58 protein-coding genes (1 of these 58 running past the window's edge) are annotated in these 57,014 nt (G+C 67.9%); 23 read left to right on the plus strand and 35 right to left on the minus strand.

The window, feature by feature from the left end:
- Positions 1-51 precede the first annotated feature (51 nt).
- The 5 genes from A5752_RS14665 to A5752_RS14685 all read right to left on the minus strand — a co-directional run bounded on the left by A5752_RS14665 (position 52) and on the right by A5752_RS14685 (position 6,297).
- Positions 52-1,305 carry a fatty acid desaturase family protein gene (locus A5752_RS14665; protein ID WP_067086724.1) on the minus strand — a complete coding sequence of 418 codons (1,254 nt, stop codon included), beginning with the start codon at positions 1,303-1,305 and terminating at the stop codon, positions 52-54.
- 69 nt (positions 1,306-1,374) lie between these two features.
- On the minus strand, positions 1,375-2,505 hold the full coding sequence (locus A5752_RS14670) for a ferredoxin reductase (RefSeq protein ID WP_067086727.1): 1,131 nt from the start codon (positions 2,503-2,505) through the stop codon (positions 1,375-1,377).
- A gap of 59 nt (positions 2,506-2,564) precedes the next feature.
- Positions 2,565-3,065 carry a DUF6912 family protein gene (locus A5752_RS14675; RefSeq protein ID WP_156613876.1) on the minus strand — a complete coding sequence of 167 codons (501 nt, stop codon included), beginning with the start codon at positions 3,063-3,065 and terminating at the stop codon, positions 2,565-2,567.
- Positions 3,066-3,071: 6 nt separating this feature from the next.
- The gene (locus A5752_RS14680) at positions 3,072-4,826 is read right to left on the minus strand and encodes a BCCT family transporter (RefSeq protein WP_067086733.1); all 1,755 of its coding nucleotides are present in this window, start codon (positions 4,824-4,826) and stop codon (positions 3,072-3,074) included.
- 61 nt (positions 4,827-4,887) lie between these two features.
- Positions 4,888-6,297 (minus strand): WS/DGAT/MGAT family O-acyltransferase, encoded by a 1,410-nt coding sequence (locus A5752_RS14685; RefSeq protein WP_067086736.1) that lies wholly within the window; start codon positions 6,295-6,297, stop codon positions 4,888-4,890.
- A gap of 364 nt (positions 6,298-6,661) precedes the next feature.
- On the opposite strand from A5752_RS14685, the gene A5752_RS14690 reads away from it, so the two are divergent.
- Together A5752_RS14690 and A5752_RS14695 are read left to right on the plus strand one after the other, a co-directional pair.
- Complete coding sequence (locus A5752_RS14690; RefSeq protein ID WP_231983415.1) at positions 6,662-7,024, plus strand: Rv3235 family protein; 363 nt, start codon at positions 6,662-6,664, stop codon at positions 7,022-7,024.
- Between the two features lie 17 nt (positions 7,025-7,041).
- Positions 7,042-7,512, plus strand: a complete 471-nt coding sequence (locus A5752_RS14695) for an SRPBCC family protein (protein WP_067086741.1) — start codon at positions 7,042-7,044, stop codon at positions 7,510-7,512.
- Here A5752_RS14695 and secA read toward each other — a convergent pair.
- From secA to A5752_RS14730, 7 genes are all read right to left on the minus strand, one after another.
- Positions 7,509-10,331, minus strand: a complete 2,823-nt coding sequence (secA, locus tag A5752_RS14700) for a preprotein translocase subunit SecA (RefSeq protein ID WP_067086744.1) — start codon at positions 10,329-10,331, stop codon at positions 7,509-7,511. The two genes, A5752_RS14695 and secA, sit on opposite strands and share 4 nt — an antisense overlap.
- Positions 10,332-10,534: 203 nt before the next feature.
- On the minus strand, positions 10,535-11,161 hold the full coding sequence (gene hpf / locus A5752_RS14705; RefSeq protein WP_197500626.1) for a ribosome hibernation-promoting factor, HPF/YfiA family: 627 nt from the start codon (positions 11,159-11,161) through the stop codon (positions 10,535-10,537).
- A gap of 318 nt (positions 11,162-11,479) precedes the next feature.
- The gene (locus tag A5752_RS14710; protein WP_067086749.1) at positions 11,480-12,109 is read right to left on the minus strand and encodes a ComF family protein; all 630 of its coding nucleotides are present in this window, start codon (positions 12,107-12,109) and stop codon (positions 11,480-11,482) included.
- A gap of 127 nt (positions 12,110-12,236) precedes the next feature.
- Positions 12,237-13,985, minus strand: coding sequence for an MtrAB system accessory lipoprotein LpqB (lpqB, locus tag A5752_RS14715; protein WP_197500627.1), 1,749 nt, complete (start codon positions 13,983-13,985; stop codon positions 12,237-12,239).
- A 5-nt stretch (positions 13,986-13,990) separates the two neighbouring features.
- Positions 13,991-15,637: an MtrAB system histidine kinase MtrB gene (gene mtrB, locus A5752_RS14720; protein ID WP_067086755.1), complete on the minus strand. Its 1,647-nt coding sequence runs from the start codon at positions 15,635-15,637 to the stop codon at positions 13,991-13,993.
- A gap of 71 nt (positions 15,638-15,708) precedes the next feature.
- The gene (mtrA, locus tag A5752_RS14725; RefSeq protein WP_059099010.1) at positions 15,709-16,395 is read right to left on the minus strand and encodes a two-component system response regulator MtrA; all 687 of its coding nucleotides are present in this window, start codon (positions 16,393-16,395) and stop codon (positions 15,709-15,711) included.
- 79 nt (positions 16,396-16,474) lie between these two features.
- On the minus strand, positions 16,475-17,107 hold the full coding sequence (locus tag A5752_RS14730) for a dTMP kinase (protein WP_067086757.1): 633 nt from the start codon (positions 17,105-17,107) through the stop codon (positions 16,475-16,477).
- Between the two features lie 123 nt (positions 17,108-17,230).
- Here A5752_RS14730 and A5752_RS14735 point away from each other — a divergent pair, with 123 nt between their 5' ends.
- Positions 17,231-17,599 carry a heme-binding protein gene (locus tag A5752_RS14735; RefSeq protein WP_067086760.1) on the plus strand — a complete coding sequence of 123 codons (369 nt, stop codon included), beginning with the start codon at positions 17,231-17,233 and terminating at the stop codon, positions 17,597-17,599.
- Between the two features lie 10 nt (positions 17,600-17,609).
- On the opposite strand, the gene A5752_RS14740 is transcribed toward A5752_RS14735, so the two are convergent.
- Complete coding sequence (locus A5752_RS14740; protein WP_067086964.1) at positions 17,610-18,887, minus strand: lipase family protein; 1,278 nt, start codon at positions 18,885-18,887, stop codon at positions 17,610-17,612.
- Positions 18,888-19,051: 164 nt separating this feature from the next.
- Here A5752_RS14740 and A5752_RS14745 point away from each other — a divergent pair, with 164 nt between their 5' ends.
- Both A5752_RS14745 and A5752_RS14750 read left to right on the plus strand, forming a co-directional pair.
- Complete coding sequence (locus A5752_RS14745; protein WP_067086763.1) at positions 19,052-19,738, plus strand: DUF899 domain-containing protein; 687 nt, start codon at positions 19,052-19,054, stop codon at positions 19,736-19,738.
- An 81-nt stretch (positions 19,739-19,819) separates the two neighbouring features.
- Positions 19,820-20,467 carry an LppU/SCO3897 family protein gene (locus A5752_RS14750; protein WP_067086765.1) on the plus strand — a complete coding sequence of 216 codons (648 nt, stop codon included), beginning with the start codon at positions 19,820-19,822 and terminating at the stop codon, positions 20,465-20,467.
- A gap of 70 nt (positions 20,468-20,537) precedes the next feature.
- On the opposite strand, the gene ahcY is transcribed toward A5752_RS14750, so the two are convergent.
- The 6 genes from ahcY to A5752_RS14775 all read right to left on the minus strand — a co-directional run bounded on the left by ahcY (position 20,538) and on the right by A5752_RS14775 (position 26,082).
- On the minus strand, positions 20,538-21,995 hold the full coding sequence (ahcY, locus tag A5752_RS14755; protein WP_067086768.1) for an adenosylhomocysteinase: 1,458 nt from the start codon (positions 21,993-21,995) through the stop codon (positions 20,538-20,540).
- A 147-nt stretch (positions 21,996-22,142) separates the two neighbouring features.
- On the minus strand, positions 22,143-22,790 hold the full coding sequence (gene alkX, locus A5752_RS14760; RefSeq protein WP_082963896.1) for a TetR family transcriptional regulator AlkX: 648 nt from the start codon (positions 22,788-22,790) through the stop codon (positions 22,143-22,145).
- Positions 22,787-22,969 (minus strand): rubredoxin, encoded by a 183-nt coding sequence (locus tag A5752_RS14765; RefSeq protein ID WP_067086968.1) that lies wholly within the window; start codon positions 22,967-22,969, stop codon positions 22,787-22,789. Before A5752_RS14765 ends, alkX begins: the two co-directional genes overlap by 4 nt.
- Before the next feature lie 75 nt (positions 22,970-23,044).
- Positions 23,045-23,212: a rubredoxin gene (locus A5752_RS27160; protein ID WP_082963897.1), complete on the minus strand. Its 168-nt coding sequence runs from the start codon at positions 23,210-23,212 to the stop codon at positions 23,045-23,047.
- The gene (locus tag A5752_RS14770) at positions 23,209-24,435 is read right to left on the minus strand and encodes an alkane 1-monooxygenase (RefSeq protein ID WP_067086774.1); all 1,227 of its coding nucleotides are present in this window, start codon (positions 24,433-24,435) and stop codon (positions 23,209-23,211) included. Before A5752_RS14770 ends, A5752_RS27160 begins: the two co-directional genes overlap by 4 nt.
- A gap of 177 nt (positions 24,436-24,612) precedes the next feature.
- Complete coding sequence (locus tag A5752_RS14775) at positions 24,613-26,082, minus strand: amino acid permease (RefSeq protein ID WP_067086776.1); 1,470 nt, start codon at positions 26,080-26,082, stop codon at positions 24,613-24,615.
- Between the two features lie 55 nt (positions 26,083-26,137).
- Between A5752_RS14775 and A5752_RS14780 the strand changes: the two genes are divergently transcribed.
- Entirely contained in the window at positions 26,138-27,502 is a 1,365-nt protein-coding gene (locus tag A5752_RS14780; RefSeq protein ID WP_067086779.1) for an FAD-dependent oxidoreductase, read from the plus strand.
- A gap of 42 nt (positions 27,503-27,544) precedes the next feature.
- Positions 27,545-28,495 (plus strand): DUF808 domain-containing protein, encoded by a 951-nt coding sequence (locus A5752_RS14785; RefSeq protein WP_067086782.1) that lies wholly within the window; start codon positions 27,545-27,547, stop codon positions 28,493-28,495.
- 3 nt (positions 28,496-28,498) lie between these two features.
- Here the strand turns inward: A5752_RS14785 and manA are convergent, their stop codons facing one another.
- The 4 genes from manA to A5752_RS14805 form a co-directional block, all read right to left on the minus strand.
- Complete coding sequence (gene manA, locus A5752_RS14790) at positions 28,499-29,725, minus strand: mannose-6-phosphate isomerase, class I (protein WP_067086784.1); 1,227 nt, start codon at positions 29,723-29,725, stop codon at positions 28,499-28,501.
- A gap of 4 nt (positions 29,726-29,729) precedes the next feature.
- A complete protein-coding gene (locus tag A5752_RS14795) occupies positions 29,730-30,827 on the minus strand; it encodes a TobH protein (protein ID WP_067086787.1) in 1,098 nt (365 codons plus the stop codon).
- A complete protein-coding gene (locus tag A5752_RS14800) occupies positions 30,824-32,221 on the minus strand; it encodes a phosphomannomutase/phosphoglucomutase (protein WP_067086790.1) in 1,398 nt (465 codons plus the stop codon). Before A5752_RS14800 ends, A5752_RS14795 begins: the two co-directional genes overlap by 4 nt.
- A gap of 66 nt (positions 32,222-32,287) precedes the next feature.
- Positions 32,288-32,707 carry a DUF3499 domain-containing protein gene (locus A5752_RS14805; protein WP_067086792.1) on the minus strand — a complete coding sequence of 140 codons (420 nt, stop codon included), beginning with the start codon at positions 32,705-32,707 and terminating at the stop codon, positions 32,288-32,290.
- 157 nt (positions 32,708-32,864) lie between these two features.
- Here A5752_RS14805 and A5752_RS14810 point away from each other — a divergent pair, with 157 nt between their 5' ends.
- Positions 32,865-33,287 (plus strand): metallopeptidase family protein, encoded by a 423-nt coding sequence (locus A5752_RS14810; RefSeq protein ID WP_067086970.1) that lies wholly within the window; start codon positions 32,865-32,867, stop codon positions 33,285-33,287.
- A 9-nt stretch (positions 33,288-33,296) separates the two neighbouring features.
- Here A5752_RS14810 and A5752_RS14815 read toward each other — a convergent pair whose 3' ends face one another.
- Positions 33,297-33,557, minus strand: coding sequence for a WhiB family transcriptional regulator (locus A5752_RS14815; RefSeq protein WP_231983416.1), 261 nt, complete (start codon positions 33,555-33,557; stop codon positions 33,297-33,299).
- A 449-nt stretch (positions 33,558-34,006) separates the two neighbouring features.
- Between A5752_RS14815 and cofD the strand changes: the two genes are divergently transcribed.
- From cofD to A5752_RS14830, 3 genes are read left to right on the plus strand one after another with little or no spacing between them, the layout of a single operon-like run.
- Positions 34,007-35,026: a 2-phospho-L-lactate transferase gene (cofD, locus tag A5752_RS14820; protein WP_067086797.1), complete on the plus strand. Its 1,020-nt coding sequence runs from the start codon at positions 34,007-34,009 to the stop codon at positions 35,024-35,026.
- Positions 35,023-36,384, plus strand: coding sequence for a coenzyme F420-0:L-glutamate ligase (locus A5752_RS14825; protein ID WP_067086801.1), 1,362 nt, complete (start codon positions 35,023-35,025; stop codon positions 36,382-36,384). Before cofD ends, A5752_RS14825 begins: the two co-directional genes overlap by 4 nt.
- Positions 36,381-36,917: an NUDIX hydrolase gene (locus A5752_RS14830; protein ID WP_067086804.1), complete on the plus strand. Its 537-nt coding sequence runs from the start codon at positions 36,381-36,383 to the stop codon at positions 36,915-36,917. The genes A5752_RS14825 and A5752_RS14830 overlap by 4 nt, the downstream gene beginning before the upstream one ends.
- A 4-nt stretch (positions 36,918-36,921) precedes the next feature.
- Here the strand turns inward: A5752_RS14830 and manB are convergent, their stop codons facing one another.
- From manB to rfbD, 3 genes are read right to left on the minus strand one after another with little or no spacing between them, the layout of a single operon-like run.
- Complete coding sequence (gene manB, locus A5752_RS14835) at positions 36,922-37,998, minus strand: mannose-1-phosphate guanylyltransferase (protein ID WP_067086807.1); 1,077 nt, start codon at positions 37,996-37,998, stop codon at positions 36,922-36,924.
- Positions 37,995-38,882: a glycosyltransferase family 2 protein gene (locus A5752_RS14840; RefSeq protein WP_067086810.1), complete on the minus strand. Its 888-nt coding sequence runs from the start codon at positions 38,880-38,882 to the stop codon at positions 37,995-37,997. Before A5752_RS14840 ends, manB begins: the two co-directional genes overlap by 4 nt.
- Positions 38,883-38,900: 18 nt before the next feature.
- Positions 38,901-39,737 carry a dTDP-4-dehydrorhamnose reductase gene (rfbD, locus tag A5752_RS14845; RefSeq protein WP_067086812.1) on the minus strand — a complete coding sequence of 279 codons (837 nt, stop codon included), beginning with the start codon at positions 39,735-39,737 and terminating at the stop codon, positions 38,901-38,903.
- 115 nt (positions 39,738-39,852) lie between these two features.
- On the opposite strand from rfbD, the gene A5752_RS14850 reads away from it, so the two are divergent.
- Genes A5752_RS14850 through A5752_RS14860 form a run of 3 tightly spaced genes read left to right on the plus strand, consistent with a single transcriptional unit; the run spans position 39,853 to position 43,574 of the window.
- Positions 39,853-41,322, plus strand: coding sequence for an LCP family protein (locus A5752_RS14850; protein ID WP_067086815.1), 1,470 nt, complete (start codon positions 39,853-39,855; stop codon positions 41,320-41,322).
- Between the two features lies 1 nt (position 41,323).
- Positions 41,324-42,046: a TIGR03089 family protein gene (locus A5752_RS14855; RefSeq protein WP_156613880.1), complete on the plus strand. Its 723-nt coding sequence runs from the start codon at positions 41,324-41,326 to the stop codon at positions 42,044-42,046.
- 52 nt (positions 42,047-42,098) lie between these two features.
- Positions 42,099-43,574, plus strand: a complete 1,476-nt coding sequence (locus tag A5752_RS14860) for a multicopper oxidase family protein (protein WP_067086818.1) — start codon at positions 42,099-42,101, stop codon at positions 43,572-43,574.
- An 86-nt stretch (positions 43,575-43,660) separates the two neighbouring features.
- On the opposite strand, the gene A5752_RS14865 is transcribed toward A5752_RS14860, so the two are convergent.
- From A5752_RS14865 to A5752_RS14875, 3 genes are read right to left on the minus strand one after another with little or no spacing between them, the layout of a single operon-like run.
- A complete protein-coding gene (locus A5752_RS14865) occupies positions 43,661-44,824 on the minus strand; it encodes an acyl-CoA dehydrogenase (RefSeq protein ID WP_067086833.1) in 1,164 nt (387 codons plus the stop codon).
- Between the two features lie 52 nt (positions 44,825-44,876).
- On the minus strand, positions 44,877-45,389 hold the full coding sequence (gene purE / locus A5752_RS14870; protein WP_067086836.1) for a 5-(carboxyamino)imidazole ribonucleotide mutase: 513 nt from the start codon (positions 45,387-45,389) through the stop codon (positions 44,877-44,879).
- On the minus strand, positions 45,382-46,602 hold the full coding sequence (locus A5752_RS14875; protein WP_286159391.1) for a 5-(carboxyamino)imidazole ribonucleotide synthase: 1,221 nt from the start codon (positions 46,600-46,602) through the stop codon (positions 45,382-45,384). Before A5752_RS14875 ends, purE begins: the two co-directional genes overlap by 8 nt.
- A gap of 103 nt (positions 46,603-46,705) precedes the next feature.
- On the opposite strand from A5752_RS14875, the gene A5752_RS14880 reads away from it, so the two are divergent.
- Positions 46,706-47,383 carry a GtrA family protein gene (locus tag A5752_RS14880; protein WP_067086839.1) on the plus strand — a complete coding sequence of 226 codons (678 nt, stop codon included), beginning with the start codon at positions 46,706-46,708 and terminating at the stop codon, positions 47,381-47,383.
- On the opposite strand, the gene A5752_RS14885 is transcribed toward A5752_RS14880, so the two are convergent.
- Entirely contained in the window at positions 47,338-47,856 is a 519-nt protein-coding gene (locus A5752_RS14885) for a PH domain-containing protein (RefSeq protein WP_067086841.1), read from the minus strand. The genes A5752_RS14880 and A5752_RS14885 overlap by 46 nt on opposite strands.
- Before the next feature lie 20 nt (positions 47,857-47,876).
- Complete coding sequence (locus A5752_RS14890) at positions 47,877-48,683, minus strand: biotin--[acetyl-CoA-carboxylase] ligase (protein WP_067086844.1); 807 nt, start codon at positions 48,681-48,683, stop codon at positions 47,877-47,879.
- A 95-nt stretch (positions 48,684-48,778) separates the two neighbouring features.
- Between A5752_RS14890 and A5752_RS14895 the strand changes: the two genes are divergently transcribed.
- From A5752_RS14895 to A5752_RS14925, 7 genes are all read left to right on the plus strand, one after another.
- Positions 48,779-50,419, plus strand: coding sequence for an acyl-CoA carboxylase subunit beta (locus A5752_RS14895; protein ID WP_067086846.1), 1,641 nt, complete (start codon positions 48,779-48,781; stop codon positions 50,417-50,419).
- Positions 50,416-50,709 (plus strand): acyl-CoA carboxylase epsilon subunit, encoded by a 294-nt coding sequence (locus tag A5752_RS14900; RefSeq protein ID WP_067086849.1) that lies wholly within the window; start codon positions 50,416-50,418, stop codon positions 50,707-50,709. Before A5752_RS14895 ends, A5752_RS14900 begins: the two co-directional genes overlap by 4 nt.
- A complete protein-coding gene (locus A5752_RS14905; protein WP_067086852.1) occupies positions 50,706-51,347 on the plus strand; it encodes a Maf family protein in 642 nt (213 codons plus the stop codon). The genes A5752_RS14900 and A5752_RS14905 overlap by 4 nt, the downstream gene beginning before the upstream one ends.
- 37 nt (positions 51,348-51,384) lie before the next feature.
- Positions 51,385-52,272 carry a sulfurtransferase gene (locus A5752_RS14910; protein WP_067086855.1) on the plus strand — a complete coding sequence of 296 codons (888 nt, stop codon included), beginning with the start codon at positions 51,385-51,387 and terminating at the stop codon, positions 52,270-52,272.
- Complete coding sequence (locus A5752_RS14915; protein WP_067086858.1) at positions 52,269-52,679, plus strand: SufE family protein; 411 nt, start codon at positions 52,269-52,271, stop codon at positions 52,677-52,679. Before A5752_RS14910 ends, A5752_RS14915 begins: the two co-directional genes overlap by 4 nt.
- A gap of 121 nt (positions 52,680-52,800) precedes the next feature.
- Positions 52,801-54,600, plus strand: coding sequence for an acetyl-CoA carboxylase biotin carboxylase subunit (locus tag A5752_RS14920; RefSeq protein WP_067086860.1), 1,800 nt, complete (start codon positions 52,801-52,803; stop codon positions 54,598-54,600).
- 25 nt (positions 54,601-54,625) lie between these two features.
- Positions 54,626-54,955, plus strand: coding sequence for a hypothetical protein (locus tag A5752_RS14925; protein WP_067086863.1), 330 nt, complete (start codon positions 54,626-54,628; stop codon positions 54,953-54,955).
- A gap of 2 nt (positions 54,956-54,957) precedes the next feature.
- On the opposite strand, the gene A5752_RS14930 is transcribed toward A5752_RS14925, so the two are convergent.
- The gene (locus tag A5752_RS14930) at positions 54,958-55,488 is read right to left on the minus strand and encodes a nucleotidyltransferase family protein (RefSeq protein ID WP_067086866.1); all 531 of its coding nucleotides are present in this window, start codon (positions 55,486-55,488) and stop codon (positions 54,958-54,960) included.
- 278 nt (positions 55,489-55,766) lie between these two features.
- Between A5752_RS14930 and A5752_RS14935 the strand changes: the two genes are divergently transcribed.
- Entirely contained in the window at positions 55,767-56,210 is a 444-nt protein-coding gene (locus A5752_RS14935; RefSeq protein WP_082963904.1) for an STAS domain-containing protein, read from the plus strand.
- On the opposite strand, the gene A5752_RS14940 is transcribed toward A5752_RS14935, so the two are convergent.
- Both A5752_RS14940 and A5752_RS14945 read right to left on the minus strand, forming a co-directional pair.
- A complete protein-coding gene (locus tag A5752_RS14940) occupies positions 56,181-56,903 on the minus strand; it encodes an RNA polymerase sigma factor SigF (protein ID WP_369816186.1) in 723 nt (240 codons plus the stop codon). The two genes, A5752_RS14935 and A5752_RS14940, sit on opposite strands and share 30 nt — an antisense overlap.
- A gap of 62 nt (positions 56,904-56,965) precedes the next feature.
- Positions 56,966-57,014, minus strand: the 3' portion of a protein-coding gene (locus A5752_RS14945; protein ID WP_067086868.1) for an ATP-binding protein. It continues 395 nt past the right edge of the window; only the last 49 of its 444 coding nucleotides appear in the window; its start codon lies beyond the right edge, outside the window; its stop codon occupies positions 56,966-56,968.

Genomic DNA, 57,014 nt, shown 5'->3' on the forward strand with positions numbered 1-57,014 from the left:
GCGGCGTGTCGTGTGCAAACACGCACGCTCGCGGAAGTCAGGGGGCAGCAGCTAGGCGGCGCGCTGGGTTCGAGCCTGGGCGCGGACGGCGCGCTTCTCGCGACGACGGGCCCGCACGGCCGCAATCGACGACTTCAGACCACGCCGTTCGCCCGGCTGAAGCTCGGCGAACATCCGCTCGCTGCGCGTCTCGGGCGCATCGTCGGCGGTGTCACGCAGGAACTTGTCCGGAAGCGACAGCTTGGCGATCGTGCGCCACGTCTTGCCGTACTGCACCAGGAACGAACCGGTCGTGTACGGCAGGTCGTACTTGTCGCACAGCTCGCGCACCCGCATGGAGATCTCATAGAGCCGATTACTCGGCAAATCCGGGTACAGGTGATGCTCGATCTGGTGGCACAGGTTGCCGCTCATGAACCGCAGCACCGGGCCGTTCTCGAAGTTGGCGCTACCGAGCATCTGGCGCAGGTACCACTCACCCTTGGTCTCGCCGATCATGTCGGTCTTGGTGAATTTCTCTGCGCCATCCGGGAAGTGGCCGCAGAAGATCACCGCGTTGGACCAGATGTTGCGAATGATGTTGGCCACCGCGTTCGCCTTGAGCGTCGACTTGTAAGTCGCACCAGGCGACAGCGAGGTCACCGCGGGCCAGGCGACGTAATCCTTGAACACCTGCTGGCCGGCCTTCGTGCCGAACTCGCGCAGCCGGATCATGGTCGCCCTGCGGTCGTCGCGGCCCTTGAAGATCTTACCGATCTCGAGGTGCTGCAGGCCGACGCCCCACTCGAAGAGCGTGGCGAGCATGGTGTTGTACAGCACGTTGAAAACGTTGTGCGGCTTCCACTTCTGGTCACGCGTCACGCGCAGCAGACCGTAGCCCACATCGTCGTCCATGCCCAGGATGTTGGTGTACTTGTGGTGCATGAAGTTGTGGGTGAAGCGCCAGTGTTTGGCCGCCCCGCTCATGTCCCACTCCCACGTCGAGGAGTGGATCTCGGGATCGTTCATCCAATCCCATTGACCGTGCATGACGTTGTGGCCGATCTCCATGTTCTCGATGATCTTGGCCACGCCCAGGGTCGCGGTGCCCGCCCACCATGCCGAGCGACGCGAGCTGGCGGCCAGCATCACGCGGCCGGCGATCTCCAGCGCCCGCTGCGCGGCGATGGTGCGACGGATGTAGCGCGCGTCGCGCTCACCGCGGGAGTCCTCGATGTCCTGCCGGATTGCGTCCAGCTCCACGGCCAGACTCTCGATGTCGGCATCGGTGAGATGCGCGAACTCGGGAACGTCGGTGATTGCCATCGTCAGGCCTCCTCTCGTATGCCTACGCTACCGTAACCTACGTACCCGTAGGTTACCAGCCAGTAAACCTCAGACATCCAGCACACAATCGCCGGATGCCGCCGAGACGCAGGTCTGTATCCGGCTCCCCGGTTCCCGCTCGACGCCGGTGCGCAGGTCGCGCACGTGGCCTTCGACCAGGCCCACCACGCACGACTGGCAGATGCCCATGCGGCATCCGAACGGCATGCGGATGCCGGCTTCTTCGCCCGCCTCCATCAGCGGCGTCGCGGCGTCCACCTCGACCGTCTTCCCGCTGCGCGCGAACTCCACCGTTCCTCCCTGCCCGTGCACCGCGGCCTTGGACACGGCGAACCGCTCGAGGTGTAGACGCTCGGCGAGCCCGGCCGCCGCCCAACTGCGCTGGGCCGCGTCGAGCATGCCCTCGGGACCGCACGCCCACGTCTGGCGCTCGCGCCAGTCGGGCACCTCGTCGTCGAGCCGCGACAGGTCCATCCGGCCGTGTGTACGCGTCGCACGCACCAGCAGCCGGTAGCCGTCGTGCGCATCGGCCAGCTCGCCGAGCTCGGCGGCGAACATGACGTCGGATTCCGTTGGCGCGGAATGCACATGGACGATGTCGGTGATCTGATCGCGCCGTGCCAACGTGCGCAGCATCGACATCACCGGCGTGATGCCGGAGCCGCCGGTCAGGAACAGCACCTTCGACGGCGCGGGATCGGGCATGACGAAGTTGCCCTGCGGCGCGGCCAGGCGCACGATCGTGCCGGGCGCGAGCCCGTCGACCAGATGCGTCGACAAGAATCCTTCGGGCATCGCCTTGACCGTGATCGTGATGGTGCGGATGGTGCGGGATGGGGCCGATGTCAGCGAGTAGGACCGCCAGCGCCAGCGACCGTCGACCTGCACACCGATGCCGATGTACTGGCCGGGCTGGTAGTCGAACGAGAAACCCCACCCGGGCTTGATGACCAGCGTCGCCGAATCGTCGGTCTCCTTGCGGACGTCGAGCACTTTGCCGCGCAGCTCGCGCGCCGACCACAGCGGGTTGGCGAGCTGCAGGTAGTCATCGGGAAGCAGCGGCGTCGTGATCCGGCTCGCGATGGTGCGCAGGGCCCGCAGGCCCGGATTGCCGGTGTTGACGGACGGACGAACCGTGTCGGCGACGTTGGCCGAGACTTTGACGTAGTTCTTGGCCATGAACCTACGGTACCGTAACCTACGCTCCCGTATCCAACCGGATCCGGCCGACCGACCGCTCAGAGCAGTTCGAGTAGGAACGGCAACTCCTGCGGCGCATACCAGGCCAGGTCGTGGTCCTGCGCGTCGCCGACGACGAACTCCGCATCCTCGTCGCCGAGATCGGCCTCGTCCACGGCCTCGATCGCGGGCAGCACCGCGGACTCGGCCTCCGCGTTGTCGACGTAGGCGGCGATGACGTCGTCGAACGAGATCGGGCCAGCCAACCGCACCACGGCGTCGTCCAGATCGGGCCGCACCGTCGCGTCATCGACCTCGGCCTCCACCACCGCGCGCCGCGGCGGCAGCTCACCCACTCCTTCTCCTGCGAGCAGGCGCAGCGAGGCCATCGCGGCCTCCTGCCGCGCGACCTCGGCGAGCTCCTCATCGTCGCCCTCGGCGTAAGACTCGCGCAGCGCATGCGTCACCGCGAACGCCGTGCCGCTGCGGGCGTGCATCACCCGGTCGGCAACGAGCTGTTGCAGCATGGTCAGGGTCGCGGGGATGTAGACGCGCACCAGGCGAGGTTAGTCGTCGGCCGTCTTCTCGCTCGCCGGATCCTTCTCCACCGAGATCACGAAGTCGTCGCCGTGTTCGGTCACCCCCTGGATGACCGCGGTGTCGACGGCTTCCTTGGCGTACTGCTGGCGGACCATCATCGGGTCGCGGCGCAGGTCCTTCACCAGGCCCACCGCCAGGCCGACCATCACGACGACGAACGGCAACGCGGCCAGGATCGTGATGGTCTGCAAGCCGTTCAGCGCGTCCTCGCCGCCGACCAGCAGCATCACCGCGGCGACGGCACCGGTCGCCACACCCCAGAAGATGACGGTGCCTCGACCGGGTTTGATCGTGCCGCGCTCGGACAGGGAGCCCATCACCACCGACGCGGCGTCGGCTCCGGACACGAAGAAGATCGCGACGAGCACCATCACCAGAACGCTGGCGATCGTGGCGATCGGATACTGGTCGAGCAGGCCGAACAGCTGAGCCTCGATGCTGCCCTCACCGGCGAGGTCCACACCCTCCTGCTGCTCGCGGATGGCCGAACCGCCGAAAACCGCGAACCAGACCAGCGACACCAGGCTCGGCACCAGCAGCACACCGGTGACGAACTGGCGGATGGTGCGCCCGCGTGAGATCCGCGCGATGAACATCCCGACGAATGGCGTCCACGACACCCACCACGCCCAGTAGAAGATCGTCCACGTCTGCAGCCACTCGTTGACGTCGGAGCCCTCGGCGCCGGTGCGCGCGGACATCATCGCCAGGTCAGCCACGTAGCTACCGAGCGATGTCGGCAGCAGGTTGAGGATGAAAACCGTTGGGCCCACGACGAATACGAAGAGCGCGAGCACAAGGGCCAGCACCATGTTGATGTTGGACAGCCACTGAATGCCGCGCGCGACCCCCGACACCGCCGAGAGCACGAACGCCACCGTGAGCACCGTGATGATGACGACCAGGATCGTGTTGCCCGTTTCGCCGATACCGCCGACGATCTGCAGCCCGCTGCGGATCTGCAGCGCGCCGAGGCCGAGCGAGGCGGCCGAGCCGAACAGCGTGGCGAAGATCGCCAGCATGTCGATGACCTTGCCCAGGGGTCCGTTCGCGCGGTTGCCCAGTAACGGTTCGAAAGCCGCGCTGATCAACTGCAGCCTGCCCTTGCGGTAGACGCCGTAGCTGATCGCCAGGCCCACGACCGCGTAGATCGCCCACGGGTGCAACGACCAGTGGAACAGCGTCGTGGCCATCGCGGTCTGCACGGCTTCGGGATTACCGGCGGCACCGGTGCCGGGCGGCGGCGTCGCGAAGTGCGACAGCGGTTCGGCCACCCCGAAGAACATCAGGCCGATACCCATGCCGGCGCTGAACATCATCGCGACCCAGGACACCCCGTGGAACTCGGGTTCTTCGTCGTCCCGCCCCAGCGGGATCGCGCCGAACCGGCCGAGCGCGAGCCACAGGATGAAGACGACGAAACCCGAGGCGGTCAGCACGAACAGCCAACCGGTGTTGTTCATCACCCACGTCAGCGCGCTGTCCGAGGCCGACGCCAGCGACGAGGTGCTGACGAAGCCCCAGGTCAGAAAGCCGATGGCGATGACGGCGGTGATTCCGAAGACGACCCAGTCCACGCCGCGGGATCGGGTGGCGGCGTCGTCGCGGGGCGGCTGGTCGAGCGCCGGGTGAGGGACCACGTCCTGGTTAGGCGATCTGAGTGCCCGGCGCGTCGCGGCCCTGGTCTTTCCTGTCGTCTCGTTCTCTGCGCTCGTCGTCATGGTGATCCAATTCGACCTTGCTGGCCGCGGGCGAGTCAATCCGGCAAACGCAGCGATCGTGTTATTGCGCGGCTTCTAGCAGTTCTTCCAGCGATTCACGCAGCAGATCGGGCAAAACATCGACGTCGCTCATGGCGTCGCGGTCGGCGTTGATGCCGAAGTAGACCATGCCGTTGTAGGACGTCACCCCCATCGCCAACACCTGGTTGCTCAGCAGCGGCGGCACCGCGTAGGTCTCGAGCAGTTTGGTGCCCGCGACGTACATCTGGTGCTGCGCACCGGGCACGTTCGTGATCAGCAGGTTGAACTGACGCGCGGAGAACGTCGTGGCGACGCGGATACCCATGGCGTGCAGGGTCGGCGGCGCGAACCCCGACAGGGTGACGATGGTGCGCGCGTCGACCAGGCTCGCGGCGCTGGACGCCGACTCGGTCGCGTGCGCGATCTGGGAGAGCCGCACCACGGGGTTGCCCTCACCGACGGGGAGGTCGACGAGGAACGGCGTCACCTCGCTGATGGCCTGACCCGGGCCGGTCGCGTCGAGTTCGGCATCCGGATACACCGACATGGGCGCCATCGCGCGCACCCTCGTCGTCGAGGTCACCGGTTCCCCGCGCGACATCAGCCAGTTGCGCAACGCGCCGGCCACCACGGCCAACACCACGTCGTTGACGTCGCAGTCGTAGCGGGCCCGCACCGCGCGGAAGTCCTCGAGGCGCCCGCTGGCGACCGTGAACCGTCGGTTGCGCGAGACGGTGGTGTTCAGCGGGCTGCTCGGCGCGGTGCCCCGCGCGACCGTGCGGACCACGTCGACGAACCTGCGCCCCATGTTGACCAGCTGGCCCGCGTTCGTCGCGACGTCGACGACGGCGGAGCGGACGGCGCCCATCTGCTCGGCGGGGCGCATGATCCACTCGCCGAGCGCACCCAGCAACAGTTGCCGATCGCTGGGTTCGCGCAACGGGATCCAGATGTCCTCGCCGAACTCCGGCGGCTTCTGGGTGCGGTCGGCGATGACGTGGCCGATCTCCAGCGCCGTCATCCCGTTCACCAACGCCTGGTGAGACTTCGTGTAGATCGCGATCCGGTTCTTGGCCAGGCCTTCGATCAAATACATCTCCCACAGCGGGCGCGACCGGTCCAGCGGGCGCGACCCGAGCCGGGCGATGAGCTCGTGCAGCTGCGAGTCGCTGCCCGGCGAAGGCAGCGCCGACCGCCGAATGTGGTACGTGATGTCGAAGTCTGGATCGTCCACCCACACCGGACGCGCCAGCCCCAACGTCACCTCGCGCACCTTCTGGCGGTACCGGGGGATCTGCGGCAGCCGCTGTTCGACGGTGGCGAGCAGGGTCTCGTAGCTCAGCCCGCTGCGCGGTTTGCGGAGGATCGCCAGCGATCCGACGTACATCGGCGTCGACGTGTTCTCCAGGTGGTAGAACGACGCGTCCGCCGTCGACAACCGGGTGACCATCGCGACGTCGTCCCTCCCCTGTACTGCCGCGGTCCGACCGCGTGTGCCGAAGTCCCCGCCACGCTATAGGCAAACCCTGCGGATGCGCATCACGGGTGCGTCTCGGTGTCTGTGAGACGTGCGATCATGAAGAGGTCTGCCACTCTCCAGCAGACGGGTCCTGTCTCGTCGATTGACTGGAGATCGTGTTGTGACACCATTCTGCACACCTGCCGGCCAGGCTGCACCCGTACCCGATGAGCGACGAATGCCGTTGGTGGCGCCGGTCATCGACTGCGAACCGCCGCCGATCGGTGTTGGCGCCTGCGCACCGCCGTCGCCAAAAAACCTGCACCGCCGCCCATCCGGCAGACCGGCCACAGGTGTGCGAACAGCGCACCTGCGACGTGCGGCGCCGACGCCGCCCGAGCCGGCCCCATCCCGCGGCGCGGTCCTGTTCGCCGACGCGGCGTTGCGCCGGGTGCTCGAGGTGATCGACCGGCGCCGTCCGCTGGCACAGCTGCGTCCGTTGCTGGCACCGGCGCTCATCGAGGCCGTGCTCGCGATGACCCGGCACCCGCACGCCACGGTGGCCACGCTGCGCCGCGTCCGGTTGCGTGTGGTCGATGACGGTGCGGCCGCGGAGGTTTTCGGCACATACAGTCGCGGACAGCGCATCCGCGCGATCGCGGCGCGGATCGCGTTCGACGGTCAGCGCTGGCGGGTGGTCGCGCTGCAGATCGGTTGAGCGTTAGCCTGCTCGGCGTGCAGGGAAACTCGATCAGCGTGGAGCGCGTCATCAGTGCGCCCGCCGCCGCGATCTTCGCGTTGCTCGCCGACGCCGGGCGCCATGCGGCCTTCGACGGCTCGGGCACCGTCGGTCACGCGCCGGCCGGGAAGTCCCAACCACTCTCCGCCGGAACGACATTCGGCATGGCGATGCGTGGCCGGCCTGAGTCGCTGTTCCTGCCGTACCGGACCACGAACACCGTCGTCGAGTTCGAACCGGACCGCCGCATCGCCTGGAAGACGACGATGGGCCCGCTCGGGCTGATCGGCGGGCGCATCTGGCGCTACGAACTCGAAGCGGCGCCGGACGGCACGCTGGTGCGCGAAACCTGGGACGTCTCCGAGGACCGGCAACGCCTCATGCTCAAGATGGGTTCGACACCCAAGCAGGCCGAGGACGGGATGCGGGCCACGCTGGGTCGCCTCGCCGCCCTCGTCGAGCCTTAGCGGCGGCGCATCGCCTTCTGCTCGCGGGCCTGCTGGCGCGCGGCCTCACGCCGCTGCTTGCGGGTGCCACCGCCGGCCGACGCCGCGGGCCGCGCCGGTCCGCCGTTGCCCGAGCGCTGCACCTGAGCCGAGCCGTCCTCCGACGGCCCGCTGTAGGTCAGCGGTCGCGACTCGTCGTCGATTCCCTTGGCGCGCAGACCCGTTGGCGCGGGCCGCTCCTTGGTCGCGACGCCACCCTGCGCCTGCGCCGCGGCGGCCTCGGCGAACTCGCTCAGTCCGGACGGCGGGGCGACGGGTGCGACGGTGGGCTGCGGCGCGGCTTCGACCGTCACGTTGAACAGGAATCCGACCGACTCCTCCTTGAGCCCCTCGAGCATCCCGATGAACATGTCGTAGCCCTCGCGCTGGTACTCGACCAGGGGGTCGCGCTGCGCCATGGCGCGCAGGCCGATGCCCTCCTTGAGGTAGTCCATCTCGTAGAGATGTTCGCGCCACTTGCGGTCCAGCACGTTGAGCAGCACATTGCGTTCCAGCTGGCGCATCGCACCCTCGCCGGCGATCTCCTCGATCTGCTTCTCGCGCTCGGCGTATGCGCGCTCGGCGTCGGCGATCAGCGCGTCGAGCAACTCGTCGCGGGTCAGCTCGCCGGGCTCGCCGACGGCGTCGGAGTCGATCAGGTCGTGGTGGTCGATGCCCACCGGGTAGAGCTGCTTGAGCGCGGTCCAGAGCTGCTCGAGATCCCAGTCCTCGGCGTAGCCCTCGGCGGTCGCCCCGTCGACGTAAGCGGTGATCACGTCGACGAGCATCTTGCGTGCCTGTTCGGCGAGGTTCTCGCCCTCGAGGATGCGGCGGCGCTCGTCGTAGATGACCATGCGCTGCTTGTTCATCACCTCGTCGTACTTCAGGACGTTCTTGCGGACCTCGAAGTTCTGCTGCTCGACCTGCGTCTGCGCGCTCTTGATCGCGCGGGTCACCATCTTCGCCTCGATGGGCACGTCGTCGGGCAGGTTCAGCCGCGTCAACAACGCTTCGAGGGTGGCGCCGTTGAACCGTCGCATCAGCTCGTCGCCCAGCGACAGGTAGAACCGCGATTCACCTGGATCACCCTGGCGGCCGGAGCGGCCACGCAGCTGGTTGTCGATGCGGCGCGACTCGTGGCGTTCGGTGCCCAGCACGTAGAGGCCGCCGGCGGCGATGACGTCCTCGGCCTCCCGCGCGCATTCCGCCTTGACCTGTGACAGCGTTTCGTGCCACGCCTTCTCGTACTCTTCGGGGGTCTCGACGGGGTCCAGGCCGCGCTCGCGCAACCGCTTGTCGGTGAGGAAGTCGGGGTTGCCGCCCAGCACGATGTCGGTGCCGCGGCCGGCCATGTTCGTCGCGACGGTGATCGCGCCCAGCCGGCCGGCCTCGGCGATGATCGACGCCTCCTGCTCGTGGTACTTCGCGTTGAGCACGTTGTGGGGGATCCGGCGCTTGGTGAACTGGCGCGACAGGTACTCCGAACGCTCCACGCTGGTGGTGCCGATCAGGACCGGCTGCCCCTTCTCGTAGCGTTCGGCGACGTCGTCGACGACCGCGATGAACTTCGCCTCTTCGGTCTTGTAGATCAGGTCCGACTGGTCGGCGCGGATCATCGGCTTGTTGGTCGGGATCGGCACGACGCCGAGCTTGTAGATCTCGTGCAGCTCGGCCGCCTCGGTCTGGGCGGTGCCCGTCATGCCCGCGAGCTTGTCGTAGAGCCGGAAGTAGTTCTGCAGCGTGATCGTGGCCAGCGTCTGGTTCTCGGCCTTGATCTCGACGCGCTCCTTGGCCTCGATGGCCTGGTGCATGCCCTCGTTGTAGCGACGACCGACCAGCACGCGGCCGGTGAACTCGTCGACGATGAGCACCTCGCCGTCGCGAACGATGTAGTCCTTGTCGCGCTGGAACAGCTCCTTGGCCTTCAGCGCGTTGTTCAGGTAGCTGACCAGCGGCGAGTTGGCCGCCTCGTAGAGGTTGTCGATGCCCAGCTGGTCCTCGACGAACTCGACGCCGAGCTCGTGCACGCCGACGGTCCGCTTACGGATGTCGACCTCGTAGTGGACGTCCTTCTCCATCATCGGCACGATCCGGGCGAACTCGGTGTACCACTGCGAGGCGCCGTCGGCCGGGCCGGAGATGATCAGCGGGGTCCTGGCCTCGTCGATGAGGATGGAGTCGACCTCGTCGACGATCGCGAAGTTGTGCCCGCGCTGGACCAGGTCGTCCAGCGAATGCGCCATGTTGTCGCGCAGATAGTCGAAACCGAACTCGTTGTTGGTGCCGTACGTGATGTCGGCGGCATAGGCCGTACGCCGCTGGTCGGGCGTCATCTGCGCCAGGATGACGTCGACGTTGAGGCCGAGGAACCGGTGCACACGGCCCATCCACTCGGCGTCGCGCCTGGCCAGGTAGTCGTTGACGGTGACGATGTGCACGCCCTTGCCGGACAGCGCGTTGAGGTAGGCGGGAAGCACGCCGGTCAGCGTCTTTCCTTCACCGGTCTTCATCTCCGCGACGTTGCCGAAGTGCAGCGCCGCGCCACCCATCAGCTGCACCTTGAACGGCTTCTGGTCCAGCACCCGCCAGGCCGCCTCGCGCGCGACCGCGAACGCCTCGGGCAGCAGGTCGTCGAGGCTTTCGCCGTTGTCGACGCGCTTCTTGAACTCGTCGGTCTTGGCCCGCAGTTCAGCGTCGGTCAGCTTCTCGACATCGCCGGCCAGGGAGTCGACGTAGTCGGCCACCCCCTTGAGGCGCTTGACCATGCGGCCCTCGCCGAGACGCAGCAACTTTTGCAGCACGCTAGTTCCCCTATGGGTTGGAAGTCTTGAGCTGAACCCATGGTAGGTGACACGCGCCCCGACCCGGCCAAGCTACGTCGGGCCAGGCAAAATCGCGGCCCCGCCCGGCTCGGGTGAGCCGGACCGGGCCGCGAGTCAGGCGAGCCGGCTCAGGCGAGCCGAATGAGGCCACCGGCTCAGGCGAGCCGAATCAGGCCACCGGCTCAGGCGAGCCGAATGAGGCCGTAGTCGTAGGCGTGCCTGCGGTAGACGACGGACGGCCGGTCGCTCTCCTTGTCGTGGAACAAGAAGAAGTCGTGGCCGACCAGTTCCATCTGCGACAGCGCGTCGTCGACGGTCATCGGGGTGGCCGGGTGTTCCTTGACCCGCACGATGCGGCCGGGCTCGTGCTCCTCGAGCGCCGCGCCGTCGTGTTCGGCCGGTGCGGGCTCGGGTTGCGGGGTGACCGCGGTGGCCTTGGCCACCGACACCGGGGTCTTGTCGCCGTAGTGGATCTTGCGGCGGTCGCGCGCGCGGCGCAGTCGCTCGGCGAGCTTGTCCACCGCCGACTCCATGGCGCCGTAGAAGCTGTCGGCGCAGGCTTCGGCACGGACCACAGGGCCACGGCCGCGAGCGGTGATCTCCACGTGTTGACAGTTCTTGCGTTGACGTCGGTTGCGCTCGTGGTCGAGCTCGACGTCGAACAGATGGATCGTGCGGTCGAATCGTTCCAGGCGTGACAGTTTCTCTGCGACGTACTTGCGGAAGTGGTCGGGGATCTCGACGTTTCGGCCGGTGACCGCGACCTCGGCGTGCGGTCGAGGTTCGGGCGTTTCGTCCTCGATCACCATCGTGCGGGAGTCCAGGGATTGGCTTGACATGCTTGGCAACTCGTTTCTTCGGCGTCCGCACGCATCAGCGTGCCCGGGTTGTCATGGGATCCGCACCGACGGGGCTTTGCATGTCTCGCCGCTCGCCGGTGCAAGGTGTCGTCTACTCACCTCCTACCGCGTCGGCGATGCTGGCGCTTCGATCTTGAGCGCCGGCCGTGAGTCATTCACGGGTGTTGCTGCCGACGGTAGCCGCGTTCACCCGGTAGTGCCAGTGAATCTCGGTACCTGTTTCCAGTTCTTCACCTCGGTCTGATATATGGCCGGTCGCGGCGGCCCTCACGCGTTTGCCACAACCAGCACGGCCGCCACGCGAGCCCCAGTGGTGCGCAGCACGCGAACGGATTCGGCGGCCGTCGCGCCGGTCGTCACGATGTCGTCGACGACGAGCACCTCGCCCGCCACGGGCCGCACGACCTTGACCCGGCCTGCGATGTTGCGCTGCCGATCACCGGTGGACAGCCCGACCGAATCCGCCGCGAACGCGCGCGTGCGCAGCGCGGGTACGACGGTCACGCCCGGCAGGTCGGCGACCGCTGCGCGGGCCATCCGCGTCACCGGGTCACCGCCGCGCCGCCGGGCCGACGACCGGCGGGTGGGCGCGGGCACCAGCGTCAACGGGGCGTCGAGAAGACCCCAGGTGAGCAGGTGCGCCACGCCGGTCCCCACGGCGGCGGCCAGCGGCCGGATCAGGTCGATGCGGCCGTGTTCTTTGAGTGCGATCACGGCGGCCCGCCGGGGCCCCGCGTAACGGCCGAGCGAGAACACCGGCACGCCCGGGTCCAGGCGGGGCGAGACGAGATGCGGGTCCTCGGCCCTGACCGTCAGCGCCGAGGCGCAGGCCGCGCACCACCGCGTCGATGGTGCACCACAGCCGCCGCACTGCAGCGGAAGCACGAGGTCGAGCATGCGGTCAGTGTGGCGATGATCGGTGACATCTCCGCCGCGTCCGTGTTCGGCTTGCTCACCGACTTCTGCAGAGTGGTTGTCGCCCGGCCGATTTCATAGCCCCGACGCAGAACTCGACGAACGCCGGTCAGCCCGGCAGGACCGGTTCGGCGCCCGGCACCAGCAGCGGGCGCACCTCGGCCCACGCCGGATCGTCCTCGGCGACCGAACCCGACAGCTGCACGACCCCGCGGGCATCGGCGACGTAGACGGTCGACGGGTTGGCCGCCACCGTGGTGACCGGCATCAGCAGGTTGCGGCTCGGGCCGTCGGAGTTGACGCCGTCGAGGTTGACGTACGACACCGGATGCTGCGGATCGGTTCGGCTGACCACGATGTCGTCGCCGGTGCGCCACGACAGCGACACCACCGTGTTGCGCAACCCGTATCCCAGCCGTCGCGGATAGGTCAGCGCGTAGCCCCCGCCCGGCGTCTGCTCGACACCGGCGAGGATGACCTGACCGTCGATGACCAGCGCCGCGCGGGTGCCGTCGCGCGACAGCTGCAATTCGGTGATCACGCCCGGGAACCGGCTCGACACCGGCGTGGAGTCGACCGGTATGCGCGCCGGTTGGCCCGACGCATCCTGGATGACGCGCACGACGTTGTTGCCGTCGATCACCACCCACACCGCGTTGTCGAGCGCCCAACTCGGGCGCGACAGGCTTCTCGCGTCCAACACCTGAGACGCGTTGCCACCCAACGCCCCCACCCACATCGTCGACGAGGTGTCGGGTGCGCCCGGGCGCAGCGTGACGATCGACGCGACCTCCTGCCCGCTGCGCGAGACCGCCGCCGCGGTCTGGCCCGGCATCTGCCCGAACGGGCCCGGCACCCGCGGCGCCCGCTGACCGTCAAGGGCGACAAGGGAACCGCCCACCAACGCGTGCAGCCCGGCCGCGACGCCGGAGGCGGCACCGGGGTCGGTGGCCGCCACGTCGGAGGTCTCCCAGCCGTCGGCGAACCGGTCGTCGAGGGCGGCGCCGTCGGCGTTGATCACGTACGGCCCGTTGACGCCGGCGCGGAACAGGGTCCAGATGAGTTGCGCCGCAAGCAGTTGCCTGCTGTGCGGGTCGGTGGTCGACAGGTTGTCCAGATCGATGCGGGCCCCGCCGTATCCGCGGCCGACGCCCATCTTGCCGCCGTCGGCGCGGGTGACCGGGCCGCGCAGCTTCAGCGGCGGGTCCAACAGGTTGCGGACGGTCTTGACCATCTCCGGTCGCGGACCGGCGATCAGCTTGCTGACCAGTTCGGTGGCAAGCTGGTCGGGATCGGACACCGCGACGTAGCGCGGGTCCGGCACGACGGTGCTGCCCGTGGGGTCGACGAAGTACAGCGTGTTGCGGCGGTACGTGGCCTGGAACTGTTGCCAATCGAGGAAGACGCCGTTGGGCAGCTTGTCGATGCGCCAACCGTCGGGTGTCTTGATCAGTTCGATCGGGCCGGGGTCGGGCAGCGCGCCCTCCCCCGTCTCGAACACCCCCATGTCCGACAGCGAGCCGAGGATGTCGGCGCGCATGCTCACCGAGACCCGGTCCGGGCCGCGGGTTTCGACGAAGACCACGTTGTCGATCAGCAGCGCGCTGCCCGCGTCATCCCAAGCCTGCGATGCGGATTCGGTGAGGAACTGCCGCGCGGCCAGATGCCGGTTCGCGGGATCGGCTGTCGCCTTGAGGAATTCGCGCAGCAACACATCGGGATCCATGCCCGGCGTCGGCTTGGGCAGGCTGGGCGGGGCGGGCCGGTCGACGGTCCCGATGGCCTGGGGCGACGACGAGCTGGGCACACCTGCACAACCCGTCAGAACCAAGGCCAGCAGGCTCAGGGCCGCCAGCACGCTTCTCACACGGACTCCTGCGCGGGCTCACGATCGCGATTGCGGGGCGGAGGTTCGTCCGGCGCGACGGGTTTCAACGGCAGCGGGCTGGTCGTCACCTTGTGCCCGCGCACGAGCGGCAACGTCAGGCGGAAGCAGGCGCCCTTGCCGGGTTCGCCCCACGCCTCGAGCCTGCCCTGGTGCAGACGGGCGTCTTCGATGCTGATCGCCAGGCCCAGACCGGTGCCGCCGGAACGCCGCACCCGCGAAGGATCCGACCGCCAGAACCGGCTGAACACCAGCTTCTCCTCGCCGGGTCGCAGCCCGACCCCGTAGTCGCGGACGGTGACGGCGGCGGTGTCGTCGTCGGCGGCCATCCGGATGCGCACCGGTTTGTGTTCGGCGTGATCGATGGCGTTGGCGATCAGGTTGCGCAGGATGCGCTCTACGCGGCGCGGGTCGACCTCGGCGATGACTTCCTTGGTGGGCATGTCGACGATGAGCTCGACCTCGGCGTCGGCCGCGAGGTGTCCGACGTTGTCCAGCGCGCTCTGCACCGTCGAGCGCAGATCCAGCGACTCGACCGACAGCTCGGCGACGCCGGCGTCGTGGCGGGAGATCTCGAGCAGGTCGTTGAGCAGCGTCTCGAAGCGGTCGAGCTCGCTGACCATCAGCTCGGTGGACCGGCGCAGCGCCGGGTCGAGGTCCTCGCTGTGGTCGTAGATCAGGTCGGCGGCCATGCGCACCGTGGTCAACGGTGTCCGCAGTTCGTGGCTGACATCCGACGTGAACCGCCGCTGCAGGTTGCCGAACTCCTCGAGCTGGGTGATCTGACGGTGCAGGCTCTCGGCCATGTCGTTGAACGAGACGGCCAGGCGGGCCATGTCGTCCTCGCCGCGCACCGGCATGCGCTCGGTGAGGTGACCTTCGGCGAACCGCTCGGCGATGCGCGATGCCGACCGCACCGGAAGCACGATCTGGCGCGCCACCAGCAGGGCGATCGCGGCGAGCAGGCCGAGCAGCACCACGCCGCCGGTCGCCATCGTCCCGCGGACCAGTGCGATCGTCGACTCTTCGTTGTTCAACGGAAAGATCAGGTACAGCTCGAGATTCGTCACCGGCGACGACGTGGGGCTACCGACGATCAGCGCGGGGCCGGAGAAGCCGTCGGTGTGCACGGTCGCGTACTGGTAGCTGACCTGACCGGCCTTGACGAAGTCGCGCAAAGTGTCGGGCACCTGCTGGACGGGACCGGCCGCGGTCGCCGCGCGCGGCCCGTCGCCGGGCACCACCAGCACCGCGTCGAATGTGCCCGCCAGGCCCGGTTCGGCGTCGGCGCTGCGGTCGATCAGCGTGTTGCGCGCCAACTGCAGGCTGCTATCGAGCGAGCGGGTCTCCTCACCGCCGACGATTCCGCTGACGGTAGTGCGCGCGCGGTCGATCTGTTCGGTGGCCGCGCGCACCTTGACCTCGAGGATGCGGTCGGTGATCTGACTGGTCAGCACGAAACCGAGCACGAGGATGACGGCCAGCGACAGGCCCAGCGTCAACGAGACGACGCGCAGCTGCAGAGAGCGCCGCCAGGCGAGGCTGATCGCCCGCCCCAACGCGCCCAGTCCGCGCACCAACGGCGCCGAACGGCGATGGATGCGTCGTCTGGAACTGAAGATCACGGCGCCCGCCGGGTGGTCAACACGGCGACCGCCGTGCGGTCGAGATCACGACCACGGCCGAGCCGTGCCTGTCACGGGGGTCCGGCCTTGTATCCCACTCCTCGAACGGTGAGCACCACCTGGGGGTTCTCCGGGTCCTTCTCGACCTTCGCCCGCAGCCGCTGGACATGCACGTTCACCAAACGGGTGTCCGCGGGGTGCCGATAACCCCACACCTGTTCGAGCAGCACATCTCGAGTAAACACCTGGCGTGGTTTGCGCGCCAACGCCACCAACAGGTCGAACTCCAGCGGGGTCAGCGAGATCTGTTCGCCCTGCCGGGTGACCTTGTGCGCGGGCACGTCGATGTCGACATCGCCGATGGAGAGCATCTCGGCCGGCTCGTCCTCGTTGCGCCGCAACCTCGCTCGAACGCGCGCGACGAGTTCCTTGGGCTTGAACGGCTTCATCACGTAGTCGTCGGCGCCGGACTCCAGGCCCAGCACCACATCGACCGTGTCCGTCTTGGCGGTCAGCATGACGATCGGCACACCGGAGTCCGCACGGAGCACCCGGCAGACGTCGATGCCGTTCATACCGGGCAACATTAGGTCCAGCAGCACCAGATCGGGCCGCAGTTCGCGGACCGCGGTCAGCGCTTGGGTGCCGTCACCGATGACCGCGGTGTCGAAACCTTCCCCCCGCAGCACGATGGTGAGCATCTCGGCGAGCGACGGGTCATCGTCGACAACCAGAATCCTTTGCCTCATGGAGTCCATGGTGTCACCGAATTGCGATAAACCCCGGCTACCACACGGCGCGTTTCGCGTGTTGACCGGCGAATGTGCCCGAACAGGCCTACCGAGCGTCCAGTTCGGCGGCCAAGGCCGCGGCGTCGACGTCGGGTCCGGCCACCGTCCAGGGTCCGCACCAGTGCGCGGCGGCCAGCCCGGCGTAGACGTCGGAGGTGCGTTGCTGCAGCCCGCCGTCACGCTCGTAGGCGTCCTTGGCCCGGTCGGCCTCGGTGTTGGCGCGGTGCTCGGCGCGCTGGGCGGCGAGCTCGGTCGGGACGGCGAGCAGTACCTGGGCGTCCGGTCGCGGTAGCGCGAGCCGCTCGTACTCCAACACGCGCACCCACTCGACGACCTCACCGTCGGCGTCCTGGTGCAGTCGCGCAGCGCTGTAGGCGGCGTTGGACGCGACGTAGCGGTCGAGGATGACGACGTCGTAGGCAGCCTGCAGGCGTTCGACCTCGACCCTGGCACGCGCACGGTCGAGCGCGAACAGCACGGCCATCGCGTAGACCGAGTCGGCCAGATCGCCGTGCGAACCGTGCAGCGCCTCGGCGGCCACGTCGGCCTCCACGGACTGGCCGTAGCGGGGAAACGCCAGGCTGGCCACCGTCCTGCCATTGGCCTCGAACGCGGTTCGCAGGCCGTTGGTCAGCGTGCGTTTGCCCGCACCGTCGACCCCTTCGATGACCATCAGCACGGCTGTGAGACTAGCTTGCCGCTCCCTGCGGAGTTCCTGTGTAACTGCTTGGGACAGCGTGCGGCGCGCGCGGGGCGGCAACAGACTGGCAAACAACGCAATCCATCCCAGGAGTCCATCGCAATGCCCAACATCCGCAGGTCAGTCCCGCTTTCGCTGGCAACCCTCGTCGGGGCGGCCGGAGCCGCAGCGCTGCTGATCGCCCCGCTCGCCCAGGCCGATACGAATTCCGATGCGGGACCGGCGAATTGCTCCACCGCCGATCTCGAGGGCGTGCGCGCCGGCGTCGACGCGTCGACGTCGGCGTATTTGTTCACCCATCCGGACCTGAACTCGTACATGAGCACGCTGCGGGGTCTCTCGCGTGAGCAGGTCGCGGCACGAGTGACGACCTACATGGCCGACCATCCGCAGGAGAGCGCCGAGATGGCCGGCATCCGCCAGCCGCTCGTCGACCTCAAGAACCACTGCGGCGCAACGGCTGTGCCCTGACCGTTGGTGTTCAGAAGCGTCCGCAGTTGGGTGTGGTCGGCACGCCCTTGAACCGGTCCGCGATCCACTGCATGGCCGGTTCGCCGTCGACCAGCATCGGCAGGCCGTGGTTGACCATCGCCTTGTTGAGGAACGGCGGCTGCTCGTTGGTGCGCGCCTCGACGTCGGCGCCCTGGGCGCACCAGTCGCGGCCCATCTGCATCGCCGGGGCCCACGGGACCAGCGGGTCATATCGGTTGGCGTTGATCAAAACGGGCGCATTGGGTTTCATGCGGCCCAGCTTCTGCTCGTCGAACAGCGACGAGAACGGCTCCTGCTCGACGAGATGGAAGATGTCCTGATTGAAGTACGGCTGCAGGTGCCGGAACATGAACTTGGTCAGCGTCTCGGCGACGCACTGGTCCTGCACCTTGTAGAGGAGGTCGGTGCCGCGCGGGGTCAGCGTCGCCCGGATGGCCGCCTCGTGTTCGGGGTATGCCGCGATCACGCCGTTCAGCGCATAACCCACGGCGCCGATCAGCATGCTGCCGTCGATGAACGGGAACAGCGCCTTCAGGTCGGCGGGCGGCGCACCGGCATAAGAGCCGACCACGTTGAGTTCCGGGGCGTACGACTCGGCCATCTCGGCTGCCGACGCCGCGGCGCCCCCGCCCTGCGAGTAACCCCAGAACGCCAGCGGACCGTCCGGCGTCAGCGAGGTATCGGGCAGGTTCTTCGCGGCGCGGGCGGCGTCGAGCATCGCATACCCCTGGGAAACTCGGTTCGCATAAGTGTGTAAGCCGGGCGTACCCAGGCCCTCGTAATCGGTCATGACGATCGCGAACCCGCGCGCGACCATCGTCGCGACGAACAGCTCCTCGTAGTTGAACGCGATGTCGAGATACGGCGACCAGTGGATGCCCTGGTTGAACTGCCGCGACGGCGCGCACTGGTCTCCCTGGCCCTGGGTGCCGGGACCGTAGACGATCAGCGGGCGTGGTCCGCCGAACGGCCACGGCGCGTGCGGTTCGAAGTACGTACCGGTGACGACGTCCGGATTGCCCCGAGCGTCGTTGCTGCGGTACATGATTCGCGTGCCTTCGGCCATGATCATGCCGAGTTCGCCGGACGGTTCGAGCACCAGGCGCGACGGCTCCGTGCGGATCAGGTCGCCGGGCCTGCCCGGCGGCAACGGGTCCGGTGGCGTGTAGAACGCCTGGTATTCGTCCTCGTTGAAGATGGGGTTGTGATCGTCGATGGTCGGATCGTCGGCGGATGCGGGTGGCGAAATCCCCACAACGGAGATCATGAGGGCGATCGCGATTCCGAGGATGCGGCCCACCGGTCGGACGTTAGCAACGAAACTGGTTCCATGAGGCCCGTTTCCGCCTCAACACATCGTGAACCCGATGAGTTCGAGCGTCGACGCGAGTCTGTTTCGCCGAACCCATTCGTATCGAGGAGGCAGGCACGATGACGACGCATCAGGTCGGAACACGCGAACAGTGGCGCGCGGCGTACGAACAACAGCTGGCCCAGGAGAAAGAGCTGACCCGCAGGGCCGCCGAGCTCGCCAAGCAGCGGCAGGCGCTGCCCTGGGTGCGGGTGGACAAGCCCTACGAGTTCGACACGACGTCCGGGCGGCGGACACTGACCGAACTGTTCGACGGCCGATCACAGTTGATCGTGCGGCATTTCATGCACGGGCCGAACACGCCGGAGGGCTGCCCGGGGTGCACATTCGAGACCGACAATCTGGTCGGTGCGGTACCGCACCTGGCGCGCCGGGACGTGACGTTCCTTTTGTCATCGCGCTCCCCCCTTCCCGTTCTCGAGGCCTACAAGCGGCGGATGGGCTGGGACATCGAGTGGGTGTCCTCGGGCGGCAGCGATTTCGACGCCGACTTCTTCGGCTACATGCATGTTCCGACGCCGCGTCGCGACTTCGGCAAGGGCAGCGGCAGCATGCTCGACGTCATGGAGCTGATGGCGCTCAGCTGCTTCGCGCTCGAGGACGGCGCGGTCTACCACACTTACTCGACCTACGACCGCGGCACCGAGGCGCTGAACGCGACCTGGCAGCTGTTGGATCGTGCGCCCAAGGGCCGAGGCGAGGATTTCTCCGACTGGCCGCGCAAACGCGACGAGTACCCGGCGTAGGGGTTGAAAACGTGCGCTCGAGGGCATCTGCGATAGCGGAGAATCGACGTCGAGTGCTCAACCCTGTCGAAAGGATCGGACGTGGCGGCGTACAACCTCGGCTATCTGTTCGCCACGCTGTTGATTCCCGCCATCGGGCTTGCGTTGCTGATCGTCGGGATCGTGCGGCGCCGCTCATCGAAGTCGGTGACGCCCGGGGAACCGCCGAAGCGGCGCGGTACCGCCTTGATCATCACAGGCGCGGTGATCCTCGTGCTCGGCCTGGCGGGTGCAGCGCTGCGCACGGTCGGTTCCTCTGAATCATCCGGTGACGATGTGGCGGTCGGCGACTGTGTCACCGCCGATGACTACGCCAAGGGGACGCTCAAACCTGTCGACTGTGGCAAGCCGGTTGCCGTATTGGAGGTCGCCTCCAGAGGCGGGCCCGACGCGACGTGTCCGGACGGCAAGGCGCGCAGCGAAACCGCCTACGCCTCGCTGGTCTCCGACGACGCGACCGTGTGCTTCGCTGCGAACTTCATCGAGAACAACTGCTACGCGGTGAACACCACCGACACCTCAGACGCGCCACTGCGTCTACGAACCTGCGGCACTTCCGGTGCACAGATCGAGGCGGTGCAGCGCTTCGACGGCACGACCGACACCCGGTTGTGCCCGCCGGACACCAATCCGGTTTCGGTCGTCGAACCAGCGCGGGTGGTATGCCTGTCCCCGACCGGCAACCGCTGACGCGAAACTGCGGGGAGATCACGGAATTCGAAAGAATCGCGATCGCCCCGCAGTATCGGTGAGGACGTGATCAGTAGCGGTAGTGCTCCGGCTTGTACGGGCCCTCGACGTCGACGCCGATGTACTCCGCCTGCTCCTTGCTGAGCTTGGTCAACTGGCCGCCGAGCGCCTCGACGTGGATGCGCGCAACCTTCTCGTCGAGATGCTTGGCCAACCGGTAGACCGCGTTGTCGTACTCGTCGTTCTTGGTCCACAGCTCGATCTGCGCGATGACCTGGTTGGAGAAGCTGTTGCTCATCACGAACGACGGGTGGCCCGTCGCGTTGCCCAGGTTGAGCAGACGGCCCTCGGACAGCACCACGATCGACTTACCGTCGTCGAAGATCCACTGGTCGACCTGCGGCTTGATGTTGAGCTTCTTCGCGCCCGAACGCTCCAGGGCGGCCATGTCGATCTCGTTGTCGAAGTGGCCGATGTTGCCCAGGATCGCCTGGTCCTTCATCGCCCGCATGTGATCGAGCGTGATGATGTCCTTATTGCCCGTCGCGGTGATGACGATGTCGGCCTCGCCGATCCCGTCCTCGACGGTCACCACGTCGAACCCGTCCATCAGCGCCTGAAGCGCGTTGATCGGGTCGATCTCGGTGACCGCGACGCGCGCGCCCTGCCCGGCCAGCGACTCCGCGCAGCCCTTGCCGACGTCGCCGTAGCCGCAGATCAGCACCTTCTTGCCGCCGATCAGGACGTCGGTGCCGCGGTTGATGCCGTCGATCAGCGAGTGCCGGGTGCCGTACTTGTTGTCGAACTTGCTCTTGGTGACCGAGTCGTTGACGTTGATCGCCGGGAACGGCAGCTCACCGGCGGCCTCGAACTGGTACAGGCGCAGCACGCCCGTCGTCGTCTCCTCGGTGACGCCCTTGACCGACTCCGCGATCTTGGTCCACTTGTTCTTGTCGGTCTCGAAGCGCTTGCGCAGCACGCCGAGGAAGACCTTCCACTCCGCCGGATCGTCGTCCTCGGCCGGCGGGACCACGCCCTGCTTCTCGTACTGCGCGCCGCGCAACACCATCATCGTGGCGTCGCCGCCGTCGTCGAGGATCATGTTCGCCGGCTCGCCCTCCCAGGTGAGCATCTCCTCGGCGGCCCACCAGTACTCCTCGAGCGTTTCGCCCTTCCACGCGAAGACCGGGGTGCCCTTGGGCTCCTCCGGCGTGCCGTGCGGGCCGACGACGACGGCCGCGGCCGCGTGGTCCTGGGTGGAGAAGATGTTGCACGACGCCCACCGAACCTCGGCGCCGAGCGCCACCAGCGTTTCGATCAGCACCGCCGTCTGCACGGTCATGTGCAGCGAGCCCGAGATGCGCGCGCCCTTGAGCGGCTGCACGTCGTGGTACTCCTCGCGCAGCGCCATCAGGCCGGGCATCTCGTGCTCGGCCAGGCGGATCTCCTTGCGGCCGTAGTCAGCGAGAGACAGGTCGGCGACCTTGTAGTCGATCCCGTTACGGGAGTCGGCTTTCAGCTCAGTCATGTAGAGCCCCTTTTCATTCGTCATTGCCTATGAGCAGTGCCTGTGAGCGCACAGATGTGCGCACGGCGACATCTGAGTAGACATCCATAGCCTGCGGGCTCGCGGGACAGGCGCGTGCGGTTGGAACCGGCCGTGGCGCTCTGACAGCTAAGGAATATCGATAACACCGTAGCGTTCGGCGAACGGTGTCATCAATCGGGCCAGGTCACGTGCTACATCATGGTTGGCTTCGGGCGGCATCGAGACGTAGCTCATCGCGAGCCGGACGATGGCCCTGGCCAGCACTCCGGCGTCCTCTTCGCTGGCCTTCACCCAGCTGTCGATGAACGTCTGCGTCAGCCGCTGGCTGCAATGGGTGATGATCGGCCCGCTGTCGGTGGTGATGAGCTGCAACAGGTCCGGTTTGGCCTCACCGGTCAGCAGCGAGATCACCAGCGGGTCGGCGGCGGACTCGGTGAAGAAGTCGCGGAAGCCCTGGCTGAACGCCGCGAAGACGTCGCCGACGTTGCCTTCGATGGCGTCGTCGATCTGGTCGACCAGCCGGTCGGCCAACCGCATCGCGTACGCCTGGGCCAAACCCTGGCGCGAGCCGAATTCGTTGTAAATGGTCTGGCGGCTGATGCCGGCGGCCTTGGCGACGTCGGACAAGGTGATCGCCGACCAGTCGCGGGTGAGCAGCAGTTCGCGCATCCCGTCGAGGATGGAATCGCGCAGCAACACCCTCGACGCTTCGGCGTAGGGGATGCGCTGCGCGGTCCGGCGCGGGCTGTTCACACGCGCGAGACTAGTCGTCACGAACGGGCGACCTCGACCATCTCGAAGTCGGACTTGGCCGCGCCGCAGTCCGGGCAGCTCCAGTCGTCAGGGATATCGTCCCAACGCGTGCCGGGGGCGATACCGTCCTCCGGCCAGCCCTTCTCCTCGTCGTACTCGAATCCGCACTGCACGCAGACGAACAGTTTGTAGTCCATCACTTCACCTTCTTCTTCTTCAGTTGACTCTGCGCTCACGGCGAGGATCACTCGCACTTTCGCGCCGTGGGCGCAGAGTCAACGGGTAAGGGGTTCGAAGTCGACCTTCTCGCGCACAGCGCAATCGGGGCAGCTCCAGTCTTCGGGAATGTCGCTCCATTGCGTTCCGGCCGGAAAGCCTTCCCGCGGAGCCCCTTTCGTCTCGTCGTAGACGTAGTCACAGCCCGGGCAGCGGTAGGCGTTCACGCGTGCACTCCGTGGCGGGCCAGCACCTTGTCGCGCACGCGGGGGTGCACGTTCACGCGGGTGATGTCGCCGTCGTAGTGGTCGAGCACCCGGTGGTCCATCACCCGGCGCCACAGCGCCGGGACGTACGTCAGCGCCATCATCGACGCGTAGCCGCTCGGCAGGTTCGGCGCGCCCTCCATGCTGCGCAGCGTCTGGTAGCGCCGGGTCGGGTTGGCGTGGTGATCGCTGTGTCGCTGCAGGTGATACAGGAACAGGTTGGTCACGACGTGATCGGAGTTCCAGCTGTGCACCGGCGCGCAGCGTTCGTAGCGGCCGCTCGAGGTTTTTTGCCGCAGCAGACCGTAGTGCTCGAGGTAGTTCACGGTCTCGAGCAACGTGAAGCCGAACACCGCCGAGATGACGATGTAGGGGATCAACGCCCAGCCGAACACCGCGATCAGCGCACCGTAGAACACGATCGACATCACCCAGGCGTTGAGGACGTCGTTGCTCCAGTACGTTCTTGGATCCCGCGTGCTGCGCCCGCTACGCTCGAGCCGCTTGGCCTCCAGCTCCCACGCCGACTTCAGTGACCCGAACACGCTGCGCGGCAAGAACTCCCAGAATGTTTCGCCGAAGCGGGCCGACGCCGGGTCCTCGGGCGTGGCGACGCGGACGTGGTGGCCGCGGTTGTGCTCGATGTAGAAGTGGCCGTAGCACGTCTGCGCCAGCGTGATCTTGGCCAGCCACCGCTCGAGCGAGTCCTTTTTGTGCCCCATTTCGTGGGCGGTGTTGATGCCGACCCCGCCGAGCAGACCGACCGAGAGCGCCAGGCCGATCTTGGCCGGCCAGCCCAGTCCCCCGTCGAAGCCGAGCCAGCTCAGGTCCGATGCGGTGAACAGGTAGGCGCCGACGATCACGCTGGCGTACTGGAATGGGATGTAGGCGTAGGTGCAGTAGCGGTAGTACTTGTCGTTCTCCAGCCGCTCCATCACCTCGTCGGGCGGGTTCTGCCCATCCGGCCCGAACTTCAGGTCCAGCGCCGGCAGCACGATGTACAGCAGGATCGGCCCGATCCAGAACGGCACCTGCGCCGCGGCGTGCCAACCCCAGTGGTTGAAAGCCCACACCAGCGGCAGCATCACGAACAGCGCCGTCGGCGCGATCAAGCCCATCAGCCACAGGTAGCGCTTCTTGTCCCGCCATTCGATGGCGTCGAGATCCGATGTCTGCGTGGTCACTGCCGAGCCTCCTGAAGTGAGTGCTGTCGCGTCTGAGCTTGACTATAGAAGCCAATTTGTCGGTTGTCTAGACACAGAGCTATCTTTTGTAAAGCTCTACCGGCCGCGAGCGCGCACCCTTGTACGGTTTCGGACCCGAAATCTGTACAAGGCTGCGCGCTCGGCAGCAGAGGGTTACTAGGCGGTGGTGATGGATTCGCGTTCGCGGCGGCCCAGCACCGAATGGCGGCGGCCGTAGGCGAAGTAGAGCGCGACGCCGATCGCCATCCAGATGAGGAAGCGGATCCACGTCAGCGCGGTGAGGTTCAGCATCAGCCAGACGCAGGCGACGATCGAGGCGATCGGCAGCCACGGCACGCCGGGCACCCGGAACCCGCGCTCCAGGTCGGGCCGCGAGCGTCGCAGCACGATCACGCCGGCGGACACCAGCACGAACGCGAACAGCGTGCCGATGTTGACCATCTCCTCGAGCTTGTCGATCGGGAACACCGAGGCGGTGATCGCGACGACCACGCCGACGATCAACGTGATGCGCACGGGAGTTCCGTGGCGACCGGTCTTGGCCAGCGAGCGGGGCAACAACCCGTCGCGTGACATCGCGAAGAACACCCGCGTCTGCCCGAGCACCAACACGATCACCACCGTGGTCAGGCCGGCCAGCGCGCCGATCGAGATCACCTTCGCCGCCCAGTCGATTCCGTTGGCTCTGAACGCCGTTGCGAGGTTGGCCTTCTCCCCCGCCGCGCGCAACTCGGTGTAACGCACCATGCCGGTCAGGACGACCGACACCGCGACGTAGAGCACCGTCACGATCGCGAGCGAGGCCAGGATGCCCCGGGAGACGTCGCGCTGTGGGTTCTTGGTCTCCTCCGCGGTGGTGGCCACGACGTCGAAGCCGATGAACGCGAAGAACACGATCGAGGCGCCGGCCAGCAGGCCGTACCACCCGTAGCTGCTGCCTTCGGCGCCGGTGATCAGGGACAGCAGCGACTGATCGGTGCCCCGTCCGCCCTCACCCGCTTCCGCGGGCGGCAGGAACGGCGAGTAGTTGGCGGCCTTGATGTAGAACGCGCCGACCGCGACGACCAGCAGCACCACCCCCACCTTGATCACGGTGATCGCCAGGCTGACCCCGGCCGAGAGCTTGGTGCCGATGGCGAGGATCACGGTGACGAACGCGATGATCAGCAGGGCGCCCCAATCCAGTTGCAGCCAACCGAATTCCGCCGTTCCGCCGCCGAAGTTGAACACCTCGCCGAGGTAACTCGACCACCCTTTCGCGACGACGGCCGACGCGACCGCGAACTCGAGGATCAGGTCCCATCCGATGACCCAGGCGACGAACTCCCCGAACGTCGCGTAGGAGAACGTGTAGGCGCTGCCGGCGACCGGCACCGTCGAGGCGAATTCGGCGTAGCACAGCGCCGCCAACCCGCAGGCGATCGCGGCCAGCACGAACGAGATCGATATCGCCGGGCCAGTGAGGTTGCCCGCTGTCGAGGCGGTGATGGTGAAGATGCCCGCGCCGATCACCACCGAGACCCCGAACACGGTGAGGTCCCACCAGTTCAGGTCCTTGCGCAGGCGGGTGTCGGGTTCATCGGTGTCGGCGATGGACTGCTCCACCGACTTCGTCCGCCGAGCCATCGCAGGTCCTCCTGGTTGGGTCCGTTCGCGCAATCTACCGAGTACCGTGCACCCAATGGGGCGGAGTTATAAACACGTAGCTGTCATCGGGGGAAGTCTCGCAGGGATGTGTGCAGCCCGGGCGCTCTCCGAAGTCAGCGACCGGGTCACCGTCTATGAGCGCGACGACCTGCCCGAAAACCCCACCAACCGCGCCGCGGTGCCCCAGGGCCGCCACGTCCACCTGTTGATGGCCCGGGGCGCCCAGGAGTTCGAAAGCCACTTCCCGGGGTTGCTGGCCGACATGGTCGCCGACGGCGTGCCGATTCTCGAGAACCGGCCCGACTGCATCTACTTCGGCGCCGCCGGGCATGTGCTCGGCACGGCCCATCGGCTGCGCGACCAGTTCACCGCCTATGTGCCGAGCCGCCCGCAACTGGAGTGGCAGATCCGCAAGCGGGTGAAGGGCATCGCCAACGTCGACATCGTGCACGCCACCGTCACCGAACCCGTCTACGACGCGGGACGGGTAACGGGCGTGCTGCTCGACACCGGTGAGGCCGTCGACGCCGATCTGGTCGTCGACGCCACCGGTCGGGGCACGCGGCTGCCCGCATGGCTGGAGAAATGGGGGTTTGAACGTCCCGCCGAGGAGACCGTCGACGTCGGTATCGCATACGCCAGCCACCACTTCCATGTTCCCGACGGTCTGCTGGCCGAGAAGGTCGTGGTCGCGGGCGCCTCGCGGACCCAGCCGCTCGGCATCGGGATGCTGTTCTACGAGGACGGCAACTGGAACGTCACCACCTTCGGCATCGGCAAGGTGCCGCCGCCCCAGACCGTCGAGCAGATCCTCGACCTGGCGGATGAAATCCTGCCGCCGCACGTCTCGTCTGCGCTGCGGCAGGCCGCCCCGCTCGGCGAGATGGCGTTTCACCGCTATCCGACGAGTCGGTGGCGCCGCTACGACGCCCTGGAACGCTTCCCCGAGGGCATCGTTCCGTTCGGCGACGCCGTCGTCAGCTTCAACCCGACCTTCGGCCAGGGCATGACGATGACGGCGATCCAGGCGAGCAACCTGCGGGCCGTACTGCAGTCCGGCGACCCTGACGTGGCAGGACGACTCGCGAAGGCCACGGCCAAGACGACGTGGCCGGTTTGGATGATGACCACCATCGGTGACCTGACACTGCACAACGCGACCGGCGAGGCCAAGTGGTGGTACAAGCCGGTCGGCGGGCTGTTCGACCAGTTCCTGGGCGCCGCAGAGACCGATCCCGTTCTCGCCGAATGGTTTCTACGCCGGTTCAGCCTGCTCGACAGCCTCTACATGGTCCCGTCCCCCAGACTGGTCGGCCGCACCATCGGGCACAACCTGCGGCTGTGGCTGGCGGAAAAGCGCACGGCCCGGCGTCGGTCCGGGGTACTGCAGACGGCTTGAGATCCGGGCGCGCGGTAGCTTCGTCACCATGACGGGGACGCGATGAGCGCAGGACTGTTCGGGCTTCTCGACGATGTCGCGGTGCTGGCGAGGATGGCCGCCGCATCGGTCGACGACATCGGCGCCGCCGCGGGACGGGCGACCGCCAAGGCGGCCGGCGTCGTCGTCGACGACACCGCCGTGACGCCGCAGTACGTCCACGGCCTGGCCGCAGAGCGCGAGTTGCCGATCATCAAGCGCATCGCGATCGGATCGCTGCGCAACAAGCTGGTCTTCATCCTCCCCGCGGCGCTGCTGCTCAGCCAGTTCGTGCCGTGGCTGCTGACGCCGCTGTTGATGCTCGGCGCCACGTATCTCTGTTACGAGGGCGCGGAGAAGGTATGGGGCCGCATTCGGGGCCGTGACCACCACGCCGCGCCGGTCGCCGGTTCGGGCGCGGACGCCGAGAAATTCATGGTCACCGGCGCCATCCGAACCGACTTCATCCTGTCGGCGGAGATCATGGTGATCGCGCTCAACGAGGTCGCCGACCAGTCGTTTTGGCCGCGGTTGATCATCCTGGTCTTCGTCGCCATCGTCATCACCATCGCGGTGTACGGCGTCGTCGCCGGCATCGTGAAGATGGACGACATCGGCCTGAGGCTGGCCCAGCGCAGTTCGAAGTTCGCGAAGAAGGTCGGCCGCGGCCTGGTGGCCGGGATGCCGAAACTGCTTGCGGCGCTGTCGTTGATCGGCACGATCGCGATGTTGTGGGTCGGCGGCCACATCCTGTTGCTCGGGACCGACGAGCTGGGCTGGCACCTGCCGTACAGCCTCGTGCACCACCTCGAGGAGAGCGTGCACCATGCCGTCGGCGGCATCGGCGGGGTGCTGGGATGGATGGTCAACACCGCCGCGTCGGCGGTCGTCGGGCTACTGGTGGGCGCGGTCGTCCTCGCGGTGGTGCACGTGCTGCCGTTCGGCAAGCGCAGCAAGGGCGACGCGGCGCACTGAGCGCTAGATACCGACCGTCGCCCGGAACAGCTTCGTCGGTTCCGTCGCGGCGAGCCGAATCGGCCCCTCGTCGGCGGGCACCCACGCCGCAGACCCCCGGTTCAGGGTGACGGTGCCGCCCTTGGCGTGTACGACGGTCGAGCCCTCGGCACACAGAAGAAGCTGCGGGCCGTCGTGGCGCGTCGGCGCGTCGATCTCGTGGCCGAGGCGCTCACCCTCGATGTGCAGCACCGACAGCGAGAACTCCTGCGCCGGCGTGTGATACACCCACTCGATACCGTCTTCGACCTTCTCCGGGCAAACCACCAAGTCCTCCGCGGGCGTGAAGTCGAGCACGCGCAACAACTCCGGGACGTCGACGTGCTTGGGAGTCAGCCCACCACGTAACACGTTGTCGGAGTTGGCCATCACCTCGACGCCCACACCGCTGAGATAGTTGTGCAGGTTGCCCGCGGGCAGGTAGATACCCTCGCCGGGCTTCAACGTGATGCGGTTGAGCAACAGGGACGCCAGCACGCCGGCGTCGCCGGGATACCGTTCGCCGAGTTCGAGCACCGTCTTGGCCTCGGCGGCGAATTCGCTTGCGCCCGAACGCACATACTGAATGGCACCGTCGATCACGGCGGGCACCAGGACGTCGAGGTCGGGTTGCGGTGCGGTGATCCAGGTCGTGAACAACGCGCGCAGCCCGTCACCGTCCGGTTGACCCGAGAGCAGGTTGACGAACGGATCGAGGTCGCTGACCTCCAGCGCCCGCATCAGCTCGATGGTGCGCGCGACGGGCCGGAAGCCGGCCAACGCCTCGAACGGGCGTACGGCGACGATCAGTTCGGGTTTGTGGCTGGGATCGCGGTAGTTGCGGTTGGGCGCCGAGACGGGGATGCCGAGCTTGTTCTCGCGTTCATAACCCTCGACCGCCTGCTCGGCGCTGGGATGCGCCTGCAGCGACAACGGTTCGTCGGCGGCCAACACCTTGACCAGAAACGGCAGCGTATCGCCGAAGCGAGCGCAGACCGCCGCGCCCAGTTGTCCCTCGGGATCATCGTGCAGGGCGTCGAGCAGTGAACGCTCCCCGTCGGTGGTCTCCAGCATGGCCGGGTCACCGGGATGGGCGCCGAACCACAGTTCGGCCTCGGGATGCGCTGTGGGACTTGGCCTTCCAGTGAACTCGGCAATGTCCGTGCGGGACCCCCAGGCATAGGTCCGCACCGCTCCGCGTAGCAAGTGCACTTGGCTAACCTCGAACTAGTTTCAGGTAGACGGCGGTCATCTCCAAGCGGACGGCGAGCATCGCCAGTTGTTGCTCCAGGCTGCCCGCCGCCGTCGACGCATCCGGTACCGCCGCTGCCTCCGGCAGTTCCGGTACGTCCTGCGCGCTGATCACGTCGACGTCGTCCATATCCGCCGCCCGGGCCGCGACGAACGACCGCTCCGCATCGGTGGTCAACACCAGCGTCCGCATCCGGCGCGGAAGCGGACCGTCGAGCTGTTCGTCGTGAAAGATCGACCGCTCCCGATCCGCGACCGACGCACCGGCTCTCAGCATCGCCAGCGCGTCTCCAAAGCCCACGGCGGCGACCACCCGTTGGGCGATGCGCAACAGAATTGCCGCGCAGTGCCGAGCCAGCGTCAGCGACGCCGCGCTGTCGCCGGCCAGCACCACGTCGCGGTCCGACATCCGCTCGGCCAGCGTCTTGGCCGGGTTGGTGAACAGTTCGCGGTTCGCGCTGTTGCGAAGCGCCTCGGCGTCGAGTTCGTCGGCCAGCGCCTCGAGGTCGACGTGCATGGTCGGATCGACCACGGCCAGAGTCGCGAGGCCGGCGGCGAGGTAGCGCACGAATCCGAATTCGTCGGGCACCCACATCCGCGGCGCCAGCACCGCCGCCCTGCCCGCGGCGACGTCGCGCAGCGGCCCCTCGTACGGTGCGACGACCGCCACGCGGGCACCGCGCCGAACTCCGGTGGCGGCGGCGTTCACCAACGCGGGATCGCCAGGGTCGTCGCCGGCGACGACGAGGACGTCGAGCGGACCGATCCACGGCGGCACCTCTGCGGCGACGACGATGGGCGCGGCCACCGAAGCCCCCCAGCCCGACGCCAGTAGCGATCCCGCCGTCTCCGCGTTGCCACGCCCGGCAACCCAGATCACCGTGCGGGGCGCCCCGTCGGCGCGCAGCGATTCGAGTTCGCCCTCCGCGAGCGCGGCGGCGGTGGCGCGAACCTGGGCGCCGGCCATCGCGGCGGCGCGCAGCAGACCCTCGCGGTCGGCGCCGAGCAGGCCGTCGACGTCGTCGAGGTCGATGGTCGCGGCCGAGGACGGACCCGAAGTCACGTCGCCGCCTCGGCATTCGACGGCACCCGCGCACGCACGGTGTCGGAGACCTCTCCGACGATCTCGTCGACCTCGTCGGTGCTGCGGGCTTCCACGTTGAGCCGGAGCAACGGCTCGGTGTTGGACATCCGCAAGTTGAACCATGTGCCCTCGCCCAGGTCGACGGTCACCCCGTCGAGGTGGTCGATCGAATGGATCCGGGTGCCGAACGCCTTGAGCACATCGTCCACACATCGCTCGGCGTCGGTGACCGTGAAGTTGATCTCGCCGGACGCCTCGTAGCGCTGGTAGTCGGCCATCATGTCCGACAGCGGCCGGTCTTGTTCGCCGAGCGCGGCCAGCACGTGTAGCGCGGCGAGCATGCCGGAGTCGGCGCCCCAGAAGTCACGGAAGTAGTAATGCGCCGAATGCTCGCCACCGAAGATCGCTCCGGTGTCGGCCATCAACGCCTTGATATAGGAGTGGCCCACGCGGCTGCGCACGGGCGTACCGCCCCGCTCCGTCACCAGTTCGGGCACTGCCCGCGAGGTGATCAGGTTGTGAATCACCGTGGCGCCGATCTCTCTGCCGAGTTCCCGCGCGGCGACCAACGCGGTCACCGCTGACGGCGAGACCGGATGCCCCTTCTCGTCGACGACGAAACACCGGTCGGCGTCGCCGTCGAACGCCAGTCCGATGTCGGCGCCGGTCTGCACGACGTAGGACTGCAGATCGGTCAGGTTGGCCGGGTCCAGCGGGTTGGCTTCGTGGTTGGGGAAGGTGCCGTCGAGTTCGAAGTACAGCGGCGCCAGCGTGATCGGTGCGATCGGGCCCAGCACCGCGGGGGTGGTGTGGCCGGCCATGCCGTTGCCCGCATCGACGGCGACCTTGAGCGGACGCATGTCGGCCAGGCTCACCAGCGAGCGCAAGAACTCGCCGTAGTCGGCCAGCACATCGCGGTCGCTGAGCGTGCCGGGCGCGCCGTCGTAGCCGGGGACACCGGCGATCACCTCGTCGGCGATGGTCGACAGCCCGGTGTCCTTGCCCACCGGTTTGGCCCCGGCCCGGCAGAGCTTGATGCCGTTGTAGGCGGCCGGGTTGTGGCTGGCGGTGAACATCGCACCGGGGCACTCCAGCAGGCCCGACGCGAAGTACAACTGGTCGGTCGAGGCGAGGCCGATCCGCACCACGTCGAGGCCCTGCGCGGTCACCCCGTCGGCGAAGGCCGCCGCCAGTGCGGGCGAACTGGCTCGCATGTCGTAGCCGACGACCACCTGCGATGCGCCGTCGCGAACGAGGCGTGCGAATGCGCCGCCCACGTCGGCGACGAACGACTCGTCGAGTTCGGTTCCGACCAGGCCGCGCACGTCATAGGCCTTGATGACGCGATGAACCGCCGCGGCGGGCCGGGACATAGGACTCCTCGTGACACGGACAACTACTGGCGCCAGCCTAACCGTCCGGACAGACGTGCAGGCCGTCTAGTCCGTGGGGTCCGGCAGCACGCGCAGATGGCCTCGGCGACGGCCGTTGGACTCCGGTCGCCGGGCGGGCGGCGCCATCAGCGAACCGCCCGGGGTTCCGGTGACGGGATCGGAGAACCCGGTTGCCACCCGGTTGATGGGCGGAGCGACGTCGCGCCCCTCACGGACCGCATCCGCGAGCGCGACGAGGTCGTCTTCGTCGGGGTGAGAAGGCAGCGGGCCGGCGTGACGCACCAATTCCCAGCCGCGAGGGGCGGTAACGCGGCCGGCGTGCACGACACACAGGTCCCATGAGTGCGGTTCGGCCACCGTCGCGAGGGGACCGACGACCGCAGTGGAGTCGGCGTAGACGAATGTCAGCGTCGCGACCGCATAGTGCGGACACCCGGGCCGGCAACAGCGACGGGGAACGTTCACAGCGGAAGGCTATCGTGGCCGCACTCCGCTTGCCGCCGGACACGCGCAGCCTGCGGACGGCCGATCTCGAACCGTTACGATCCAGTTCATCCCGCACGAAAGGAGCACCCCAGCGGTGGCCAAGCGTGGACACCTGCGCTCGCGCCGGGGCCGCGAGATGCGCGGGCCGTTACTCCCCCCGACGGTGCCGGGCTGGCGCAGTCGCGCCGAGAGGTTCGACATGGCAGTGCTGGAGGCCTACGAGGCGATCGAGCGGCGTTGGCAGGACCGGCTCACGGCGCTGGATGTGGCGGTCGACGAGATCCCGCGCATCGCACCGAAGGATCCCGACAGTGTGCAGTGGCCGCCGGAGGTGATCGCCGACGGGCCGATCGCGCTGGCCCGGCTGATCCCGGCGGGCGTGGACGTCAGGGGGAACGCCACACGCGCGCGAATTGTGCTGTTCCGCAAACCGATCGAGCGGCGGGCCAAGGATTCCGTCGAACTCGAAGAGCTTCTGCATGAAATCCTGGTGGCTCAGGTCGCCACCTTTCTGGGCGTCGAGCCCTCCGTCATCGATCCGACGATCGACGACGATTGACCCCGCGGCTCAGATGATTCCGCGCTTGAGGCGGCGGCGCTCGCGCTCGGACAGCCCGCCCCAGATGCCGAAGCGCTCGTCATGCGCCAGGGCGTACTCCAGGCACGCGTCGCGCACCTCGCAGCCCTGGCAGATCCGCTTGGCTTCGCGCGTCGAGCCACCCTTCTCCGGGAAGAACGCCTCCGGGTCGGTTTGAGCGCACAGCGCCTTCTCCTGCCAGAGCTCATCCTCGGGTGTCAGTGCCGGCGCCACATCGATCGGATCGGGCACCAGACTTAACTGCGGACGCCGAGGCGTCTCAACCGGTGCCGGTTCCGAATGGGCGTGCGGCGCGCTGTCTACTGAGCCGAAGACTCGGGCGTCGAACCGAGCCAAACGATCGAAATCGCTGTACTCAAAAGACATCTTCCGCCTCCTCACCTGGTCTCGTTGATCCCCTATGAGCGCCCCACGAATCTGTAGGACACTTCCAATTCGAACAAGTGATCGAATCTCGGTCTGCGGCACCGGAACCGGATGGCCTACCGGGAAATGACACTGGTGTGATTACACACGCGTCAGCTGCCCTGGTCAAGCTCTAGAACAGGAATTCATACCATTCCGTGATCGAATTACGGCGAGTCGTGACCTCGGCGTGTCCATCACACCCGAATCCATCGCCGTTCCGGGCCGACTCCTGCCCGTACCCAATCCGATTGGACGGCCTACGCTCGGTCGATGTGAAGGTCACGGTACTGGTCGGCGGCGTCGGTGGCGCCCGGTTCCTGCTTGGCGTGCAACAGCTCTTGGGCCTCGGTCAGTTCGGCGGCGCGAAAGGTGCTGCTGGGACTGATGATACTGCTGAGCATGAACTGACTGCAGTGGTCAATGTGGGCGATGACGCGTGGATGTTCGGCGTGCGGATCTGTCCGGACCTCGACACGTGCATGTACACCCTCGGCGGCGGTATCGACCCCGAGCGCGGCTGGGGGCATCGCAACGAAACCTGGCATGCCAAGGAGGAACTCGCGGCCTACGGAGTACAGCCGGACTGGTTCGGGCTCGGCGACCGGGATCTGGCGACGCATCTGGTGCGCAGCCAGATGCTGCGTGCCGGTTATCCGCTGTCGCAAGTGACCGAGGCGCTGTGCACGCGATGGGCGCCGGGGGCCACGCTGCTGCCCGCCAGTGACGACCGCAGCGAAACCCACGTCGTCATCACCGATCCCGGACCCGGCGAGTACGCCGGCGAGAAACGCGCGATCCACTTCCAGGAGTGGTGGGTGCGCTATCGCGCGAAAGTGCCCACCCACAGCTTCGCTTTCGTCGGCGCCGACAAGGCCACCGCGGGGCCCGGCGTCGCGGAGGCGATCGAATCCGCCGATGTCGTCCTGATCGCACCGTCGAACCCGGTGGTGAGCATCGGCGCGATCCTCGCGGTGTCCGGTATCCGAGGCGCACTGCGCTCGACCCCGGCGCCCGTCATCGGCTACTCCCCCATCATCGGCGGAAAGCCGTTGCGGGGCATGGCCGACGAATGCCTGTCGGTGATCGGCGTGCCGAGCACCTCCGAAGCCGTCGGCAGACACTACGGCGCCCGCTCCGGGGTCGGCATCCTCGATGGCTGGTTGGTGCACGAGGGCGATCACGCCGACATCGACGGGGTTGACGTCCGAGCGGTGCCGCTTCTGATGACCGATCCCGGCGCTACCGGCGAAATGGTCCTTGCGGGAATGGATCTGGCGGGCGTGAAACCATGACCGAACCTTCGCGCGGTGACCACGGCACCGCCGCCTCGGTGGAGCTGCTGCCGGTCTCGGGGTTACCCGAGTTCCGTCCCGGTGACGATCTCGCGGCGTCGATCGCCGCGGCCGCACCGTGGCTGCGCGACCACGACATCCTCGTGGTCACCAGCAAGGTGATGTCGAAATGTGAGGGCCGCATCGTGGATGCGCCGATGGATCCCGAACAACGCGACGTGCTGCGGCGCAAGCTGATCGATGCCGAGGCGGTGCGCGTGTTGGCACGCAAGGGCCGCACCTTGATCACCGAGAACGCGATCGGTCTCGTTCAGGCGGCGGCAGGTGTCGACGGCTCGAACGTCGACTCCGCGGAACTCGCGCTGCTGCCGGTCGATCCCGACGCCAGCGCGGCGGCGCTGCAGTCGGCGTTGCGCGAACGGCTGGGCGTGACGGTCGGTGTCGTCGTCACCGACACGATGGGCCGCGCTTGGCGCAACGGGCAGACCGACGTGGCCATCGGCGCCGCCGGTTTGACCGTGTTGCACGGGTACGGCGGTTCGGTCGACCGGCACGGAAACGAACTGATCGTCACCGAGATCGCCGTCGCCGACGAGATCGCCGCGGCCGCGGATCTGGTGAAGGGCAAGCTGACCGGAATCCCGGTCGCGGTGGTGCGTGGGCTGCGGCTGCCCGACGACGGTTCCACCGCGCGCCGTCTGGTGCGGGCGGGCGAGGAAGACCTGTTCTGGCTCGGCACCGAGGAGGCCATCGCGCTGGGCCGCAGCCAGGCGCAGCTGCTGCGCCGGTCGATACGCCGGTTCTCGGCCGAGCCGGTCGCACCGGAACTCGTCGAATCCGCTGTCGGCGAAGCGCTCACCGCGCCGGCTCCCCACCACACGAGGCCGGTGCGGTTCGTGTGGTTACAGGACGGCACCCGACGCTCGGCATTGCTGGACCGGATGAAGGACAAGTGGCGCGCCGACCTCACGGCCGACGGGCGCCCCGCCGATGCCGTGGAACGCCGCGTCGACCGCGGCCGGATCCTCTACGACGCACCGGAAGTCGTCATCCCGTTCCTGGTGCCCGACGGTGCGCACAGCTATCCGGACGCCGACCGCACCGCCGCCGAACACACGATGTTCACCGTCGCGGTCGGCGCCGCGGTGCAGGCGCTGCTGGTGGCGTTGGCCGTCCGCGGCGTCGGCAGCTGCTGGATCGGGTCGACGATCTTCGCCGCCGACATCGTCCGTCAGGAACTCGATCTGCCCGACGATTGGGAACCGTTGGGCGCGATCGCGATCGGCTACCCAGAGGATGAAACACCGCCCGGCCCGCGCACTCCCGTGCCGACTGACGGACTGTTGGTGCGCAAGTGAGCCTGCACGCTTCGGCCGTCGAAACGCTGATCCGTTGGCAGGCACCGGACCCCGCACAGGACACTTTGCGACATGCGGTGCTGGCATTCCTGGCCGCCCGCGCCGACGGCTGTCTTCGCGAGTGCGCACCCGGTCACGTGACCGGATCGGCGCTGGTGCTCGACCACACAGGCACACGGGCGCTGCTGACCCTGCATCCGAGGTTCGGACGGTGGCTGCAACTCGGCGGGCATTGTGAGCCAACCGATTCCGACGTCGTCGCCGCCGCCTTGCGGGAGGCCACCGAGGAGTCCGGCATCGAGGGCCTCACGATCGACCCGGTGATGGCCGCGCTGCACGTACATCCCGTCACGTGCTCGCTGGGGGTGCCGACCCGCCACCTCGACATGCAGTTCATCGTGCGCGCCCCCGCCGACGCCGAGATCGTGGTCAGCGACGAGTCTTTGGACTTGCGGTGGTGGCCGCTGGACGCACTGCCGGAGGATTGCGATTTCGGCCTCACCCAGTTGGCCGCGGCCGCGCGCAATCGGTGAACCGCTAAACGTCGGTCGAGAACCGGATTCCGCCGTCGGGGATCGTCACTCCCGGCCACACACGCGCGCCGCGCAGCAGTTCGCACCGCGCACCGATGTCGGCGCCGTCGCCGATCACGCCGTCGCGGATCAGCGCGCGTGGACCGATGCGGGCCCCGAACCCGATGATCGAGCGTTCGATCACCGCCCCGGCGCCCACCCGCGCGCCGTCGAAGATCACCGCGCCGTCCAGCCTTGCGCCCCCGGCGATTTCGGCGCCGCGACCGACCACGGTGCCGCCGATCAGTAGCGCACCCGGCGCGACGCCGGCGCCGTCGTGCACCAGTTTCTCGCCGCTATGCCCACCGAGCGCGGGTGACGGCGCGATACCGCGCACCAGATCGGCTGAGCCGCGCACGAAGTCCTCCGGTGTGCCCATGTCACGCCAGTAGGTGGAGTCGACGTAACCGCACACCCGAAGCCCGTCCGAGAGCAGACCCGGGAACACCTCGCGTTCGACCGAGAGCGCGCGGCCCTTGGGTATGCGGTCGATGACCTCGCGCTTGAACACATAACAGCCGGCGTTGATCTGATCGGTGGGCGGGTCCTGGGTCTTCTCCAGGAACGCGGTCACCATGCCGTCGGAGTCGGTTGGCACACAACCGAACGCCCGAGGGTCGCCCACGCGCACCAGGTGCAGCGTCACGTCGGCGGCGTTGTTCTCGTGGCGGTCCAGCAGCGCGCGCAGGTCGGCACCGGACAATACGTCGCCGTTGAACACCAACGCGGTGTCGTGGCGCAGCTTGCCTGTGACGTTGGCGATACCGCCGCCGGTGCCCAGCGGTTCGGTCTCGACCACGTACTCGATCTGCAGCCCGAACTTCGACCCGTCGCCGAACTCCGACTCGAACACCGCGGCCTTGTACGACGTGCCGAGCACGACGTGTTCGATGCCGGCCTCGGCGATGCGCGAGAGCAGGTGCGTCAGGAACGGCAGGCCGGCCGTGGGCAGCATCGGCTTGGGTGCGGACAGGGTCAACGGCCGAAGCCGGGTCCCCAGACCGCCGACGAGGATGACGGCGTCCACTTGTGCAGGATTCACTTGCGCCGTCCTTTCACCCCTCTGCGACGTGAGTTGCGGACCACCAGGCCCGCGCGCGCGGCGAGCGAACTCCGGATCGTCCACCGCAGCGGACCCTGCCACCACCGGGGGTACCGATCCGCGAGGAAAGTGTAGGTGCTGGTGTGATGGGCGGCCAAGTTGCGCGCGGGGTCCTTGCCGGTCGCGTGACCCTTCGCGTGCAAAACCTCGGCCGACGGGACGTACACGTTCTGCCAGCCGGCCCGCGACAGCCGATCTCCGAGGTCGACGTCCTCCATGTACATGAAGTAGCGCTCGTCGAAGCCGGAGATCTCCTCGTACGCCGACCGGCGCAGCAACAGACACGATCCCGACAGCCAGCCGACCGGGCGTTCGCTGGGCTCCTGACGCTCTTGGCGGTACTCGGCTGTCCACGGGTTCGACTTCCAGAACGGCCCCACCACCGCGTGCATGCCACCGCGCACCAGGCTCGGCTGGTGGCGCGCCGAGGGATACACCGAACCGTCGGGGTCGCGGATCAGCGGCCCCAGCGATCCCGCGTGCGGCCACCGGCCGGCGGCTTCGAGCATGATGTCGATGCTGCGCGGGCCCCACTGCACGTCAGGGTTGGCCACCACGAAGAAGTCGTTGTTGTCGGAGTCCTTCACGTACTCGGCGACGGCGCGGTTGATCGCGCTGCCGTAGCCGAGATTGCCGCTCATGCGCAGTAATCGGGCGTTGGGATAGCGCGCGAGCGCCTCTTCGGGCGCACCGTCGGTCGAACCGTTGTCGGCCATAACCACGGTCACCGGCCGGTCCGTAGCGTGCGACAGCGAGGCCAGGAACCGGTCGAGGTGCGGGCCGGGTGAGAACGTCACTGTGACGACGATCAACTCGTCACTCATGCGGCACCGGTTCCGAACTCACGGCGTCGAGGGTAACGGGCCGCCACGCCCGAACCTCGACAGCGCATCCTGCAGCGCCTCGCGCCACGGTCGCAGCGGAGTGAGCCCGGCCTCGGCGGAGCGTCGACCCGACAGCGCGGAGTACGGCGGCCGCCGCGCCGGCCGGGCGTCGCTGGTGACGGGTCGCACCCGCTCGGGGTCGGCACCGACGGCCTCGAACACCGCCCGTGCCTGGTCATAGCGGCTCGCCTCACCGTCGTTGGCGGCGTGCAGCACCGGTTCACGGATCGCGCCGTCCGCGATCTCCAACAGCGCCACGGCGAGGTCACCGGCGTAGGTCGGGGACGCCATCTGGTCGGCCACCGCATCCACCGTGTCGTCACCGGCGGCCTTGCGCCGCATGGCCGCCGCGAAATCGGTTCCGTCGCCGCCTTCGTACACCCACGAGGTGCGGACGACGTGCGCATTGGGTAGCGCCGCCAGCACCGCCCGCTCACCCTCGAGTTTGGTGCGGCCGTAGACGTTCACGGGTCCTGTCTCGTCGTCGATCTCATACGGACGGCGCAGTGTGCCGGAGAACACGTAGTCGGTCGAGATGTGAATCAACCGCGTACCGGCGGATGCGCACGCCCGCGCGAGGTGGGCGGGCCCCGCCACGTTGACGGCGTACGCCCGGTCCTGTTCCGCCTCGGCGTCGTCCACCTGGGTGAACGCGGCGCAGTTGATCACCACGTCCCCGGGGGCGATGACACGCTCGGCGGCCGCCGCGTCGGTGATGTCGAGTTGCGACGACGTCAGGGCGAGCACCTCGCGACCCTGCCCGCGGGCCTGACCTGCGAGAACGCGGCCCACCATCCCGCCTGCGCCAGGAATTACGATTCGGGCCGGCTCGGAAAAAGACACGGTCACGAGTCTGGCACGCCGAGTAGCGCTACCCGCTCTGTGCCCGTCTCCCCAGTAGCCTGGGCTGATGCCCGGTCGAATGCTTCGTGTCATCGCCGTGTCCGCGGCCTTGGCGATCGTGGTCGGTACCGGCGTCGCGTGGGGCAAGATCCGCTCGTTCGAGTCCGGCATCAATCACATCTCGTCGATCGCGCTGGGCGAGGGCGGCGAGGACGGCGCGATCGACATCCTGCTCGTCGGGCTCGACAGCCGCACCGACGCGCACGGCAATCCCCTGTCCCAGGAGGAGCTGGCCACGCTGCGCGCGGGCGACGACGAGTCGACCAACACCGACACCATCATCCTGATTCGCGTGCCGAACAACGGAAAGTCCGCCACCGCCATCTCGATCCCCCGCGACTCCTATGTCGAGGCGCCGGGTATCGGCAAGATGAAGATCAATGGCGTCTACGGCTCGGAACATCTGGAGAAGATGACCGAGCTCGTCGAGGGCAAGGGAATGGACCCCGCCGATGCCGAGCCGCAGGCGACCGAGGCCGGCCGCGAGGCCCTGATCAAAACCGTCGCCAACCTCACCGGCGTCACCGTCGACCACTACGCCGAGGTCGGCCTGCTGGGCTTCGCGTTGATCACCGACGCCCTCGGTGGCGTCAATGTGTGTCTGAAAGAGGCGGTCTACGAACCCCTTTCGGGTGCCGATTTCCCGGCGGGCTGGCAGAAGCTGAACGGTCCGCAGGCGCTGAGTTTCGTGCGCCAGCGCCACGACCTGCCGCGCGGCGACCTCGACCGGGTGACGCGCCAACAGGCCGTGATGGCTTCGCTTGCCCACGAGGTGATCTCGGGCAAGACGCTGTCGAGCCCGTCCACCTTGAACCGGCTGCAGGACGCGGTCCAGCGCTCGGTGGTGCTGTCCGATGGTTGGGACGTCATGGAATTCGCCGAGCAGCTGCAGAAGTTGGCCGCGGGTAACGTCGCGTTCGCCACCATTCCGGTGCTGCAGGAGAACGGCTGGAGCGACGACGGCATGCAGAGTGTCGTGCGGGTCGACCCCAGCGAGGTCAAGAGTTGGGTGGAAAGCCTGCTGCACGAGCAGGATCAGGGTAAGACCGAGGAGATCGCCTATTCGCCCGACAAGACCACCGTCGAGGTGGTCAACGCCACCGAAGTCAACGGTCTGGCCGCCTCGGTGTCACAGGTGTTGACCAACAAGGGCTTCAACCCCGGCCCAACGGGCAACCACGAGGGCGATCCGGTGGCCAACAGCCAGGTCCGCGCACCCAAGAGCGACGACCTTGGCGCGCAGGCCGTTTCGGAGGATCTGGGCGGTTTGGCGATCGTCGAGGACCCGTCGGTGGCGCCCGGCAGCGTGCGGGTGGTGCTCGCCGACGACTACACGGGCCCGGGCTCCGGCCTGGACGGTAGCAGCGTTCCGACGCTTGCCGCCGACTCCGTGACCGTGGGGTCGACGGAGACCGCACCGCCGCCGCCGTCGCCGATCCTGACCGCCGGATCCGACGATCCCGCGTGCATCAACTAGCGTGACTACGCTCAGCGGCGCGATCCTCGACCCGCTCATGGCCTCCGACCCGGCGGGCCCGCGGATCACCTATTACGACGACGCCACCGGCGAACGGATCGAGTTGTCGACCGCCACGCTCACGAACTGGGCCGCCAAGACCGCCAACCTGTTACGCGACGAGTTGGGCGCCGGCCCGTCGACGCGCGTCGCGGTTCTGCTGCCCGCGCACTGGCAGAGCGCCGCGGTGTACTTCGGCATCTGGTGGATCGGCGCCGAGGTGGTGCTCGGTGCCGACGACGCGGCCGACGTCGCGCTGTGTATCGCGGACCGGCTGGCCGAGGCCGACGAGATCGTGGGCATGGGCGGCGGAATAGGTGAGGTCGCGGTCCTGTCGCTGGACCCGTTCGGCAAGCCCGCCGCCGACCTGCCGGTCGGGGTGACCGACTACGCCACCGCCGTTCGGGTCCACGGCGACCAGATCGTTCCCGAGCGCTCCCCCGGCCCCGCATTGAACGGCCGTGGCGTCGACGACGTGCTCGAAGCGGCCCACGAAGCCGCTGCAGCGCAAGGGATTACGGCTTCCGATCGCGTGCTGTCCAGCGCCGGCTGGGATACCGCCGACGAGCTCGTCGAGCACCTGCTGGCCCTCTTCGCCGTCGGCGCCTCGCTCGTGCAGGTGGCCAACCCCGATCCCGCGCTGGCCGATCGGCGCAGGGCGACGGAGAAGGTCACCAAGGGCTGACCGTCGCGCCTTCTCTCGCGAGCAGACGCAAAACTGCCCATTTCTCGGCGAAATGAGGCAGTTTTGCGTCTGCTCGCGGGGCCGTGGTGCCACGCTGAGGAGCGTGATCGACCGGCGCGGTTTCCTCGTGCTGTCGGCCGGCGTGGCGGCAGGCGTCGTGGGCGCGTGTTCGTCGCGTAACGAGCCGGCGCCTGCGGACCGTGGCGACGGGTTCGACATCACGTTCGCCCCCGCGGAGGTGGACGTCGATCTCGGTGGGGTCGCGGTTCGCACGTGGGCGTATGCCGACGGGGTGCCCGGGCCGGAGATCCGAATCCGCAAGGGCGAGAGGATGCGCGCGCAGCTGAACAACAGACTGCCCGCACCAACCACCATTCACTGGCACGGCCTCGCGATACCCAACCCGATGGACGGCGTGCCCGTGCTGACGCAGCCCGCAGTGCCCGCGGGCGAGTCGTTCACCTACGACTTCGTCGTGCCCGACGCCGGGACCTACTGGTATCACTCCCACGAGGGCACCCAACTCGACCGCGGCCTCTACGGTCCGCTGATCATCGAGGATGCCGCCGACGGCGCCGACTACGACGATGAACTCGTCATCGTGCTCGACGACTGGGTCGACGGCACCGGGCGCACACCCGACCAGGTGCTGGCCGACCTGAACAGGGCAGGCATGGCGCCGATGCCGAACGTCCCGGACGCCGGCATCACCCCGGCCACACCGCTCGGCGACGACGGCGGCGACGTCACCTACCCCTACTACCTCGTCAACGGCCGGGTGGCCGTCGACCCGCATGTGGTCGATTACCGTGCCGGACAACGTATCCGGCTGCGGATCATCAACGCCGGGTCGGACACCGCGTTCCAGGTCGGCGTGCCCGGCCACCCGCTGCGGGTTATCGCCACCGATGGGTTCCCGGTCGAGACCAGGCAGGTCGATTCGGTCATCCTCGGAATGGGTGAACGTGCCGACGCGATCGTCACGCTGCAGGCGTCGGCTCCCGTCGTCGCCGCGGCGCATCGCAAGGACGGCTACGCCCGGCTCAACATGCGCGTCGACAAGAAGGCCGGCCCAGCCGGCATCGAGGACTACGTCGCGACGCTGCGCAGGCGCGCTCCGCTCGACACCGCGACGCTGGCGGCCGCACCGGAGGTGAACCTGCCCGCCGGCGCCCCACAGCAGGTCATCGACATGCGGCTCGCCGGTCCGGTGGACGGCTACACGTGGACGATCAACGGACGTCGCTACGATCCGCCCCGCGACGGATACGCGGTGACGCGCGACCAACGCGTGCGCATCCGCTACGTCAACGAGTCGAAGATGTTCCACCCCATGCACTTACACGGGCACACGTTCCAAGTGATGGGGCCCGGTGGGCCGCTGGCCCGCAAAGACACGGTGCTCGTCGCACCGCTGCGCACCGTCGAGATCGACTTCGACACCGACAACCCCGGTCGGTGGATCACCCACTGCCACAACACGTATCACCTCGAAGCGGGCATGGCCACGTTTATCGAGTACACCTGAACCCCGGCGAGCAGACGCAAAACTGCCTCATTTCGCCAAGAAATGGGCAGTTTTGCGTCTGCTCGCGGAAGAAAGGGAGGGGGCTACTACTTCAGCAGGGCGCGCGACATCACCACGCGCTGAATCTGGTTGGTGCCCTCGTAGATCTGAGTGATCTTGGCGTCGCGCATGTACCGCTCGACGGGGAAGTCGGTGGTGTAGCCGTAGCCGCCGAACAACTGCACGGCGTTGGTGGTCACCTCCATCGCGACGTCGGAGGCCAAACACTTCGACGCCGAGGAGATGAACCCGAGGTCGGGCTCGCCGCGTTCGGCGCGAGCAGCCGCGGAATACACGGTCAACCGGGCGGCCTCGATCTTCATCGCCATGTCGGCGAGCATGAACTGCACGGCTTGGAAGTCGCCGATCGGCTTGCCGAACTGCTTGCGCTCCTTGACATATGCGATCGAGGCGTCGAGTGCGCCCTGCGCGATGCCGACCGCCTGCGCGCCGATCGTCGGGCGGGTGTGGTCCAGGGTGGCGAGCGCGGTCTTGAACCCGGTGCCCTCGTCGCCGATGATCCGGTCGGCCGGGATCCGGCAGTCCTCGAAGTACAACTCGGTGGTGGGCGATCCCTTGATACCCATCTTCTTCTCCTTGGCGCCGATGGAGAAGCCGGGGTCGTCCTTGTGCACAATGAACGCCGAGATGCCGTTGGCCTTCTTGTCCGGGTCGGTGACCGCCATCACCGTGTACCAGGTCGACTGGCCGCCGTTGGAGATCCAGCACTTGGCGCCGTTGAGCACCCACTCGTCGCCCTCCCGGCGGGCCCTGGTGCGCATCGAAGCGGCGTCGCTGCCCGCCTCGCGCTCCGAGAGTGCGTAGGAGGCGACGGCCTCACCCGCGGCGATCGAGGGCAGCACCTGCTTCTTCAGTTCCTCGCTGCCGCGCAGCAGCAGCCCCATGGTGCCGAGCTTGTTGCAGATCGGGATCAGCGACGACGACGCGCAGACCCTGGCGACCTCTTCGATCACGATGCAGGCCGCGATCGAATCGCCGCCCTGACCGCCGTACTCCTCGGGGATGTGGATGGCGGCCATGCCGGAAGCTGTCAGCGCCGCAAGCGCCTCGTCGGTGTAGCGCGCCTTCTCGTCGACGTCGGCGGCGTGCGGGGCGATCTCCTTCTCACAGAGGTCGCGCAGCACCGCGCGCAGTTCGTTGTGCTCGTCGGAGAGCTGAAAGAGGTCGAATGACGGGTTGCCGATGGCCATGAAAACTCCTTGCTACTCGCCGGTAACCCTACTCTCGCGGGCCCCGGTCGACCTATTCGCCGAGTAGGCGGTCCCGCAGCGCCGCGTCCTTCTGCAGCACCGTGTCGTGCAGGTCGGCCTGGAAACGCACGACCCGCTCGCGCAGGGCGGCGTCGGCCGCTCCCAGGATCCGCACCGCCAACAACCCCGCGTTGCGGGCCCCGCCGATCGACACCGTGGCCACCGGGACCCCGGCGGGCATCTGCACGATCGACAGCAGCGAGTCCAGGCCGTCGAGCTTGGCCAGCGGCACCGGCACGCCGATCACGGGCAGTGGGGTCGCCGAAGCCACCATGCCGGGCAGGTGCGCCGCCCCGCCCGCGCCGGCGATGATCACCTCGATGCCGCGGTCGGCCGCGCCCTGGGCGTATTCGAGCATGCGGACCGGCGTGCGGTGTGCGGAGACGACGCCGACCTCGAAAGGCACCTCGAACTCGGCCAGCGCGTGGGCGGCATCCTCCATCACCGACCAGTCGCTGTCGCTACCCATGATCAGGCCGACGCGCGGCGCAGGAGCGCTACTCATGTGGGTCCCATCCGTCCGTCCATTCCGCGTGCGACAACCAGTGTGCCGCCCTCACCGCGCGCTCGCGCACATCGGCGACGTACGCGTCGTCGTCCAGCGAGCCCGTCGCCTCGCCGAGCACGTTGACGTGGCCGATCTTTCGGCCCGGCCGCTCGGCCTTCCCGTACAGATGGACCTTGGCGTCGGGCATCCGCGCGAACAGGTGATGCAGCCTCTCGTCCATCGTCATCGCCGGGGCCTCTTGCGCGCCAAGGACATTGGCCATGACGGTGACCGGAGCGATCGGCGCGGTGTCGCCCAGCGGATAGTCGAGCACCGCGCGCAGGTGCTGTTCGAACTGGCCGGTGTACGCACCGTCCATGGTCCAGTGCCCTGAGTTGTGCGGTCGCATCGCGAGCTCGTTGACCAGCAGCGCGCCGTCGACGGTTTCGAACAGCTCGACGGCCAACACGCCGACGACGCCGAGCTCAGCAGCCAGCTTCAGTCCCAATTGGCCTGCCGCCGCACGCAATTCGTCGTCCAGGCCCGGCGCGGGTGCGATCACCTCGACGCAGATGCCGTCGCGCTGCACGGTCTCCACCACCGGCCACGCGGCGCCCTGCCCGAACGGCGAACGCGCCACCAGGGCAGCCAGTTCGCGCCGCATCGCGACCTTCTCCTCGACCAGGACCTGCGCCCCGCCGTCCAGATACCGCTGCGCGGCGTCGCGCGCCTCGGCGACGTCCGCGGCCAGCGTGACTCCGCGCCCGTCGTAGCCGCCGCGCACGGTCTTGACGACGACCGGGCCGCCGACCCGCTCGGCGAACGCGTCGACGTCAGCCAGCTCCTCGACCGCCGCGAATCGCGGCACCGGCGCGCCGAGCGCCTCCAGCCTGCGGCGCATGACCAGCTTGTCCTGGGCGTGCACCAGCGCCGACGGCGGCGGTGCCACGTTGGCGCCCTCGGCGAGCAGCTTCTCCAGAAGCTCGGTCGGCACGTGTTCGTGGTCGAAAGTCAGCGCATCGGCGCCGGCGGCGACGCGGCGCAGCGCGTCGAGATCGGTGTGTGTGCCCAGCACCACATCGGGGCTGACCTGCGCGGCCGGGTCACCGGCATCGACCGCGAGCACACGCAGCGTCTGGCCGAGCGCGATCGCGGCCTGATGGGTCATCCGGGCCAGCTGACCACCGCCGACCATGGCGACCACCGGGGGTCCTTTGGGGTTCTGCGACACGTCCACATGGTGTCATGACGACCGGTCCGGGTCGGCCCCCGCGTACCCACCGCGACCTGCATGGGTACACGTAGGCTGCCGGATTTACGTACACTGCCCTGTTGTGTCCTTTACCGATGCGACGATCGCGCGGCTGCCGAAACCGGTACGGCCGTACTTCGAGCGGCATCACGAACTCATCAAGTTCGCGATAGTCGGCGCGACGACGTTCATCATCGACACGTCCGTCTTCTACACGCTCAAGCTCACGGTGCTCGAGCCCAAGCCGGTCACGGCGAAGATCATCGCGGGCATTGTCGCGGTGATCGCGTCCTACATCCTCAACCGCGAGTGGAGCTTCCGCGACCGCGGCGGCCGCGAGCGTCATCACGAGGCGCTGCTGTTCTTCGGCTTCTCCGGCGTCGGCGTGCTGTTGAGCATGGCCCCGCTGTGGTTCTCCAGCTACGTGCTGATGCTGCGGGTGCCCGAGGTCAGCCTGACCGTCGAGAACATCGCCGACTTCATCGCCGCCTACATCATCGGCAACCTGCTGCAGATGGCGTTCCGGTTCTGGGCGTTCCGGCGCTGGGTGTTCCCCGACGAGTTCGGCCGCAACCCCGACAAGGCGGTCGAGTCGCTCACCGCGGGCGGGCTCGCCGAGCTCATGGAGGACCACCACGAGCACGTCGATCACGTCGACGGCGAGGGCAACGTCACGCCGCTGCGCCGGCCCGGCCGACACGCCGGCAAGGTTGCTCAGCTGGGCGACTCCTCCGAGCCCAGGGTGTCGAAGACCTCGTGATACAGCAGCGAGTGGACGTGCTCCACTCGCGGGATGTCGTGGAACTCGAGCGGGTCCTGCGCCGCTGACTCGATGATCAACGTGCCGGTTCGCAAGATGCGGTCCAGCAGCGCGTGCCGGAACTCGACGCTGTTGATCCGGGCCAGCGGGATGTCGATGCCCGACCGGGTCAACACGCCGTGGCGGAACATGACGCGACGATCGGTGATCACGAAGTGCGTGGTCCACCAGTTCAGGAACGGCCACAGCGTCAGCCATCCGACGATGATCAGCCAGATCGCGGCGATCACGATCAGCACGACGTTGCGGGCGGTCTGGTCCCAGCCGGTGCTGTTGACGTAGCCGCCGCCGAACGCGGCCAACGCCGTGACAACGAGCAGGATCAGGACCGGCCCGATGAGCCGCTTCCAGTGCGGATGGCGGTGCAGCACCACCTGCTCGTCGGACGCGAGCACGTTATCCGGGTAACCCATGCGATGACTTTAGGACGAAATCACTGGTCGGGACGCAGATGCACGATGTCACCCGCCGAAACCGTCACCGGCCGACCGTCGGCCTCGATGACGAGCCTGCCCTGGTCGTCGACGTCACGGGCCACACCGACGATCTCCTGCTCGCCGGGCAGCAGCGCGCGGACGCGCCGCCCCAGCGTCAGGCTCCGGGCGCGGTAGTCGGCCGCCAGCCCGGCGTCCGCGCCTCCGGCGCGACGCCACGATTCGAGGCGGTTGCCCAGTTCGTGCAGCAGCCGAACGACCAGGCGCTGCCGGTCGGGTGCCGGGACACCGAGATCGACCAGCGAGACCGCCCCCTCGACGCCGACATCCTCGGCGCGCAGCGAGACGTTGAGCCCGACGCCGATCACCACGGCCCGCTGTCCGGCCGCCACTTCGGCCAGGATGCCGGCCAGCTTGCCCTCGCCGGCGAGGACGTCGTTGGGCCACTTCAGGCCCGCAGCGACGCCCGTGTCGGCCACCGCGTCGACGACGGCCACGCCGGTCGCCAGCGGCAGCCAACCCCACGCCGAGCTGGGCACCGCGGTGGCGTCGATCCCCACCGACATCGTGATCTGCGCGAACGGCGCCGCCGACCAGCTGCGGCCCCGCCTGCCTCGGCCGGCGGTCTGGTTCTCGGCGATCAACACGGCGCCGTCGATGTCCTCGCCTCGCGCGGCGCGCGCGGTCAGGTCGGCGTTGGTCGATCCGGTCTCGTCCACCACATCGATGCGCCGCCACGTCTTCGAACCGCTGCCGACCTGCTCGCGCAGCGTTGCGACGTCGAGTGGAACCTGTTGTGCGGTCATCGCGTCGCACTCCCGTCTGTCAGTTGTCGAGCCTTAAGGAGACCTTAAGGACGCGCCGTCGGTCGCGCGGCGGCCGTTCGTTAGCATCGACCACCATGACCTCCGTTCAAAAGCCGTCGGTCGAGCCGTCAGGCGAACACGAGATCGACATCCACACCACCGCGGGCAAGCTGGCCGATCTGCGCAAGCGGACCGAGGAGACCTTGCACCCGGTCGGCGAGGAAGCGATCGAGAAGACCCACGCCAAGGGCAAGCTCACCGCTCGCGAGCGCATCCTGGCACTGCTCGACGAGGGCTCGTTCGTCGAACTGGACGCGCTGGCTCGCCACCGCAGCACCAACTTCGGCATGGAGGCCAACCGTCCCCTCGGCGACGGCGTGGTGACCGGCTACGGCACCGTCGACGGCCGCGAGGTGTGCATCTTCAGCCAGGACGCGACGGTCTTCGGCGGCAGCCTCGGCGAGGTGTACGGCGAGAAGATCGTCAAGGTCCAGGAACTGGCCATCAAGACCGGCAGGCCGCTGATCGGCATCAACGACGGCGCAGGCGCCCGCATTCAAGAGGGTGTCGTCTCACTCGGCTTGTACAGCAACATCTTCCACAACAACATCCTGGCCTCCGGCGTCATCCCGCAGATCTCGCTGATCATGGGCGCCGCGGCCGGTGGGCACGTCTACTCCCCCGCGCTGACCGACTTCGTGATCATGGTCGACCAGACCAGCCAGATGTTCATCACCGGGCCGGACGTCATCAAGACCGTCACCGGTGAAGAGGTGACGATGGAGGAACTCGGCGGCGCGCACACCCACATGGCGAAGTCGGGTCTGGCGCACTACGTGGCCTCCGGCGAGCAGGACGCGTTCGACTACGTGCGCGAGCTGCTGTCGTACCTGCCGAGCAATAACTACGCCGATCCGCCGCGCTATCCGGAGGCGGTGCCCGAGGGCCCGATCGAGGACAACCTCACCGACGAGGACCTCGAACTCGACACGCTGATTCCGGATTCGCCGAACCAGCCCTACGACATGCACGAGGTCATCACCCGCATCCTCGACGAGGACGAGTTCCTCGAGGTGCAGGCCGGTTACGCGCAGAACATCATCGTCGGGTTCGGCCGCATCGAGGGCCGCCCCGTCGGCATCGTCGCCAACCAGCCGACCCAGTTCGCCGGCTGCCTGGACATCAACGCCTCGGAGAAGGCCGCCCGCTTCATCCGGACCTGCGACTGCTTCAACGTCCCGATCGTGATGCTTGTCGACGTGCCCGGCTTCCTGCCCGGTACCGGCCAGGAGTACAACGGCATCATCCGGCGCGGCGCCAAGCTGCTCTACGCCTACGGCGAGGCGACGGTCGCCAAGATCACCGTGATCACCCGCAAGGCCTACGGCGGCGCCTACTGCGTCATGGGGTCCAAGGAGATGGGTGCCGACGTCAACGTCGCCTGGCCGACCGCGCAGATCGCCGTGATGGGCGCTTCGGGCGCCGTCGGGTTCGTGTACCGCTCGAAGCTCAAGGAAGCCGCCAAGAACGGCGAGGACGTCGACTCGCTGCGCCTGGAGCTGCAGCAGGAGTACGAGGACACGCTGGTCAATCCGTACATCGCGGCCGAACGCGGTTACGTCGACGCGGTCATCCCGCCGTCGCACACGCGCGGCTACGTCGCGAACGCGCTGCGGCTCCTCGAGCGCAAGATCACGCAGGTTCCGCCCAAGAAACACGGGAACATCCCCCTGTGAGCGGGGCGAACGATCCGGCGAGCGACGGGGAGGCCGACGTGACGGTGACCGACGAGCAGATCGCCACTCAGCAGGATCACGAGGCGCATATCCAGGTCGTCAAGGGTGAACCGACCCAGGACGAGCTCGCCGCGCTGATCGCGGTGCTCGCCGCCGCGTCGAGCGCACCGGCCGAGCCGCGCGAGCAGGAGGAGAACCTCTGGGGTCATCCCGTCAACCGGCTGCGGTACACGCCGTTCAGCTGGCAGCGGGTGACGCTCGTGGAACGGACACACATGCGTCGTCGATGACGCGCGTCGTCCTCGGTTCGGCCTCCTCCGGCCGCCGAAAAGTGTTGCGGCAAGCCGGAATCGATCCGCTGATCGTGGTCTCCGGGGTCGACGAGGACGCCGTCATCGCCGACCTCGGCCCGGCGGCGACGCCTGCGGAGGTGACGGTCGCGCTCGCGACGGCCAAGGCCGACGCCGTCGTCGCCGACCTCGATCCCGCCGTCGGCACGGACTGCGTCGTGATCGGGTGCGACTCCATGCTGCTGCGCGACGGCGCGTTGGTCGGCAAGCCGGCCTCGCCCGAGACGGCGCTGGCCGACTGGCGCCAGATGGCGGGCAACTCCGGCCGGCTGTACACCGGACACTGCGTGATTCGGCTGCGCGACAACGAGATTGCTTGCCGACTGGCCGAGGCCACCTCCACCACGGTGCACTTCGCGACACCGTCAGACGTCGATCTCGAGGCTTACGTCGCCAGCGGGGAGCCGACCGCGGTGGCCGGCGGCTTCACCCTCGACGGTTTGGGCGGCTGGTTCGTCGACGGCGTCGAGGGCGACCCCTCGTCGGTGATCGGCATCGGCCTACCGCTGGTCCGCGGCATGTTCGAGCGGGCCGGACTGTCGCTGGCCGACCTCTGGCGCGACAACCCGGTCACCTGATCCCACGGGATACGCGTGCCTCGGTAGGCTCGGGTTTGTGCCTCTACCTGCCGATCCAGACCCCGCCCTGCAGTCGTATGCCCACCCCGAACGCCTGGTGACCGCCGACTGGTTGTCGGCGAACCTGGGCAGACCGGGGCTCGCCATCGTCGAGTCCGACGAGGACGTGCTGCTCTACGACACCGGCCACATCCCCGGTGCGGTCAAGATCGACTGGCACACCGACCTCAACGATCCCCACGTGCGCGACTACATCACCGGTGAACAGTTCGCCGAGCTGATGAACCGCAAGGGCATCTCCCGCGACGACACCGTCGTGATCTACGGCGACAAGAGCAACTGGTGGGCCGCGTATGCCCTGTGGGTGTTCACACTGTTCGGCCACCCGGACGTCCGCCTCCTCAACGGAGGCCGCGACCTGTGGATCTCCGACGGCCGCGAGACCACGCTGGACGTGCCGACCAAGACCAGCACCGGCTACCCCGTCGTCGAGCGCGACGACGCACCCATTCGTGCGTTCAAGGAAGACGTGCTCGACGTGCTCGGCCAGGCGCCCCTGATCGACGTCCGCTCACCGCAGGAGTACACCGGCGAGCGCACCCACATGCCCGACTATCCCGAGGAGGGCGCGCTGCGGGGCGGCCACATCCCCACCGCACGCTCCATCCCGTGGGCGAAGGCCGCCGACGACAGCGGCCGGTTCCGCAGCCGTGCCGAGCTCGAGGACCTGTACGGCTTCCTGACCCCCGACGACAAGACGATCGTCTACTGCCGCATCGGTGAACGCTCGAGCCACACCTGGTTCGTGCTGACGCACCTGCTGGGCCTGCCCGGAGTCCGCAATTACGACGGCTCGTGGACCGAATGGGGCAACGCCGTGCGGGTTCCCGTGGTCACAGGGGAAGATCCGGGCGAAGCGCCATGAGCATGCCGGCCGCGCTGGCCGAGGTGGTGTCGGACTTCAAGGAGATGCAGGGCCAGGACAAGCTGCAACTGCTCCTGGAGTTCGCCAATGAGCTGCCGCCGCTGCCCGCCGACCTCGAGGAGGCGGCGATGGAACCGGTTCCCGAGTGCCAGTCGCCGCTGTTCCTGCACGTCGACGCAGACGACCGCGACCACGTCCGGCTGTACTTCAGCGCACCCGCCGAAGCCCCCACGACGCGCGGGTTCGCCGCGATCCTGGCGGCAGGGCTCGACGACCACCCCGCCGACGAGATCCTCGCCGTGCCGGACGACTTCTACTCCGAGCTTGGGCTCGCGGCGCTGATCAGCCCGCTGCGGTTGCGTGGGATGTCGGCGATGCTGGCCCGCATCAAGAAGCGGCTTCGCTGAGGGCGTTCCGTCGGTTACCGACGGGTAAGGGACCGGCTCACGGGGACCTCGGCGACGACGCATAAACTTCCCCCAGTTACATTCCTAAAGACGTTTCTTAGACATGCCACCAGGAGGCGCAGTGCCCAGTCACGCCAGCTCGAAGATCTCCAAGGTGCTGGTCGCCAACCGCGGGGAGATCGCGGTCCGGGTGATCAGGGCCGCCAAGGACGCGGGGCTGCAGAGCGTGGCGGTGTACGCCGAACCTGACGCGGACGCTCCTCACGTACGGCTCGCCGACGAGGCGTTCGCGCTCGGTGGCCAGACGTCGGCCGAGTCGTATCTGGTGTTCGAGAAGCTGCTCGACGCGGCCGAGAAGTCCGGAGCCAACGCGATCCACCCGGGCTACGGGTTCCTCTCCGAGAACGCCGACTTCGCGCAGGCGGTCATCGACGCCGGCCTGATCTGGATCGGGCCCAGCCCGCAGTCGATCCGCGACCTCGGCGACAAGGTGACCGCCCGCCACATTGCCGCCCGCGCGCAGGCGCCGCTGGTGCCCGGCACCTCCGACCCTGTCAAAGACGCCGACGAGGTCGTCGCGTTCGCCAAGGAGTACGGCGTGCCGATCGCGATCAAGGCGGCGTTCGGCGGCGGCGGCCGCGGCATGAAGGTCGCCCGCACCATCGAGGAGATCCCCGAGCTCTACGAGTCGGCGGTGCGCGAGGCGGTCGCGGCGTTCGGCCGCGGCGAGTGCTTCGTCGAGCGCTATCTGGACAAGCCCCGCCACGTCGAGGCGCAGGTGATCGCCGACCAGCACGGCAACGTCGTGGTGGCGGGCACCCGTGACTGCTCGCTGCAGCGCCGGTTCCAGAAGCTGGTCGAGGAGGCCCCCGCCCCGTTCCTGACCGACGCCCAGCGCAAGGAGATCCACGAGTCGGCCAAGCGCATCTGCAAGGAGGCCGGTTACTACGGCGCGGGCACCGTCGAGTACCTCGTCGGCCAGGACGGGCTGATCTCGTTCCTCGAGGTCAACACCCGCCTGCAGGTCGAGCATCCGGTGACAGAGGAGACCTCGGGCATCGACCTGGTGCGCCAGCAGTTCCGTATCGCCAACGGCGAGCCGCTCGACATCACCGAGGATCCGACGCCGCGCGGCCACTCGATCGAGTTCCGCATCAACGGCGAGGACGCCGGCCGCGGCTTCCTGCCCGCTCCCGGCCCCGTCACCAAGTTCGTGCCGCCGACCGGCCCGGGCGTGCGGCTGGACTCCGGGGTGGAGACCGGTTCGGTCATCGGCGGCCAGTTCGACTCGATGCTGGCCAAGCTGATCGTCTCCGGCGCCACCCGCCAGGAGGCCCTGGAGCGGTCCCGTCGTGCGCTCGACGAGTTCACCGTCGAGGGCCTGGCCACCGTGATCCCGTTCCATCGCGCCGTCGTGTCCGACCCCGCGTTCATCGGCGACGACAACGGATTCACCGTGCACACCCGCTGGATCGAAACCGAGTGGGACAACACCGTCGAGCCGTTCACCGGTGGCGATCCGATCGAGGAAGAGGACACCGTCCCGCGGCAGACCGTGGTCGTCGAGGTCGGCGGGCGCCGGCTCGAGGTGTCGCTGCCCGGCGATCTGGCGCTCGGTGGCGGTGGCGCTCCGGCGGCCAACGGCAGCGTCGTCCGCAAGAAGCCCAAGGCCCGCAAGCGTGGTGGCGGCGGCGGAGCGGCCGCCTCCGGTGATGCGGTGACCGCGCCGATGCAGGGCACCGTGGTCAAGGTCGCCGTCGAAGAGGGCCAGGAGGTCTCCGCGGGTGACCTCGTCGTGGTGCTCGAGGCGATGAAGATGGAGAACCCCGTCACCGCGCACAAGGACGGCACCATCACCGGCCTCGCGGTCGAGGCGGGTGCCGCCATCACGCAGGGCACCGTCCTCGCCGAGATCAAGTAGCCGAGGGCCGCGGGTAGGGCGCCGCGTGGAGCCGGTCGAAATCAACGCCGGCGCTTGGTATTTGCGGGCGCCGCGCGATGGCGAACTCATCGACGACGGCCCCGCGCTCGCCGACATGGGTGAGACGGATCCGGGCTACATCACGCGCTGCCGCGCGCAGTGGGCCTCCGACACCGCCTACACCTGGGCGGTCTGCGAACCGACCACCGGAGAGATGCTGGCCGAGATCACGCTCGATCCGCACGCCGCGTTGCTGCGCACACGGTTCCGCGAGGGACACGCCGACGCGGCGGCGATCTCCGAGGAGTCCGTGCGCCGGTTCGCCACAGGGATGCTGGGCCTCACGGTCCGCTGACGTCAGCTGACGTCGATGTCGCGACCCGTCGCCAGATCGGCACAGTCGACCGACACGACGTCGTCGCGGCCGGTCAGAAACGAGCGTGCTCCCTGGTCGCCGTGCACCTGTTCCAGCAGAGCGGCCCAGTGCCTGCGGGCGATGACGACCGGGTGCCCGGGCGCTTGCGCGTAGCGGGCCCGCGCAAGACCCGACTCCGAAACGGTCGCGGCGGCCACCACACGGCGCACCACCTCGGCACCGACGTCGGGCGTGTCGACGGTGTGCAGCACGGCGAAATCCGCGTCGATCGCCGACAACCCGGCCCGCAGCGAAGCCGACAATCCGTCCGCCCAGGCCTCGGCGAAAACAGCGCGTGCCGGCGGCGGCACCTCGACCAATGCCGCGCCCAGCACCACCACCACGTCGTCGCATCCGCCCGCATGCAGCGCGTTCACCGCGGTGTTCAGCCACTCGCCTTGCGCCGCAAGCACTTTGGGCATTCCATAGCGAGTGCCGGCACCGGCGGCCAGCAGCACACCGGCGAGGGTCATGTCCGACGTCTTTCAGGGGCGTCGAGTTTCGACAAAATTGCCATTTCTCAGGTATTCCAGTGTTCTGACCAGCGGTTACGGTGACGATCTCGATATTGATTGTGCATGGTCAGTTAGCAGCGTAGGGTTCAATCCAGGTTGAGTTCACAGCCGAGCTGGAACGTCATCGACGTGCAGGGCAGAACTCCCGCCACTGCTGCGAAGGCTTTGAATACGCAGGGCCCCAATTTTTGACGTGAACCACAGTACGAATGCCACATTCACTGATGGAGTCACACATGTCTATTACTCATTGCACACCCCTTTCCATTGCCGATGCGCAGTCGGTTGAAACACGCGATTGCCATACGGCGCATTTCGCCACGCGTCGGCTGACGCCCGACACCGCGATCGTCTCCGCCCACGGTGAGATCGACGCGGCGAACTCCATGGAGTTCGTCAACTACGCGATGCGCAATGCCGCCGAGCTCGAGCGCCTCGTGATCGATCTGTCGGGCGTCGAATTCTTCGGCACCGCAGGATTTTCCGCGCTGCACACGCTCAACGTGCGCACTGCGGGCGAGAAGATCGACTGGGCGTTGGTGCCGAGCGCGTCGGTCAGTCGACTGCTGCGTATCTGCGATCCGGACGCCGCGCTGCCCATCCGCGACAGCCTGGCTGCGGCGCTCTCTCCCGAGGAGCCCAACCGGCCGTTACTGCAACTGGTCCCGGAGTCGCGCTAGCGACTTCGCGAGCAGTCGCGACACGTGCATCTGTGAGATGCCCACGCGCTCGGCGATCTGCGTCTGGGTGAGCGACTCGAAGAAGCGCAGCAACAGCACCGTTCGTTCGCGCTCCGGCAGCGCAGCGAGCAACGGCCGCAACGCTTCTCGGTTCTCGATCTGGTCGAGGCCGAGGTCGACGTCGCCCAGGGTGTCGGCGATCGCCGGGGCGTCCTCGGTTCCGCTGCCGCCGCTGTCGATCGACAGCGTGTTGTAGGAGCTGCCTGCCACCAGGCCCTCGACGACCTCATCGCGGTCCATGCCCAGTTCCGCGGCCAGCTCCGACGCTGTCGGGGCGCGGCCGAGCCGCTGGGACAACTCCGCGGTGGCGGCGCCGAGGCGCAGGTGGAGTTCTTTGAGCCGCCGCGGCACCTTCACCGACCAGCTGTTGTCGCGGAAGTGCCGCCGGACCTCGCCCATGATGGTGGGCACCGCGAACGAGACGAAGTCCGAGCCGGCTTCGACGTCGAAGCGGATCACCGCGTTCACCAGTCCGACGCGGGCCACCTGGACGAGGTCCTCGCGCGGTTCGCCGCGGCCGTCGAAGCGACGCGCGATGTGGTCGGCCAACGGTAGGCAGCGCTCGACGATGCGGTCACGCTGGCGCTGGAATTTCGGCGAGTCCTCCGGCACGTTCTTCAGCTCGCGGAACATGTCGGCGACATCCGCGTACTCAGAGTTCGAGCGCGACGACGAACCCTGTGACGTCGACGGCGTCACTGCAGCGTCGCTCGTCTCGTCGTCATGGAGATCCCGAACACCTGA

Origin of the sequence: Mycobacterium sp. 852002-51961_SCH5331710 (assembly GCF_001665535.1) — a bacterium.
GTDB lineage: Bacteria > Actinomycetota > Actinomycetes > Mycobacteriales > Mycobacteriaceae > Mycobacterium.

Bases quoted from the DNA above. Each gene is read 5' to 3' on its own strand.
- A5752_RS14665 (WP_067086724.1), bottom strand. From the start codon at position 1,305: ATGGCAATCACCGACGTTCCCGAGTTCGCGCATCTCACCGATGCCGAC.
- A5752_RS14670 (WP_067086727.1), bottom strand. From the start codon at position 2,505: ATGGCCAAGAACTACGTCAAAGTCTCGGCCAACGTCGCCGACACGGTT.
- A5752_RS14680 (WP_067086733.1), bottom strand. From the start codon at position 4,826: ATGACGACGAGCGCAGAGAACGAGACGACAGGAAAGACCAGGGCCGCG.
- A5752_RS14685 (WP_067086736.1), bottom strand. From the start codon at position 6,297: ATGGTCACCCGGTTGTCGACGGCGGACGCGTCGTTCTACCACCTGGAG.
- hpf (WP_197500626.1), bottom strand. From the start codon at position 11,161: ATGGTGATCGAGGACGAAACGCCCGAACCTCGACCGCACGCCGAGGTC.
- A5752_RS14710 (WP_067086749.1), bottom strand. From the start codon at position 12,109: ATGCTCGACCTCGTGCTTCCGCTGCAGTGCGGCGGCTGTGGTGCACCA.
- mtrA (WP_059099010.1), bottom strand. From the start codon at position 16,395: ATGGACTCCATGAGGCAAAGGATTCTGGTTGTCGACGATGACCCGTCG.
- A5752_RS14735 (WP_067086760.1), top strand. From the start codon at position 17,231: ATGCCCAACATCCGCAGGTCAGTCCCGCTTTCGCTGGCAACCCTCGTC.
- A5752_RS14740 (WP_067086964.1), bottom strand. From the start codon at position 18,887: ATGATCTCCGTTGTGGGGATTTCGCCACCCGCATCCGCCGACGATCCG.
- A5752_RS14745 (WP_067086763.1), top strand. From the start codon at position 19,052: ATGACGACGCATCAGGTCGGAACACGCGAACAGTGGCGCGCGGCGTAC.
- ahcY (WP_067086768.1), bottom strand. From the start codon at position 21,995: ATGACTGAGCTGAAAGCCGACTCCCGTAACGGGATCGACTACAAGGTC.
- A5752_RS14775 (WP_067086776.1), bottom strand. From the start codon at position 26,082: ATGGCTCGGCGGACGAAGTCGGTGGAGCAGTCCATCGCCGACACCGAT.
- A5752_RS14780 (WP_067086779.1), top strand. From the start codon at position 26,138: ATGGGGCGGAGTTATAAACACGTAGCTGTCATCGGGGGAAGTCTCGCA.
- A5752_RS14785 (WP_067086782.1), top strand. From the start codon at position 27,545: ATGAGCGCAGGACTGTTCGGGCTTCTCGACGATGTCGCGGTGCTGGCG.
- A5752_RS14800 (WP_067086790.1), bottom strand. From the start codon at position 32,221: ATGTCCCGGCCCGCCGCGGCGGTTCATCGCGTCATCAAGGCCTATGAC.
- A5752_RS14810 (WP_067086970.1), top strand. From the start codon at position 32,865: ATGCGCGGGCCGTTACTCCCCCCGACGGTGCCGGGCTGGCGCAGTCGC.
- A5752_RS14825 (WP_067086801.1), top strand. From the start codon at position 35,023: ATGACCGAACCTTCGCGCGGTGACCACGGCACCGCCGCCTCGGTGGAG.
- A5752_RS14840 (WP_067086810.1), bottom strand. From the start codon at position 38,882: ATGAGTGACGAGTTGATCGTCGTCACAGTGACGTTCTCACCCGGCCCG.
- rfbD (WP_067086812.1), bottom strand. From the start codon at position 39,737: ATGGTGGGCCGCGTTCTCGCAGGTCAGGCCCGCGGGCAGGGTCGCGAG.
- A5752_RS14850 (WP_067086815.1), top strand. From the start codon at position 39,853: ATGCCCGGTCGAATGCTTCGTGTCATCGCCGTGTCCGCGGCCTTGGCG.
- A5752_RS14860 (WP_067086818.1), top strand. From the start codon at position 42,099: ATGAGGCAGTTTTGCGTCTGCTCGCGGGGCCGTGGTGCCACGCTGAGG.
- A5752_RS14865 (WP_067086833.1), bottom strand. From the start codon at position 44,824: ATGGCCATCGGCAACCCGTCATTCGACCTCTTTCAGCTCTCCGACGAG.
- purE (WP_067086836.1), bottom strand. From the start codon at position 45,389: ATGAGTAGCGCTCCTGCGCCGCGCGTCGGCCTGATCATGGGTAGCGAC.
- A5752_RS14885 (WP_067086841.1), bottom strand. From the start codon at position 47,856: ATGGGTTACCCGGATAACGTGCTCGCGTCCGACGAGCAGGTGGTGCTG.
- A5752_RS14890 (WP_067086844.1), bottom strand. From the start codon at position 48,683: ATGACCGCACAACAGGTTCCACTCGACGTCGCAACGCTGCGCGAGCAG.
- A5752_RS14895 (WP_067086846.1), top strand. From the start codon at position 48,779: ATGACCTCCGTTCAAAAGCCGTCGGTCGAGCCGTCAGGCGAACACGAG.
- A5752_RS14905 (WP_067086852.1), top strand. From the start codon at position 50,706: ATGACGCGCGTCGTCCTCGGTTCGGCCTCCTCCGGCCGCCGAAAAGTG.
- A5752_RS14915 (WP_067086858.1), top strand. From the start codon at position 52,269: ATGAGCATGCCGGCCGCGCTGGCCGAGGTGGTGTCGGACTTCAAGGAG.
- A5752_RS14930 (WP_067086866.1), bottom strand. From the start codon at position 55,488: ATGACCCTCGCCGGTGTGCTGCTGGCCGCCGGTGCCGGCACTCGCTAT.
- A5752_RS14935 (WP_082963904.1), top strand. From the start codon at position 55,767: ATGTCTATTACTCATTGCACACCCCTTTCCATTGCCGATGCGCAGTCG.
- A5752_RS14940 (WP_369816186.1), bottom strand. From the start codon at position 56,903: ATGTTCCGCGAGCTGAAGAACGTGCCGGAGGACTCGCCGAAATTCCAG.